Annotated in this window: 40 protein-coding genes, 1 tRNA gene and 1 pseudogene (2 of these 42 running past the window's edge); 17 read left to right on the forward strand and 25 right to left on the reverse strand. The window is 40.7% G+C overall.

The window, feature by feature from the left end; genetic code table 11:
- Both N5852_RS00445 and N5852_RS00450 read right to left on the reverse strand, forming a co-directional pair.
- Positions 1-35 carry the 5' portion of a CobW family GTP-binding protein gene (locus N5852_RS00445; protein WP_262098381.1) on the reverse strand. It extends 1,114 nt beyond the left edge of the window, so 35 of the gene's 1,149 nt are visible here — the first part of the coding sequence; its start codon is at positions 33-35; its stop codon lies off the left edge, out of view.
- 252 nt (positions 36-287) lie between these two features.
- Positions 288-2,600, reverse strand: a complete 2,313-nt coding sequence (locus N5852_RS00450) for a heavy metal translocating P-type ATPase (protein ID WP_262098382.1) — start codon at positions 2,598-2,600, stop codon at positions 288-290.
- Positions 2,601-2,709: 109 nt separating this feature from the next.
- On the opposite strand from N5852_RS00450, the gene N5852_RS00455 reads away from it, so the two are divergent.
- Both N5852_RS00455 and xth read left to right on the forward strand, forming a co-directional pair.
- On the forward strand, positions 2,710-3,138 hold the full coding sequence (locus tag N5852_RS00455) for a MerR family transcriptional regulator (protein WP_262098384.1): 429 nt from the start codon (positions 2,710-2,712) through the stop codon (positions 3,136-3,138).
- Between the two features lie 193 nt (positions 3,139-3,331).
- The gene (xth, locus tag N5852_RS00460) at positions 3,332-4,135 is read left to right on the forward strand and encodes an exodeoxyribonuclease III (protein ID WP_262098386.1); all 804 of its coding nucleotides are present in this window, start codon (positions 3,332-3,334) and stop codon (positions 4,133-4,135) included.
- A 238-nt stretch (positions 4,136-4,373) separates the two neighbouring features.
- Here xth and N5852_RS00465 read toward each other — a convergent pair whose 3' ends face one another.
- From N5852_RS00465 to N5852_RS00475, 3 genes are all read right to left on the reverse strand, one after another.
- Positions 4,374-5,558, reverse strand: coding sequence for a lytic murein transglycosylase (locus tag N5852_RS00465; RefSeq protein ID WP_315973252.1), 1,185 nt, complete (start codon positions 5,556-5,558; stop codon positions 4,374-4,376).
- 299 nt (positions 5,559-5,857) lie between these two features.
- A complete protein-coding gene (locus N5852_RS00470; protein ID WP_262099787.1) occupies positions 5,858-8,995 on the reverse strand; it encodes an efflux RND transporter permease subunit in 3,138 nt (1,045 codons plus the stop codon).
- 22 nt (positions 8,996-9,017) lie between these two features.
- Positions 9,018-10,184 carry an efflux RND transporter periplasmic adaptor subunit gene (locus tag N5852_RS00475; protein WP_262098388.1) on the reverse strand — a complete coding sequence of 389 codons (1,167 nt, stop codon included), beginning with the start codon at positions 10,182-10,184 and terminating at the stop codon, positions 9,018-9,020.
- Between the two features lie 850 nt (positions 10,185-11,034).
- On the opposite strand from N5852_RS00475, the gene N5852_RS00480 reads away from it, so the two are divergent.
- Both N5852_RS00480 and N5852_RS00485 read left to right on the forward strand, forming a co-directional pair.
- The gene (locus tag N5852_RS00480) at positions 11,035-12,585 is read left to right on the forward strand and encodes a sensor histidine kinase (protein ID WP_262098390.1); all 1,551 of its coding nucleotides are present in this window, start codon (positions 11,035-11,037) and stop codon (positions 12,583-12,585) included.
- A 163-nt stretch (positions 12,586-12,748) separates the two neighbouring features.
- Positions 12,749-12,825, forward strand: a tRNA-Arg gene (locus N5852_RS00485).
- 199 nt (positions 12,826-13,024) lie between these two features.
- Here the strand turns inward: N5852_RS00485 and N5852_RS00490 are convergent.
- From N5852_RS00490 to zwf, 6 genes are all read right to left on the reverse strand, one after another.
- Positions 13,025-13,795: a CPBP family intramembrane glutamic endopeptidase gene (locus N5852_RS00490; protein ID WP_262098392.1), complete on the reverse strand. Its 771-nt coding sequence runs from the start codon at positions 13,793-13,795 to the stop codon at positions 13,025-13,027.
- Positions 13,796-13,852: 57 nt separating this feature from the next.
- Positions 13,853-14,491, reverse strand: a complete 639-nt coding sequence (locus N5852_RS00495) for a TetR/AcrR family transcriptional regulator (protein ID WP_262098395.1) — start codon at positions 14,489-14,491, stop codon at positions 13,853-13,855.
- A 610-nt stretch (positions 14,492-15,101) separates the two neighbouring features.
- Positions 15,102-15,497, reverse strand: coding sequence for a hypothetical protein (locus tag N5852_RS00500; RefSeq protein WP_262098397.1), 396 nt, complete (start codon positions 15,495-15,497; stop codon positions 15,102-15,104).
- Between the two features lie 295 nt (positions 15,498-15,792).
- Positions 15,793-24,411, reverse strand: coding sequence for a glycoside hydrolase family 94 protein (locus tag N5852_RS00505; RefSeq protein WP_262098399.1), 8,619 nt, complete (start codon positions 24,409-24,411; stop codon positions 15,793-15,795).
- Between the two features lie 1,194 nt (positions 24,412-25,605).
- Positions 25,606-26,472, reverse strand: coding sequence for a 6-phosphogluconolactonase (gene pgl / locus N5852_RS00510; protein WP_262098401.1), 867 nt, complete (start codon positions 26,470-26,472; stop codon positions 25,606-25,608).
- A gap of 10 nt (positions 26,473-26,482) precedes the next feature.
- Positions 26,483-27,958, reverse strand: coding sequence for a glucose-6-phosphate dehydrogenase (gene zwf / locus N5852_RS00515; RefSeq protein WP_262098404.1), 1,476 nt, complete (start codon positions 27,956-27,958; stop codon positions 26,483-26,485).
- 417 nt (positions 27,959-28,375) lie between these two features.
- Here zwf and N5852_RS00520 point away from each other — a divergent pair, with 417 nt between their 5' ends.
- From N5852_RS00520 to N5852_RS00535, 4 genes and pseudogenes are all read left to right on the forward strand, one after another.
- Positions 28,376-29,176 (forward strand): glucose 1-dehydrogenase, encoded by an 801-nt coding sequence (locus N5852_RS00520; RefSeq protein WP_262098406.1) that lies wholly within the window; start codon positions 28,376-28,378, stop codon positions 29,174-29,176.
- A gap of 839 nt (positions 29,177-30,015) precedes the next feature.
- Positions 30,016-31,179, forward strand: a complete 1,164-nt coding sequence (locus tag N5852_RS00525) for a Gfo/Idh/MocA family protein (RefSeq protein ID WP_262098408.1) — start codon at positions 30,016-30,018, stop codon at positions 31,177-31,179.
- A gap of 157 nt (positions 31,180-31,336) precedes the next feature.
- Positions 31,337-32,287, forward strand: a complete 951-nt coding sequence (locus N5852_RS00530; protein ID WP_262098410.1) for a sugar phosphate isomerase/epimerase family protein — start codon at positions 31,337-31,339, stop codon at positions 32,285-32,287.
- 406 nt (positions 32,288-32,693) lie between these two features.
- Positions 32,694-32,921: pseudogene (locus N5852_RS00535) on the forward strand (SDR family oxidoreductase); the annotation flags it as partial.
- A 280-nt stretch (positions 32,922-33,201) separates the two neighbouring features.
- Here N5852_RS00535 and N5852_RS00540 read toward each other — a convergent pair.
- A complete protein-coding gene (locus N5852_RS00540) occupies positions 33,202-33,984 on the reverse strand; it encodes a glycosyltransferase family 25 protein (RefSeq protein WP_262098412.1) in 783 nt (260 codons plus the stop codon).
- Positions 33,985-34,280: 296 nt separating this feature from the next.
- Between N5852_RS00540 and N5852_RS00545 the strand changes: the two genes are divergently transcribed.
- Both N5852_RS00545 and N5852_RS00550 read left to right on the forward strand, forming a co-directional pair.
- Positions 34,281-34,589, forward strand: a complete 309-nt coding sequence (locus N5852_RS00545) for a hypothetical protein (protein WP_262098414.1) — start codon at positions 34,281-34,283, stop codon at positions 34,587-34,589.
- A 300-nt stretch (positions 34,590-34,889) separates the two neighbouring features.
- Entirely contained in the window at positions 34,890-35,174 is a 285-nt protein-coding gene (locus tag N5852_RS00550) for a hypothetical protein (RefSeq protein ID WP_262098416.1), read from the forward strand.
- 242 nt (positions 35,175-35,416) lie between these two features.
- On the opposite strand, the gene N5852_RS00555 is transcribed toward N5852_RS00550, so the two are convergent.
- On the reverse strand, positions 35,417-36,349 hold the full coding sequence (locus tag N5852_RS00555) for a ribose-phosphate pyrophosphokinase (RefSeq protein WP_262098418.1): 933 nt from the start codon (positions 36,347-36,349) through the stop codon (positions 35,417-35,419).
- Positions 36,350-36,871: 522 nt separating this feature from the next.
- Here N5852_RS00555 and N5852_RS00560 point away from each other — a divergent pair.
- Positions 36,872-37,915: a DUF4424 family protein gene (locus N5852_RS00560; protein ID WP_262098420.1), complete on the forward strand. Its 1,044-nt coding sequence runs from the start codon at positions 36,872-36,874 to the stop codon at positions 37,913-37,915.
- Positions 37,916-38,038: 123 nt separating this feature from the next.
- On the opposite strand, the gene argH is transcribed toward N5852_RS00560, so the two are convergent.
- The gene (argH, locus tag N5852_RS00565) at positions 38,039-39,442 is read right to left on the reverse strand and encodes an argininosuccinate lyase (RefSeq protein ID WP_262098422.1); all 1,404 of its coding nucleotides are present in this window, start codon (positions 39,440-39,442) and stop codon (positions 38,039-38,041) included.
- A gap of 31 nt (positions 39,443-39,473) precedes the next feature.
- Here argH and N5852_RS00570 point away from each other — a divergent pair, with 31 nt between their 5' ends.
- A complete protein-coding gene (locus tag N5852_RS00570; RefSeq protein ID WP_262098424.1) occupies positions 39,474-40,145 on the forward strand; it encodes a TlpA disulfide reductase family protein in 672 nt (223 codons plus the stop codon).
- A gap of 154 nt (positions 40,146-40,299) precedes the next feature.
- Positions 40,300-42,120 (forward strand): ABC-F family ATP-binding cassette domain-containing protein, encoded by a 1,821-nt coding sequence (locus N5852_RS00575; RefSeq protein WP_262098426.1) that lies wholly within the window; start codon positions 40,300-40,302, stop codon positions 42,118-42,120.
- A 350-nt stretch (positions 42,121-42,470) separates the two neighbouring features.
- Here N5852_RS00575 and N5852_RS00580 read toward each other — a convergent pair whose 3' ends face one another.
- The 5 genes from N5852_RS00580 to N5852_RS00600 all read right to left on the reverse strand — a co-directional run bounded on the left by N5852_RS00580 (position 42,471) and on the right by N5852_RS00600 (position 45,650).
- The gene (locus N5852_RS00580; RefSeq protein WP_262098428.1) at positions 42,471-42,614 is read right to left on the reverse strand and encodes a DUF1127 domain-containing protein; all 144 of its coding nucleotides are present in this window, start codon (positions 42,612-42,614) and stop codon (positions 42,471-42,473) included.
- A 457-nt stretch (positions 42,615-43,071) separates the two neighbouring features.
- On the reverse strand, positions 43,072-43,215 hold the full coding sequence (locus N5852_RS00585; protein WP_262098430.1) for a DUF1127 domain-containing protein: 144 nt from the start codon (positions 43,213-43,215) through the stop codon (positions 43,072-43,074).
- A 313-nt stretch (positions 43,216-43,528) separates the two neighbouring features.
- Positions 43,529-44,137 carry an energy-coupling factor transporter transmembrane component T family protein gene (locus N5852_RS00590; RefSeq protein ID WP_262098432.1) on the reverse strand — a complete coding sequence of 203 codons (609 nt, stop codon included), beginning with the start codon at positions 44,135-44,137 and terminating at the stop codon, positions 43,529-43,531.
- A complete protein-coding gene (locus N5852_RS00595; RefSeq protein WP_410004222.1) occupies positions 44,134-44,853 on the reverse strand; it encodes an energy-coupling factor ABC transporter ATP-binding protein in 720 nt (239 codons plus the stop codon). Before N5852_RS00595 ends, N5852_RS00590 begins: the two co-directional genes overlap by 4 nt.
- Complete coding sequence (locus N5852_RS00600; RefSeq protein WP_262098434.1) at positions 44,850-45,650, reverse strand: lysophospholipid acyltransferase family protein; 801 nt, start codon at positions 45,648-45,650, stop codon at positions 44,850-44,852. Before N5852_RS00600 ends, N5852_RS00595 begins: the two co-directional genes overlap by 4 nt.
- 193 nt (positions 45,651-45,843) lie before the next feature.
- On the opposite strand from N5852_RS00600, the gene N5852_RS00605 reads away from it, so the two are divergent.
- Positions 45,844-46,203, forward strand: coding sequence for an MFS transporter (locus tag N5852_RS00605; RefSeq protein ID WP_262098435.1), 360 nt, complete (start codon positions 45,844-45,846; stop codon positions 46,201-46,203).
- A 144-nt stretch (positions 46,204-46,347) separates the two neighbouring features.
- Here the strand turns inward: N5852_RS00605 and N5852_RS00610 are convergent, their stop codons facing one another.
- The 5 genes from N5852_RS00610 to proC form a co-directional block, all read right to left on the reverse strand.
- Positions 46,348-46,854 (reverse strand): BA14K family protein, encoded by a 507-nt coding sequence (locus N5852_RS00610; RefSeq protein ID WP_262098437.1) that lies wholly within the window; start codon positions 46,852-46,854, stop codon positions 46,348-46,350.
- A gap of 186 nt (positions 46,855-47,040) precedes the next feature.
- Positions 47,041-47,454, reverse strand: coding sequence for a Fur family transcriptional regulator (locus N5852_RS00615; RefSeq protein ID WP_262099790.1), 414 nt, complete (start codon positions 47,452-47,454; stop codon positions 47,041-47,043).
- Positions 47,455-47,696: 242 nt separating this feature from the next.
- A complete protein-coding gene (gene secA, locus N5852_RS00620) occupies positions 47,697-50,414 on the reverse strand; it encodes a preprotein translocase subunit SecA (protein WP_262098439.1) in 2,718 nt (905 codons plus the stop codon).
- Positions 50,415-51,007: 593 nt separating this feature from the next.
- Complete coding sequence (gene msrA / locus N5852_RS00625) at positions 51,008-51,664, reverse strand: peptide-methionine (S)-S-oxide reductase MsrA (protein WP_262098440.1); 657 nt, start codon at positions 51,662-51,664, stop codon at positions 51,008-51,010.
- A gap of 177 nt (positions 51,665-51,841) precedes the next feature.
- Positions 51,842-52,654: a pyrroline-5-carboxylate reductase gene (gene proC, locus N5852_RS00630; protein ID WP_262098442.1), complete on the reverse strand. Its 813-nt coding sequence runs from the start codon at positions 52,652-52,654 to the stop codon at positions 51,842-51,844.
- Between the two features lie 384 nt (positions 52,655-53,038).
- Here proC and N5852_RS00635 point away from each other — a divergent pair, with 384 nt between their 5' ends.
- Positions 53,039-53,941 (forward strand): bifunctional methylenetetrahydrofolate dehydrogenase/methenyltetrahydrofolate cyclohydrolase, encoded by a 903-nt coding sequence (locus N5852_RS00635; protein WP_262098444.1) that lies wholly within the window; start codon positions 53,039-53,041, stop codon positions 53,939-53,941.
- Between the two features lie 92 nt (positions 53,942-54,033).
- Here the strand turns inward: N5852_RS00635 and N5852_RS00640 are convergent, their stop codons facing one another.
- The gene (locus tag N5852_RS00640; protein WP_262098445.1) at positions 54,034-55,101 is read right to left on the reverse strand and encodes a hypothetical protein; all 1,068 of its coding nucleotides are present in this window, start codon (positions 55,099-55,101) and stop codon (positions 54,034-54,036) included.
- A gap of 503 nt (positions 55,102-55,604) precedes the next feature.
- Between N5852_RS00640 and N5852_RS00645 the strand changes: the two genes are divergently transcribed.
- Both N5852_RS00645 and N5852_RS00650 read left to right on the forward strand, forming a co-directional pair.
- Entirely contained in the window at positions 55,605-56,708 is a 1,104-nt protein-coding gene (locus N5852_RS00645; RefSeq protein ID WP_262098447.1) for an extracellular solute-binding protein, read from the forward strand.
- A gap of 201 nt (positions 56,709-56,909) precedes the next feature.
- Positions 56,910-57,671, forward strand: the 5' portion of a protein-coding gene (locus tag N5852_RS00650; protein ID WP_262098448.1) for an ABC transporter ATP-binding protein. The gene runs 318 nt beyond the window's last position; only the first 762 of its 1,080 coding nucleotides appear in the window; its start codon is at positions 56,910-56,912; the stop codon falls past the right edge of the window.

Here is a 57,671-nt window from a genome sequence, read left to right on the forward strand (position 1 = left end):
AAGATGGTTACAGGAATATTGCGTTTTAATTGCATGGGGCTATCCTTTTAAACGGCGACAGTTTTTTGGGTGGTTGAACTTAGCAGATTTTTAAAAAACCGCAAATCTAAGCTTAAAGCTTTTTAACGCTAAACCAAGTAGCTATTCGCATTTTAAAATACAAACAAAAACCTATAATACTACAAGTTCCAGAATGAATCCTAAGGGCAGTAAGTTGCTTTAGGATAATTATGGGCATTATTTTAACAATCATTGCCCATAATTTTTAACCCAAGAGCTAAACTACCTTAATCCCTTTTCCAAGCTAAGAGCCGCAAAGCATTTAAAGTTACAAGCAAGGTTGCACCCGTATCAGCAAAAATGGCTAACCATAAATCGGTAAACCAAAATAAAGTAGCAAGCAAAAATATAATTTTTAAGCCCAGCGCAATGGCAACATTTTGGTGAATATTACGCATCGTGGCTTTTGCCATTTTTATTAAGGTTACAACATCGCTAACACGATTACGCAAAATGGCAGCGTCTGCCGTTTCAAGTGCAACATCAGTACCAGACCCCATGGCAATGCCAGTATTTGCCAAGGCAAGCGCTGGTGCATCATTAATGCCATCGCCCACCATTGCGGTTAAGCCTTTGGTTTTTAACTCGGCAATAATTTTTGATTTCGTTTCCGGTAGCAATTCGCTATAGGCTTCTATGCCAAGCTCTTGGCTAATAGCATTTGCTGTGCGGCTATTGTCACCCGTTAGCATAAGTGGCTTTATGTTAAGCTTTTTTAAGGCGGCCATTGCCGACTTTGCGTCTATTCTTGGTTCATCACGTATTGCAATAATGCCAATGACTGCACTTTGTTCTATAAGTACGATTGTTGTATTGCCATTTTCTTCTAACTTGGTAATTTCCGCCTCAATCAATGGCGTTAAGGCAGCATAATCTTTGGCAAAGCGTGGCGCACCAAGAAACAGTGTTTTGTCATTATAATTGGCAATTAGGCCCTTGCCTTGCAACGTACTAATATTGCTTAAATCATATGGCTTGATATCATGCTCTGCTGCATAAGTGATAATAGCTTGAGCAAGCGGGTGGCTAGATATGCTTTCCATGGCACTGGCAATACTAACGATATGGCCAGCGTTTTCATAAAGCGCATTATTATTGACTGCAAATACTTTGCTAACGATTGGCGTGCCATTGGTGAGCGTACCAGTTTTATCAAAGGCAATAATGCTTGTTTTAGCAAGCGTTTCTAAAACTTGCCCACCTTTAATTAATAATCCACGTTTGGTACCGCTTGCTAAAGCCGATGCAATGGAAGCTGGAACCGAAATAACCAAAGCGCATGGGCAACCAATCAACAATAAAGCAAGGGCTTTATAAATCCATGTTTGCCAATCACCATCAAACACTAGCGGTGGTATTAATGCAGTAAGCAAAGAGATGCCAACAATAATCGGCATATAATAGCGGGCAAAATTGTCAATAAAGCGCTCGGTTGGAGCTTTCGCTTCTTGGGCACTTTCAACCAGTTCAATAATGCGGGCAATGGTATTATCGCTCGCATTTTTTAACACTTTGATTTTTAAGGCATCACCAAGATTAATTGAACCAGCAAAAACACTATCGCCTTGCTCTTTTACCTTTGGCATTGATTCACCGGTTATCGGTGCTTCATTTACACTTGATATACCATCAAGAACCACGCCATCGGCAGCAATCCTATCACCAGTGCGGGCAATAATAATATCGTTAATTTTCAAAGCATCAACCGATGTTTCGATAAGCCTTTCTTTTGTTTCAATAAAAGCAGTTTTAGGGGCAAGGTCATGCAATGCTTTGATGCCCGCGCGGGCACGCCCTGCCGCAACCCCTTCTAATAATTCGCCAATCAAGAAAAGTACAATAACAATGGCGGCTTCCTCCGCAGCATTGATAAAAACTGCACCTATAGCGGCAATGGTAATCAGCATTTCAATTGTAAAAAAACTACCCGTGCGCATGGCGGCAAAGGCGCGGCTGGCAACAGGATAAAGGGCAATTAAACTAGCGGCGGTGAAAGCAGGCGCACTCCATTGCGGTTTTAAAAAGCTAATAATATAGGCAAGAATAACAAGGCTAAACGCTGAAAAAGCCATGCGTGCTTTGGCAGTTTGCCACCAAACAACGTCATCTGTTATATTGTGTGGCTTTTGCTCGTTTAAAAGCTTAGCACTATAACCAAGGCTAGCAATTGTCTTTTCAATTTGTTGTGGTGTAGCTTTGCTTTCATCTATTTGTAAAGATAAGGTTTCGCGCATTAATGATACGCGTATATTATCCACCCCTTGCATATTTTTCATTGCATTAGTGATTTTTACTGTACAGGCAGCGCAATCCATGCCTTTAATTGCCCAAACCATGTCGCCTTGTTGGGGGATATTTTCGTCACTTTCAATAAGTTCGCTTTTCTGGTCATGGTGATGATCGTGATCATGGTTATGCCCGTGATCGTGATCATGGTGGCAATCGTGCTCATGGTTGTGATCGTGCCCGTGATCGCGCTTAAGGCTATGTTTGTCATCCTCTACATTTTGCCTTTTTTGCGTAAATTCACTGTTTGACATGGTATAAGCTCCAATTTTAGCCTTTCATTCCAACTAAAGGCTGGTATTTTATTCCTGTCTTTCTTATGTAATCCCTGTAGTAACTACAGGTTCAAGAGGAAAAATGACCATGCGGCAAAATTCTATAGGCGAATTGGCAAAACGCACTGGCTGCAACATTGAAACCATTCGCTATTATGAAAAAATTGGTCTTTTGGACGAAGCTGAACGCACCAGCGGCAACCAACGGCGCTATGACGAAAAGCACTATAATCGGCTGCTTTTCATCCTTCATGCACGTGAGCTTGGCTTTTCGATAGAGGCGATAAGGCAATTGATTAAATTGTCAAAACATCCAGAGCAACCCTGCGGCGAAGCCGATCATATTGCTATGACCCAATTGCAAGCAGTGCGCCAACGCATTGAACGGTTAAAACTATTGGAAAAAGAATTATTGCGCATGACCGAAAAATGTGAAAACCACACCATTCACGATTGCCGCGTTATTGAAACCCTTGCCGCTTGTGGTGATTGCTTTGGCGACCATCACCGAAAATGAAAACGCCAATAAAATATATAAGGCATTTTATTGTAACGGGTTGTGAAGAACTTCAATAGTAATTATACTTGTATTTATATAGTTTTGCGCTATTTTACGTTTTTTATAATATAATAGGTTCTAACCCTAAAGCAGCTATAAAAATAGCCCGGTTGTTGTCCTACTGGTACTTGCAAGGAACGTTTTAAATCCCATGACTCTATCAATCACCACTTGGAATATTAATTCGGTGCGATTGCGCGAAAATATCGTGCTTGATTTTTTAAACCAAGAAAAACCTGATATTTTATGCTTACAGGAAACAAAATGTCCTGATGATGCCTTTCCATCTAAAAACTTTAGGGCTGCCGGTTATGAACATATGGCGATTAGCGGCCAAAAAGGCTATCATGGCGTTGCAATCCTATCACGCTTACCATTGAGTAATATGAAAACAAGGCTTTTCTGTACTATTGATGATAGACGTTATGTGTCAGTGGTTTTTGAGACGGGCAGTAAAAAAATTCGTTTGCATAATTTTTATGTTCCTGCTGGTGGTGATGAGCCTGATCCGGAAATTAACCCCAAATTTGCTCATAAGCTTGCTTTTTTAGAAGAAATGCTGGCAATCCGCGCGGATGAAAATGATGGCATATCTTCCATTTTGGTTGGTGATTTGAATATTGCACCCCTTGAAAACGATGTTTGGTCGCATAAGCAATTGTTAAAAATTGTTAGCCATACACCGATTGAGGTTGAAGGGCTAAATAAAGTCCTTCATCAAGGTGCATGGGTTGATTTAATGCGTGAAATTATTCCACCTGAAGATAAGCTTTACACTTGGTGGAGTTATCGCGCAAAAGATTGGCAGGCTGCTAATCGTGGTCGCCGTCTTGATCATATCTGGGGATCAAAAGATTTGGTTAGTCATTTAAAGGCTATCGATATAAAAATAGAAGCACGCGGCTGGGAAAAGCCATCCGACCATGTGCCCGTGACGGCACGTTTTGACATTTAGCATTTATTGCACTTTGATTTATAAATAGGGCCGCTCAACCGGCCCTTTATTTTTTCTAAAAAAATGCCTTTGCCATTAGAGTGCTTTTCGATCTGACTGGATCAGATCGGCGCTCTAATCCTTTGTTTACACCGCGTTTTTTGTCCGAAAACCGCTTCACACTTTTCGGAAAACGCTAAAATAATTATAGTCAAAAATCTACAATCGACATTTAGCTTAAGATCATTGTTGTTGGCGATTAGCGTCGTCTTAAAATACTTAAAACCTCACGGCTGGGGTGGCCATCCGCTTTTAAGCCATTACGTTTTTGGAAAGCTTGGATTGCTGTTTTTGAAGCCTCACCAATGCGTCCATCAATCGGGCCATTATAATAACCAAGAATTTTAAGATGGTTTTGCAATTCTTGACGCTCGCTCATGCTGATGGGCGTAAAAGGGCGGTTCCAATCACGCACCAAACCACCATAGCCAGCAATTCTATCTGCTAATAAGCCCACGGCAAAAGCATAACGATCAGCTGAATTATAGCGTTTAATGACATTAAAATTCTTAGTTACCAAAAATACTGGCCCTTCGCGTCCATCAGGTAATTTAAGAGTTGCTGAATCGTTAGGAAAAGGAAATGCAGAGCCATTGGCACGGCGCAAACCAAGACGCTGCCATTCAGCAAGGCGTAATGATCCACTAGGGAATTTGCCCGTAGCTGGTAATATAACTTCATAACCCCAAGTTTTGCCACTCTGCCAACCATTTTTGTGGAGCAAATTAGCAGCAGTTCCCAATGCATCAGGAATAGAATTCCAAATATCACGCCTGCCATCGCCATCAATATCAACCGCATAATCTAAATAACTGGTAGGAATAAATTGGGTGTGTCCTAAAGCACCAGCCCAAGAACCAGTTAAATGCGAACGGTCAATATCACCACTTTGCAAGATTTGCATTGCTGCTATTAATTGCGTACGGCCAAATTTTGCCCGCTTGGGATAGCCATAAGCAAGGGTTGCGAGTGAGCGTATAGCATCACGCATAATATCATCGCGCTTTAAGGCGGCGCCATAATTTGATTCCATTGACCAGATAGCCAGCAAAATATAACGGCTAACACCAAAGCGCTGTTCAATAACATTGAGAACTTTTGCCCATTGGCGACCATGGGCTTGCCCTTGAGCTATTGCTTCATCTTGAACACGATTATCAAAATAATTCCATGTCGGATCTTTAAATTCGGGTTGCCATGCTGCCTTTTGCAAAACTTCAGGATCTGGCGCGGTAACGCCGCGAAAAGCAAGATTAAAGGTTTTATCGCTAATACCTGATTGACGCGCTGTGGCCCTAAACTGCTCAATCCAGCGCATAAAACCAGCATCAGCAAAAGCCGGAGAAACGCCAAGGAAACTCGCGCCGAAACTTGCACCAAGCATGGCAAAAGCTGAACCAATAATTAATTGGCGGCGTGATGCTCCTTTAGCATTAGGTGCATCATGCTGACTTTGTCTAACATTCTTATGCCCAAAATAACTCATGATAATCCCCTTTTGCAATGATCAAACCTATCATTTCATAGCAAGAGTTATTAAACCGTTTATAAATATACATTTCTTACTTATCATACAGGATTTAATTAATTTTTCAAAAAAACTATAAATTAGATAATCCTTTTAAAGCTATTTAGGCGTTTTTTTCAAAAACTACCATGATCCGCACATAGGCAGAAGGTGCTTTAATGTGCGCTTTGATGATTGTTGGCATGGTGTAATTCTTGATCAAGGCGTGCTTCTTCTTCGGCTTTGGGGCGAATAAAGCGACCAAGCAGCAAATAGGCAACTGGGGTTACGTAAAGCGTGGCGATGGTAGCTAGCCCAAGTCCACCAACAATAACCCAGCCAAGTGCAATACGCGCCTCAGCACCAGCTCCTGATGCCAAAACTAGCGGCACACCGCCAAGAATAGCACATATCATAGTCATCGACACGGGTCGTAAGCGAATATTGGCAGCTTCCTCAATCGCTTGGCGCACATTCGTACCACGATCACGCAATTGGTCGGCAAATTCAACAATTAAAATACCGTTTTTGGCCATGATACCAACAAGCAAGACTAAACCAATCTGGCTATAAACATTAAGACTAACTCCAGAAATCATCATTGCGATAACTGCACAGCCAAGTCCAAGTGGAACGGTTGCCATAACAATAATACCAGAAATAAAGCTTTCAAATTGTGCTGCCAAAACCAATAAAATAATCACAATCGCAAAGCCAAAAATCAAAATAAGACCAGCCGATGTTTCACCAAGGGTTGCGGCTTCAGCAAGAGGCAAAATATAACTACCTGATGGTAACTCATTTTTCGCAATAGCTAAGACATCTTGATAAGCAGTTCCAAGGGCATAGTCCGGAGCAAGATTGGTGGTCAATGTTACCGCCCGCATACGTGATTCACGTTGCAACTCTGGTGGTACGGGTCGCTCATCAACACTAGCAATAGCTGAAACTGGCACAAAACGGCTATCGCTGGTTTTCATATAGATATTTTCAAGATCGCTTGGATCATTAACTGGATGGGTAGAGGATACGATTTTTACATCATAACTACGATCACCCACATAGACCGAGCCAATTTTGCGCCCGTCCAGCATAGATTGCACGGTTTGTGCCATACCAGAAATATCAATGCCAAGATCGGAGGCGCGGGCGCGATCTATATCAATAAATAATTGTGGCTGTGTTGCATCAACCGCTAGGCGTGGTTGTAAGAAGTTGGGGTTTTGCTGCATTTTGGCAATAATTGCCTCTGCCGCAGGTTGCAAGGTTGCGTAATCCTGCCCTAAAATTGCAAATTGCAAACCATTACCCGCACCACGAATGCCAAGGCTGTTGCCTTCACGGGTAAGAACGCGCACCGATGGAAACTTGCGCATGGCGGTATTAATGTCGCCAATAATTTCCTGTTGACTGCGCGAGCGATCATTCCATGGTGCAAGGGTTAAAATAATAACACCGCGATTGGTCGAACCGCCCGTACCTGCTACGGAATAGGTGCTAACAATTTCACCATTTTCTCGCAAGGGCGAAAGAATAGCCTCAATTTGCTTGAATTGGTCATTAAGATAATCAACCGAAATACCCTGTGGTCCTTCAATTGATAGAAAGATAGATGAGCGATCTTCCGATGGCGTAAGCTCTTGCTGCAATGTATTAAAACCTGCCCATGAAAGTCCGGCAAAAACGATTGAAGCGACAATCACCATTAAAGGTTGGTTTAAACAAAATTTCAGAGTTTTGCGATAAAAACCGCCAATAAAACCACCTATTTTTTGAAACAATAATGGCTCGTGATGATCGCTTTCATTGGCCTTATGCTCTTTTAAAAACCGCGATGCTAACATTGGGCAAAGGGTAAGCGAGACGACTGCCGATAACAAAATCGCAATAGCTAGCACAAAGCCAAACTCTTTAAATAGACCACCAGCTTGACCTGGCAAAAACGAAATTGGAATGAATACCGCAGCAAGGGTAAGAGTGGTTGCGACAACGGCAAAAAACACTTCATTAGTACCCAAAACTGAAGCCGCACGTGGACCGATGCCCATATTACGGCGGCGAACAATATTTTCTAACACCACAATCGCATCATCAACCACAAGCCCCGTTGCCAGTACCAGTGCCAGCAAGGTTAAAATATTGATGGAAAAACCGACTAAATAAATAGCGGCAATAGTACCGATAAGTGCAACGGGAATTGATAAGGCTGGAATAAGCGTTGCCCGAACATCCCAAAGAAATAAGAAAATAACCACGATGACGCCAAGAATGGCAACGATCAAGGCAATTTCAACCTCATGAATTGCGCCTTTGATGAAATTGGCATCATCACTGGTGATGCGCACTTCAACGCCATCAGGCAAGGTTTTGTTGAGCTCTGCAACTGCCTGCGTAATGCCCTTAGAAATATCAAAAGTATTAGATTGCGCTTGCCGGATAATACCAAGCCCAACGGCAGAACGACCATTGGCATTCACAATTGACGTTTCAACATCAGGCCCTAAGGTAACATTGGCAACATCGCCAATGCGAATTTTGGGGGTAATATAAACATTTTCAAAAGCTTGCGGCGTTGAAAGATTAGCCGTTGCACGCACCACCAAGGATTGGTCAGAACTGCGCAATGATCCAGCTGGAGCGTCAAGCGCCATATCTGACAAGGTTGTGGTAATATTACCAACCGTCAAACCGTAACTGGCAAGGCGTGCCTGATCAATATCAATGCGGAAAATCTTATCCCGATCACCAAACATTTGCACATCGGCAACGCCAGCAACAGCAGAAAGCGTATCAGCAATCTGATCGTCGGCAAGAACGGTTAAATCATCAACGCTCATTCTATCAGACATCACAGCAAGGCGCATTACTGCATCGGCATTGGAATCCGCCTTAATGATGCGTGATGCGTCCGCGGCTTCCGGCAGATCATTGGTAACGCGCGAAATGGCATCACGAATATCCGCTGCTGCTACATTAAGATCAACACCATCATTAAATTCTACCGTCACGCGACTGCGCGCAAAGGATGAACGCGATGAAATGGTCTTAACGCCTGTAACGCGCGCCACAGCATCTTCTAAAACTTGGGTAATTTCACGGTCAATGGTTTCAGCAGATGCACCAGTAAAATCTGTTGCAACAGTAACCGCAGGGCGGTCAACATCGGGCAATTCGCGAATATCAACACCAGAAAGGGCTGCAAGACCCGCAACAACAATCAGGGCATTAACAACAAAGGCGAAAACTGGCCGGCGAATGAATAGATTAACAAAGCCACCCTTGCTGGTTGTCTTTGGCTTTTTTGTTTCGCTCATGCCATCTTTATCAAGGGAATTGTTATTTTGCATTGGTACCATCCGCTTTGGCTTCTTTATCGCCCTTAGTGGTTGGCTCTTGTCTATTATTATCAGCTTGTGTACCACTTGCTTGCGGATTATCAAAGCGCACTTCTATACCCTCGCGCAGTGACTGCACGCCTTGGATAACAATATTATCCCCCGCTTCAATTCCGCCATTGACCAATACATTATTAGAATTGCGCTGAATGATTGATACAGGAGTTTTAAAGGCTTTATTATCTTTAATTCGCCAAACATAAGCTCCTGAACCACTCCATTGAATGGCAAGGGGATTAACACTGGCATAGGGATCACCGGGAAAAGTGAGGCTTACCTCAAAGGACATGCCGCCGCGCAAGACATCATTCTTGTTTAAAATCTCTGAGCGCACCCGCAAGGTGCGACTTGCCTCATCAATTTTGCTGTCAATAGCACTAACGGTGCCAATAAAGGGCTGGTCACCTGGGCGTGCAATAGATTTTGCACTGATCGATTGACCAATTTCAATTGATGGCGCATAGCGTTCTGGTACCCAAATATCGACCAATATCTTACTACGGTTATCAATATTGGCGATTGTTGTTGCTGTGGTGACATAATTACCTGCGTCAATCGGTAAAATACCAACCATGCCATTAATTGGTGCGCGAATAGTGCGCCTTTCCAGAGTTAATTGAGCATCTTTGACCGATAACTCTGCTTTGGCAAGTGCAAGCTTGCCGCTAATTTCTTGTACTTGCGATACGGTTTGCGTTTCGCGCAAGCGGATAATACGCTCATAAGCCTGCTTTGCATCTTCTAGCTGCACCTTGGCTTGTTCAAGGGCAATTTCCTCATTATCCGAGTCGAGTTTGGCAATTGGATCATTGATCTTGACATTTTGCCCGGCTTTAACAAAGAATTTTTCAAGCGTTCCTGCCGACCATGGCGTAACTGCAACTGTTTGATCAGCGCGGCTTGTGCCAATAGCGCTTAAATGATCATTTATGATTTCTTTTTTGGCGGGCTCCACCACCACAAGCGCAGTGGCATTGCCAGCACCTGCTTTTTGGTTAGGGTTTTGCGCCATAACTGACGTGGTAAAAAGCGGCATCGCCATTAATGATGCTAAGGCACTAACTGTACCTAAAGCGGCAACCGTTATTATGGTTTTGCCAATTTTCATCCATTCAGCCCTTTGATTTTATATGTTCAAATAATGCATTCAAGCAGCATTGAAATTTTCAGTTTGCGTGTGACAATGTTTCGTTTGATGTGAAAATGCTCGAATAGGTATTAATATTATGCAATTTTAATGCGGCCATATGACAAGAAGCCAGTTACTTAGGTTTTAGTGTTTTTAGTCGGTTTTTATTTAAAGTCATCAATCAAAAGTTATAAAGTAAAACGGGATTTAGCCCATTGTTTTATTTAAATAAATTCCGAAAAATTTAAATTGCCTTTCTGATCATATTTCAATATGGTTTGACATATTTTTGGTAAAGATACCTTTAATCATCAAGTTAAATAATTTTAATGTTTACAAAATACACGACTATATGAGCTAGTTTAGATCACTTCGATATTATTGCCTTTAAAAGAATCATAATCATTTATCTCCTGTTTTAAAAATGCTCTTTTAATAATGACCTTTTGATAAAGCCAATGGGATAATTTATTGGTTTAAATACTTTGCCTTAAAATCATTAGGGCTGCATGCAATAGATTGACAAAAAAGACATTCTTAAAATACAACAATCTATTCAATGACTTGCCTTCACTTCGCGCTGCACTCCACTCAAGATGAAATTTAAGGGGCAAAATTATTGCATAAAGTCAAAATCATTTCCAAACAAAAAACGGGTATTGCGATTTGTTCTGATCACTTTAATGTGTCATAATCAACACAAGCGCCAGTTAAATTTTGGTAATGAAGCCAGTTTAGCGGAAAACCAACTTTTCTTGGTGCCCTCTATATTTCGCCGCCCGATAAAACTGATTATAAGCAAAGCTATCATTTATTTGGATTAATTTTCATGATATTAAATACTAATGAAACCGCGACTATTGACATAAATATGTCAAGCCAAAAAAAATCGGCCAGTCAGGTTGCATCATTAAATTTTCACGCCGCCCATGAAAATAAAATTCCGTTTTTTTCGCGCATTCGCACACGCTTATTGCTTTTAATGGTGCTTTCAGTTCTCATTACTGAAATTTTGGCTTTTATTCCCTCCATTGCTAATATGCAAAGCCGCTGGCTTGAAAATCAGACCAAATCAGCTATGGCGCTATCTTATGTTTTACTCAATGAAGAAAGAATTGTCCTTGATCACGAGTTACAGCATAGGGTTCTTTCGGCAACGAAAGCCCTTGCTTTGACCGTAACTCGTGATGACGGTTCTATTGTGGCTATAAGGCTTAATGGGCAAGAATATTCAATAGACCAAAATATTGATCTTAATAAATATAGTGAAACAGAGTTAGTTATTAGTGGCCTGACAACTCTTTTTTCTAATACGCCTAAAATTATTCGTCTTTTTGCGCGCACCGACGATAATAATCAGGTATTTTCTATGACCTTCACCAATAGCGAATTGCGTGAAGAAATGCTGCGTTTTACATGGAAATTTGCGATAATTTCTTTAACTATTGCCATTGTCGCCACAACAATTATTTATCTCATTGTCTATGAATTATTGGTGCGCCCTTTGCGGGCGATCTATTTACACATGCTGGACTTTGTGGCCGAACCTGAAAATCCAAACCGTATCATTGTGCCAGAAAAGCGCCGTGATGAAATGGGGGTAGCGCAACGGCGCCTTGCAGACATTGAAGTTGAATTGCAGCAAAATTACGTGCGGCAAAAACATCTTGCTAATCTTGGCCTTGCAGTATCCAAGATTAATCATGATATGCGCAATATTCTAGCCTCAGCTCAGCTAATTTCGGACCATTTGGCCGAGGTTAATGATCCGCTAAGCAAACGCCTAACACCTAAATTGATCCACACCATTGATCGGGCAATCAATTATACACAAAGCATTATGGCCTATGGGCGAATGCAGGAGCAAAGACCCAATTTGCAATTATTATCCTTGCATGGGCTTGTTAACGATATAAAGGAAAACCTTGCCATATCGGGTAGAGAATTGGTAAATATTCATAATAAAGTCCCTGAAGATTTTGAAATGCTAGTTGATAGCGAACAGCTCAACCGTATTCTTACCAATCTGTTTCGCAATGCCGTGCAAGCCATGACCTCGCCGGCAGAAATGGAAAAGGATAAGTCGCGTGACATTACGGTTAGCGCTTACTATGAAAATAAGTCAGCTATCCTTGATATTATTGATAATGGGCCAGGATTACCTGCAAAAGCCAAAGAACATCTTTTTACGCCCTTTGATAGCAGTACAGGGCACGGTGGGACTGGCTTAGGTTTAGCAATTTGTCTTGAATTGGTGCGGGCCCATGGCGGAACAATTGAGCTTGTTGATGATGGTGAGCCAGGAACACATTTTAGGATTCGCATCCCCATGGCGATGGATAATCTGTCAAAATGGTATGGTGCGAAAAAAACCGCTTAATCATCTCCGCTACCTTTATTTTTGATGAAAATAAATCGCATTAAAATCAACACCTTATAAAATAGTCTATAAAAAATTGTTTTTTTTTCAAATTTAGGCTTGCAATTGTCATTTGAAACCTTTAGACACCGGCAAGCGCAACGCAGTGACGTTGCAACGGCATGCACCCGTAGCTCAGCTGGATAGAGCACCAGACTACGAATCTGGGGGTCAGGAGTTCGAATCTCTTCGGGTGCGCCACTTTTTTCTTTTACATTTGTTTTTCAAATTATGTAATCATGTGAGTTTTTTTTAAATAACCCACATGATTGAAAATGTTTAATGATCGTTTTTGGTTTCATCCTAGTTGGTTGAGGCACAGCATGCTGCCTATATTTGCAATCAGCGGAAAACACATGTAAAAAACGAAAAATGGTATAATATGATTTTATCGCAGCCATTATTTTGTAAAGAAAATGCGCGGATAACGATATAGCAATCCAATGGTTAAGATAAGCAAAAGCACAGTTTGGATGATTTTTGTATCAGGATGAGTTTGAAACAATTCATTGGCAACACTTGCACAAAGATGAAAAACTATGGCAACAATAATACTACGGCGCGCGCTATAATAAAGCCAATTCATAATAAGTACAAAAGGCAGTAAGCTAACGGCAAAATTCAAACTATATTGCCAGCCCTCGTCTATCAGATTGGCTTGGTAATAATTTACAATGAAGCCAAGTGGCATATGCCAAAACACCCAATAAACCGCAAAAATAATCGAAGTCCAAAACATATTGAAACTGCGACGCAAGCAATCAGTGCCATAGCTGTGCCAGCTTAACTCCTCAATAATTGGCGCAATCAGTAATGCAACCCAGCCTGAAAAAATGCCAGCACTAAAGGAAGCATGATCTGACAATAAAAACTGGCTTGGGCTATAGCCTAAAAATAAGGATATGGTCGTTGCACCCAAAATACTACCAAACATGATAATAATCGCAATAAAGCAAGCCTTTAATTGCAACTTTGAAAACCGCGTTAAACGAGTATAAAAATCTAATTTTAAAAAGGTCTTTTTCCGTATCATTAGCCAAGATATAAAAAACGGAAAAATCAGCCCAGCAAATTGTAAAATGGTAATGGGCACCCAATAGGATTTTGCTTCAAGATGGCTTAACCAAGCGGCGGTAAACCAAAGAGCAAAGCAGCCTATTGTGACAATCATATAAAACTGCCATGGATGTGAAAATAGCTGTAAAATATTTTTTTGATTGGACACTTGTTAATCTTTCTTTTGATATAAATCATTGCCTAAAAAGGCCTCAAGCAAGCGGCCCTGTTTTACCCCCAGCGCACGCTCCGCCAATTTTAAAACGGCAATAAAATGCGCTTGACATTCGGCTTCACTCCATGAAAACTGCTTATTACCAAGTAAATAAGCTTGACCAGCCAGAATGAATTGAATCGTCGACAAGGCATCTTCGACATCAAAATCCCCTTCGCAACAGCCACGTTCTATCAATGGGGCAAGCGCTACGCCTATCTGTTTGACCCAGGCGATATTGATCTGCTCATGAAGGTCAATATTATTAGCCGTATCCAATGCAGCATGGAGATAAGGTTGATCATTCTCGATTTCTTTTAAGGAAAAAAATGCAACAATAAAAAGCTGGAAGGCGCTCATGTCAGTCCTTGCTGCAATCTCGTTTACTTTGCTTACCATCTTGCCCACCCAATCCTCAGCCAAATGGCTAAGCAGAGCCTTTTTCGATGTAAAATATAAATAAAAGGTCCCCTTAGCTATTCCTGCAGTTTTTACTATGTCATCAATGGAAACATCTTTTACGCTACGCCCGCTAAATAAATGCGTTGCTGCCGCAATAATTGCTTGCTTGTGCTGGTCACCGTTTTTCACACGCATGAAATATCCTATCAACTCATTAAACATCTCGGTCCAAGACCTAAATTTTTGGCAGCAAAGTTGATCGCCATTTGACTGATCTACACTGCACACAATCAAACAATTTCGAACGTACTACCCCATGAAGACTAAATAGACATAACCTAACTAATCGCCATATTATAAATGACCATCAGTCATTAATGGTTTTAAATATGAATTGCAAGATCTTTTTTAAATAGCCCAATTCCAGCCTAAAACCCTTGCCAAGGGTTAGGCCCCATTAATTTGACCCAGAAAATATGAGGAATTTTTGCAAAAAAATAAGCACAAGGAGAGTTAAATATTTCAATAGCTTCAATAGCAGTCATAGGAAATCACGCCCAAGCGTGAAAGGGCAGAAATTTGCCATCATAGGCGACATAATCGCAATTTATTACAGCAATTTTATTTTTATTTCTTCATTTTAGACAATGATTTTTGATAGTATTTACCGCATCTAAATATTTATTATTTTCTTCCGCAAGGTTTATCCCTATCCATTTATTATCAACTACAATATCGCTCAAACTTGTCAGCAAAATTAAAGCATTATTATTATGATAAGTAATATTAATATCATAACTTCTTTTTAGCTGCAGAATCCTATTTTTGTTTTTATTAAATATTTTTTAAATTGCCTTTTATTTATATCAATATAATAAAATAATATAATATCTTCATTTATTGAATTATCATTTCGATATGCATCATAAAAATTAATTTGTATTGATGATTTATAATATTTATATAATTTATCTTCTTTATCGAAAAATATTAGAAAATCAGGATTTTTGGGTGCAGACTTAAAAATATTTAAATTATTTTTATTCAAGCAGCTTATAAATTCATCAAGGTAATCACTGCGTATGTGACTATGCGTTAGATGAAGAGAAATATTGTCTTGAGAAAAAGCTGAATTTATATAGAACGGAAATATCAGCAAAATAATAAGGCGATATTTAAACATAACCTTTTGTATAAGCATATAAAAATCCTTTATAACTTATTTGGGCATTGCTGAAAATATTGAACCTAGCTGACGTTAAGGCAAAAATATAAAAGTTTTATCATCTTTATTTTTTGGCCAATCGATTTTAAGGTGCCATAAATATTAGCAAGATTAAAGACCGAATTAATTTCCAAAGCAAAGAAACATTTAACTGCCAATTTAAAAAAACGAAAAACGATTAAGCCCACCAATTTAAAATGACAAAGCTTGTAATTTTATTTCATCTGGTGATGAAAATTCTATCCATCACCAGATTATTATCATATTATATTTATGGCTTTGGAATGGTGACATTCACCGTAAATTCGCCATTTTCCTCGAGTTGTAAACCTTCGTCAACTGCGATTTCCTCGTCATTAACGCGGATTTTTAACTCGCTACCCTTTGGTGTAACCGTGATGTGGTAAATGGCATCACCATTTTTATAATCAATCTTAAACTGTTTCCAATCACTTGGAATAGATGGATTGATATAAAGCCGGTCAGCCTCTTTACGAATACCCAAAATAGCCTCGGTTGCAGCGCGATAGAACCAGCCAGCAGACCCCGTATACCACGTCCAACCCCCCTGCCCTCGCCACGGCTCGACAGAATAAATATCAGCCGCAATAGCATAAGGCTCAACCTTGTAGATTTCAGGCTTTTGGCCATGACTGATGGGATTGACCATGGAAAAGACTTTATAGGCGTCATCGGCTTTGCCCATTTTTGCAAGTGCCAAAATGCTCCATAAAGCGCCATGGGTGTACTGGCCACCATTTTCGCGAACGCCAGGTGGATAGCCTTTAATATAGCCCGGTTCTTGTACGGTTTTATCAAAAGGTGGCCAAAATAAACGGATAAGGCCGCCTTCTTCATCAAGTAGATGTTCAAGCATAGATGCCATAGCTTGTTCTTGGCGATCAGATGCGGCAACACCTGACAAAACACTCCATGATTGGGCAATGGTATCAATTTTACATTCATCGCTCAAATGCGAACCAAGCGGTGCGCCATTATCATAAAAGCCACGACGATACCATTCGCCATCCCATGCATTATCATGCAAGGCTTTGGTTAAATGTTCAATATGACTATTCCAAGCATTGACATGGGCTTCATCGCCGCGTGCTTTGGCAAGAGGTATAAATTGTTGCAAAGTGGCACAAAGGAACCAGCCAAGCCAAACGCTTTCGCCCTTGCCTTCAACGCCGACAAGATTCATGCCGTCATTCCAGTCGCCGCCGAGCATGAGAGGCAAACCATTTTCGCCAGTTCGTTTTATCGCTAAATCAAGTGCCAAAGCGCAATGATCATAGAGCGAAACACTTAACCCTGAGCGCTCTGGTGTGAAATAGGAATCATGCTGACCTTCATTTAACAATTCCCCTTCGATAAAGGCGATTTTTTGGTCTAGAATATCGCTATTGCCTGTCACTTTAACATAAAGCGATACGCCATAGCCAAGCCATACCACATCATCTGAAATAAGCGTGCGTACCCCTGATCCAGATTGCGGCAACCACCAATGCTGAACATCACCTTCTTTAAATTGACGAGATGCGGCATTGATTAATTGCTCACTTGCAAGGTTTGGCTCGAGCAACAGCATGGATAAGGTATCCTGCAGCTGATCGCGAAACCCAAACGCACCACTTGCTTGATAAAAAGCAGCCCGCGCCATAATACGACAAGCATAGGCTTGATAAGGCAACCAATGATTGACCATTAGATCAAAAGAAGGATCTGGCGTTTTTACCTGTAAAGGTGCGGTAAAATCGCGCCAGAATTGCTTTTGCTTGGCCAATAGATCCGCAAAATTTGACTTTTTGGCTTCATCCAAAACAACTTTTGCCTGATCAATATTATTGCCATTACCAAGATAAAAAATTACCTCTTTCGTTTCACTTGGTGCAATTTCAATATCAATTGCTAAAGCGCTACAAGGATCAAGTCCAGCTTCAACACGATTAGAAAGGTCTTTTGCATCGCGTATAGCTTGCGGATGCTCAATTACCCCTAATGGGCCGATAAACTCATTACGGTCTGCACTGACACTGCTTGGCTTAATGGAGGCGGCAACAAAACTGGCAAGATCAGCCTTTTCGGTTTGATAAGGATTGCGTACAAATAAAGCTCCGCGCGCCTTATCATGGGTTGGTACAATGAAAGGTGCATTTTTAGCGCGTACTGATCCCAAAACCCATTCGGTATAATGATAAAGCCGTAAGCGCTTTTTCGTGGTTGAGTTGTTTTTAATCGTCAATCTTGACAATTTTACCGGATTAACGGGGTCAACAATATGGGTTAACTGGTAATCCACCTTGTCATGGGTTGACGAGAATTGCGAATAGCCCTGCCCGTGGCGCGCTTCATAAACCACATTATGATCACGCTCCACTGCAGATACCGGAGAGAAGCTACGCAAACTATCACGATCAACAATATAGAGCGCTTCACCAGGACGGTTCGAAACTGGATCATTCGCCCAGCGCGTCAATTGATAGTCGCGGCTATTACCAGCCCAAGTAAAACTTGAACCTTCGCTTGAGACATGCATGCCAAAATGCTCATTGCTAATGACATTGATCCAAGGATGAGGGGTGGTATTAGCACCAATAAGACGCGTGACATAGCTACCATCTGTATCAAAGCCACCATAATTATTCCAGAATTGCAAATCCTTGCCATTGGCAAAACGGCGATCATCAACCTTACTAATAAGGCCGATGGCCGTTGCCTTTGGTTTTATATTGGCTTCTTTATCAATCAAACTTGCTTCATCGCTGGTATTGGCAATGATCAGGCTATTATGTGGCGTAGATTTACCTAATGCTTTGTCATTCCCTATACTATTTGAAAGCTTACCATTGCTTGGATCATTGGCAATGCTTTCCATGCGCTTTAGCTGTTCTGCCAAGGTACCATTAGCGGCATGAAGAACAATGCGAGCGCTGCTAAGTAAAGTATCAAAACTTGCATCACTAATTTGATCGCGCCGAATGGTAAAGATATGGGGCTTTCCATTACTATCATTCGAGCGATTACGGTACCCTTCACACATCCAATCAATAGCGCGCTGTGTATCTTGAGCATAAGAAAAAGCACGCTCATTTAACACAACACAATCAACAATCAAACCGCGTGTGCGCCAAAATTCATGGGCGCGTAACAGACTTTGTAAAATGCCAATATCAGTCTCATTGCTAATGCGTAAAACGAAAATTGGATAGTCACCCGATATTGACATTGGCCAAAGATCAGATTGTTTACCAAGCCCCGTTGCAATGCGCTCTGATGGAAGCCAAGGCCGCTCAGGATAGATAAGATAGCCGGCATATTTTTGGAAATCGAGAGCTTGCTTTGGTGTAATGCCAACTTGATATAAAGTCACTTGCGAGCGTGTCCAAGCCACAGCAAATTCACGCGGGAAGGCATTGGGTTGGCGATAATAAGCAATGTTATTATCTAGCTTTTCACGATTATCGGCAACAAGTGTCCAAAAGACGAGATCAATTTTTTTGTGGGCAGGCACGCGCACCTTGCAGCGAATAGCAGCAATAGGGTCAAGTACACAGCCTGATGAGCCTGCAAATGTCTTATCACGATCAAAAATAATTGGTCGCCAGATGGTTCTACCACGGCCGATAAAGGCAGCACGATCTGTTTCAGCTTCCGCCTCGCGGATAGCACCTGCTGCATCGGTAACAAAATGACTTACATAAATATCACGATCATTGGGGCTACGCTTGCGGCGATGGGCAAAAATGGTTGCGCCGTCATCGGCAATTTCAGTTTCAACAAACATCCGAGAGAAAACCGGATGGGCAGCATCATTATCTGCGGTTGTTAAAACAAGTTCGCCATAAGAGGTAATCTCGATAATGCGATCTTTGCCAGTGGTATTGATAAGTTCGATCCGCCTGCCCTCGCCATCGCCTTCTGAAGCAACAATCACTTCAACGGTTGATTTTATGCCATCAACAGTTTTATGATATTCCGCTTTTTCAGCGGTGAAGACACAAAGACAATCTTCCTCACTCACACGGGTTGGCTCACTGGTTGCCGACCACCACCGACCAGTTGACACATCACGTAGGAATAAGAAAGTGCCTTGTTGGTCTTGCGCGCTATCAGCTTCAAAACGGGTCACCATTACATCATTCCAACGGCTATAGCCTGCGCCCTTTGAAGTGAGCATGACATTATAGCTGCCATTGGATAATAATAAGGTTTCACGCGCTGCCGCCAATGGATCGTTGATAATACGCATGGGCGCATCTTCAAAGCCGCCCGCATCGGAGCGCATTGGATTTGCAGTTTTAGCATGGACAACGGGGATTTCACGCGGTGCTTTTTCTTGTAATAAAAGCTCTGTTGCTTCAATCACCGGATCAGAATGGAAACGCTCGCGCATAATGCCATCAAAAATGACATTGGATATGGCAAGAATAGACATTCCGTGATGGTGGGCATAATAATTATGCACTATTGCACAATGCTTACCCTCTGGTACACGCGCAGGAGTAAAATCAACCGCATCATAAAAGCCATATTGTCCTAAAGCACCAATTTTGCGCAAATTGCGCAAATTGCTAACCGCTTCACTTGGGCTATATTGCGCAGCTAATAGGCTTGCATAAGGGGCAATGACTGCATTACGCGATAGGCCGCGCTTAAGGCCAAGACTTGGTACACCAAAGGGGCCATATTGATAGTTCATCTGCTGGTCGCGCGCATTAAATGCCGCTTCCGATATGCCCCAAGGTAGCGAGCGTTCGCGCGCATAGCGAATTTGCTCACGCACAACAAGACGGTTAGTCTGGTCAAGCAGCGAGCCAAGCGGCTCACGCATCACCAAGGGTGGCATCAAATATTCAAACATCGAGCCTGACCAGGATAGCAAAGCGCCTTTCCAACCAACGGGTACAAGCAAACGACCAAGACGGAACCAATGTTCAACCTTAAGATCCCCCTTAGCAATAGCAAATAGGCTTGAAAGCCGTGCTTCCGAGGCAAGCAAGTCATAGCAGCTTTCATCAAGCTCATTTTCTTGAACGCGGTAGCCAATCGACAATAAACGACGTTCCTTGCGCTCAAGGAAATCAAATTTCATATCAAAGGCATATTGGCGCGCTTGCTCGGCAAGACGCAGTAAATGCGCGCGCAAGAAATCGCTATCATGGTCACCGGTTATATCCAGCTCATGAGCGGCACACGTATCTAACAAACGCTCGGCCCAAGCTAGGGCCTGCGCAGAGCGGCTACTATGCAATTCATTGTCAAGTTCGCGTACCAATTTTGCAATATCACTTGCCATGAGGCTAATATCATGAATGCGGAAGGTCGCGGTTTCTGGTTCACTCAATAGTTGGAAAACGGCACGGCGGAAGTTTTGCGTACGCTCAAAAATACGCGCACGTAATGGGCGTAAAACACGCCGATCATTGGGGATTTCCGCCAAGGCCTCTTCAATAATATCATTAACATCATTAAGGCCAGCAAAATCGGTTTGTACATAAACGGCGGGCGCTTCTGCCCAAGACCGCAACGCCGATGACAGGGTGACCAAATGACCGGCAAGATTGCCAGAATCGACGGTTGAAACATAAAGCGGCAATAATGGCCGCAAACTATCGGTTTCATACCAGTTATAAAGGTGGCCTTGATATTTTTCTAACTTGTCAAGGGTCGCAAGCGAAAGCTCAAGGCGGCGCAAAGTATCACTAAAACTAATCCAACCAAAATCACGGGCTGAAACAATAGCTAGCAAATAAACGCCAATATTAGTAGGCGAGGTGCGCTTGGCAACAATTGGTTCTGGCTCTTCTTGAAAATTATCAGGGGGAAGAAAATTATTTTCCTCATTAGCAAATGTTTCATAATAAAGCCAAGTGCGCCGCGCAATGCGACGAAGTTCCGCTTTGTCACTGGCATGAAGTTCCAGCGAATCTTGTACAGCAGCCGAGCGGCTAACAATCCAAGCGATAAAAGGTGAAAAAAACCAAACAAAACCAAAAGGTAAAGCCAATAATGCAGCTGGAGCGGTTAGTATAATTGGTAAGGCGATAGCAATAAGACCAATAATGCTGGCTGGCCACATAAGACCAATATAGGAAATTAAGGTATTTGGCCCAGATTTAGTTGCAGCCGATGAGCGCCATTCCAATAAATTTTGATGAGAAATACCGAGCCTGTAAAGAGTGCGAATTATTGCATCGACCATGTAATAAGCGGTATGGGCAATAAAGGTTAATCGTAAAGTAGCTTCTGCGGTATTTGATGAAATGCTGGTTATGACCGCTTGTAAATGACCACGGATTGAATAATCGCGATTGATCGATAGCATATTACGCAAAACACCCAAAGTTGGCGCAATAAACATGCCAATAAGCAAAAATGCTTGCCATATCAAAGCTATTGAAAGCGGCATTAAGCACCAACCAGCGATCGAGGCAGCACACCATAAAAGCGGTGTTAATGATCTGCGCAGATTATCCTGCATTTTCCAACGCGTGATAAGGCTGATACCACGATTTTTAAACAAATAAGGTAAAAGTTGCCAATCGCCACGCACCCAACGGTGATGACGGGCAGCATCAACCTGATAGGCGGTTGGATAGTCCTCAATCACTTCAACATCGGTAACAAGAGCCGCACGTGCATAACCACCTTCAAGCAAGTCGTGACTTAGAACAGCATTTTCATCAATGCGGCCATCCATAGCGCGCTCAAAGGCATCAATGTCATAAAGACCTTTACCAGTAAAACTACCCTCACCGAGCAAATCCTGATACGTATCGGAAACTGCAAAAACATAAGGGTCAATACCACGATTTAGCGAAAATACACGTTGTAAGAACGATGCTTCTTCACCTGTGGTGAGTGATGGTGTTACCCGTGGTTGCAAAATACCATAACCAGCAATAACATTATTAGTCTTTGGATCATGAACGGGGCGATTGATTGGATGGGATAATTTACCCACCATCAAGGTAACCGAATCCGGCGTTAAACGCGTATCGGAATCAAGTGTCATGATATAACGCACATTGCGTGGTAAATTGGGATCAACTGGGAAAAAGGACGTATCTTGATCGCCGCGCAATAAAAGATTAAGCTCATGCAGCTTGCCGCGCTTACGCTCCCAGCCCATGAAGCAACCTTCGCTTTTATTATATAAGCGGCGGCGGTGTAAAATGAAGAATTGCGGTACATTATCACCAAAATAATGGTGGTTTAATTTGGCAATAGCATCGCGGGCATAATCAAGAAGATCAAGATCTTCCTTGGTTTCTTCTTCTTTGGCATCGGGCCAGTCGCTTAACAACACAAAGCCAATTGCACCATTGGGGTTATTTAAATAATGCACTTCAAGATTACGCACCTGTTCATCAACGCTATCGCGCGAATTGATCATGGTTGGCACCACAACTAAGGTGCGCGCATCTTCAGGAATACCATCCTTATACTCGTAACCAATAAGGCGGTTGGGTTCCACCGTCCATGAAATGAGTAGGTTATAAAGGGCGGAAGCAATATCCATTGATGGGAAAATTGCAAAAGCGGTAAAGAGTAAAGCAAAGCTTTGCGGCAGCCCTAAAAGATGCAAACAACAATAGACAATTGCCAACAAAACCAGAGTAAGGATGGTAACTGGGACAGCAATATTCCATATGCCAAGACCTTTGAAAAATCGCATAAATTTATCGTTGAATGTCGGCTCATAATCGCATCTTTTTTCAAGACCGCTACGCCCCTCACCCACTAAAAACCAAGCAAGCGAGCGAATAGCAGGATTTGCTTTGACATTTTCCTCGCTGCGTGTTTCATCGGCAAGCTCTAATGCCTTGCGGGTAACCGTTAATTCATCATTGGGCGAACGACGGGCAAGCTTTTCAATAATTCTGCGGTAATTATTACGCGAATGAAAATCAACTTGTGAAAAATCACTATTATTGCGCAGCAAAAAGTCAACATGGCTAACGCTTTCAAACCATGACGTCCAATCAACGTCATCAATAGCTTTCAAAGACTTAATGACGTTGCCCATGGTCACGCCGCCCGTTGCTTGCCGGCTGTGCTCATTGACCATGATTGTTTCGCTGTCAATATTTTGTCTGCTTAACTCGTCATCAATCAAGGTCAAGGCACGGCTGCAATCTACCGATGCTCCGCGTAAACGGTTGAGCAAATGGGCGGCAAAACTTGTATCCCCCAAAAATTCGCGATAACCAGCGAAAAGTTCGTTAACGTCGTCTTCCTCACCCATGGCAATAATTTTATCGGCCACTTCATTGGCGTTAAAACGCATTTGGCGGGCTTTTTCAATACGCAAGCAAAGACGGCGAGCATTATCAATCAATAAAAAGCGGATCGCTGATGGCAAAGCCCATAATTCACCAATACGTAATGGCTCTTTTTCTTGATAGCCCTCTACCATTTCAGTCAAGGTTTCAAGAGAAAAGTTACTATCTGTATGGGCAACATAAAGCCAAGCCATTGCGAAAATGCGGGCAATTTTGTCATTATCGCCATAGGCTGGCAATTGCTTTAAAAAGCCGCGTGGAAAATCGCGTCTTGTTTGTTGAATAGCTTTATCAATGGTATAATGATTATCAAGCAGCCATTGTGCTGCAGGTGTTACAGTTTCATTATTACGTGCTGCCGCATCAGTCGCGCGGAAGACATAAAGTATAATTTTAGAATCTTCTGACAGGCGAGCGCCAAAAATAAAAGGATCATATTCAGGCAAGGCAATAGGCTCATGCCCTGCCATCTCATTGGCAAGCTCGCGCAATTGACTGGCAGATTTATAGACTGCGCGAATAGGACGCGCTGCCAATTTCTGGCTTTGCCAATTTTCTTGTCCAAAATGAAACCAATTGCCCGATACAATGTTTTTTACCATAAATCGCTATCCCTATGCCCAAAAAGGCGATTAAGACCGTATTTTAAACCCTTGTAAACGCTCAATCATTATACGCTTGCAAAGACATATTCCAAAGTATTTTCGACTTCTTAGGAAGAAAACATAGCTTATCCTATTGTTTATCTTCTTTCAAAAAACGCATATTCATGCCCTTCAAAAGCCTTCAAAACCAATAAGCCACCCATCATTCACTCTACCATTCCATATTCCTTATTAGACATATGGCTATACAAATATGGCAGAGGTATAGAAGTGTTGCGTTTAATCAGCATATGCTCTCCTTTTCCCGATTTATGATGCAAAATAAAGCGCATGGAGTGCTATATTATAATAGCTGTAAAACCAGCTAATTCAAAGAATAATATTTCATAAAACCCGATTGACCATAACCAGCCTTGTATAGAGTGGCAAATAAAACATATTGATGGATCAATGCGGTTTTTAATTTTATTATTTTTTAAAAACCTTTAAAAAGCACAAAAAATCAACGAGATACTATAAAAAGCCACCTTATACCAAAAGAATAAAAACAAAAAAATTGGCAGAAAATAACCGATCAACCGCCAAGTATGGCAATAGATATTACAATAATGATAAACAAAATATGGAAAAAATTATAAAATCAGCAAAAAAGCCAACACGTTTTTTTTCACTATGTAATGAAGATGGTCTCAAATGAAAATTTTACATTTCACAATAATACAGGTTGAAAATTGATACATAAATAAAGGAGGAGTAACTAAGAAAATAACTAGGGGTAGGGCATATTCATTTGAACGAAAGAATATGAAGAAATTTTTATGATATTGGGGAAACAGACACCGAAAACACCAATATTTCCAAGGCTTTTTAACAAAGTTATCGCGAAAATTTACTTATATCCTGAAAGGACACAAAAACAGCTATTATCTAACATGTTGTAAAGCTTAAACCGATACACCAGCCACTTTTTGCTTTACTCATTATCTCAAAATTATATATTTTTGCTGTTTATTGTGCTTGTTTTATTGAATTAATCGTTCTGCACCTAAAGCATACTAAATTCTAGCTAAAGCATTTAGCTGGAGACTTGCAGGATTTGAGTTAAAAGGCCACTTCCAATAATGATAAGCCGTTTAAATTTTAACCAACAAGTAGTTTTAAAATTAAACGGCTTATCTTTATCATTAATATTTATTGCTGCTGATTATGATCGCCATTGCCAAGTGGCAATTCTGGAAGGAAGTCCTCAATATCTAGTTGTACTTCACTTTCAACGATTTGCTCACGCACTTCAATCATTTCAAAATAGCTTTCAGCAGCAAGATAGGGGTTGCGCTCTCCCTTTTCAGTGGATGGCGACCAGAAGAGCTGCACTGGCGTTGCAGCATTGCGCAATACTGCACGTACAGGTATTTCAGCCGCTTCTCCAAGTTCTAAAGCTTGTTCGAATTTTTCTAGCTTTGCCTCGCCTTCAATATGAAGGGCAATAAAATGTGCCTCGATCAATAGCGGTAAGGTAAGTGTAAGGCGCGGTTCTTCCGCCCCTCTTGCGTGAATTGGCACAACAAGGGCACGCGATTGTGGATCAATTGCCTGCTTTAAGCGGTCGCCACCTGGGAAAAATGACGCGGTATGGCCATCAAGCCCCATGCCTAGAATAACCACATCGAAAGGACGAGGAATATTATTTATGCGGCTTGCGGCTGAAAAAGCTGCTAGTTCTGCTGTGGTTGAGCGCATATAAAGCCCGATAAATCGAGCTCTTTCCGCGTAGTTTTTCAATAAATGTTGGCGCACCAACCGTTCATTAGAACGAATATTATCAGGAGCCACAAAACGCTCATCAACCAAAGTTATAGTAACCTTATCCCAAGGGATATCGATCTGAGACAAATAATTGAAAAACAACTTTGGTGTTTCGCCGCCAGAAACGGCAAGTGTTGCTTGGTTGCGTTCATTAATCGCCAAACTAAGCTCGGTTGCAACACGGTCGGCAAGCGAACGGGCAAGATCTTCTGGTCGATCAAAAGTATGGCGATCTATATGTAATGCAATCATAAAAAGGGCCTCAATCCATATCATTCCACGTGCGACCATCGCGCTCGATCAAAGCAATCGAACCAGATGGCCCCCACGTACCTGCCGTATATCCTTGCGCAGGTTGTTTTGTTTCATTCCATCCATCAAGAATTGGGTCAACCCATTTCCATGCCGCTTCTACTTCATCGCGGCGCATGAACAAAGTTTGGTTGCCGCGCATCACATCCATCAATAGCCGCTCATAGGCATCAGGATTGCGGCCAGCAAAGGAATCAGCAAAGCTCATATCAAGGGGTATTTGTCTTAAACGCATTCCGCCCGGACCTGGATCTTTTAGCATCATAAATTGCTTGACACCCTCATCAGGCTGTAAACGGATAACCAAACGGTTAGCCATAACCGGACCTGCGTCTTCACCAAAAATAGAATAGGGAATAGGCTTGAAAGTGACAACAATTTCAGACACCCGCTTGGTCATTCTTTTACCCGTACGTAAATAGAAAGGGGTACCTGCCCAACGCCAATTATCAATATCAACCCGCAAAGCGACAAATGTTTCTGTCGTGCTTTGATCGCTACCAAGATCCTCTAAATACGAAGCGGCGCGACCGGTTTCAGAAGCGCCAGCCATATATTGGCCACGCACGGTGGCTGTTTGCACATTTTTGTCAGTAACCTTGCGTAATGCGCGTAAAACTTTTAGCTTTTCATCACGCACTGCATCGGCACTATTGATAAAGGGAGGTTCCATCGCAACAAGGCATAATAATTGCAGCATGTGGTTTTGCACCATATCGCGCAAAGCGCCAGCTTTATCATAATAGCCTGCCCGCCCCTCAAGCCCGACCGATTCAGCAACGGTGATTTGGACATGGTCAATATGGTTAGAATTCCATAATGGTTCATAAAGTGCATTGGCAAAGCGCAAAGCCATCAGGTTTTGTACGGTTTCCTTGCCAAGATAATGATCTATTCTGAAAATTTGGTTTTCTTGAAAAACTTGACCGATTGCATCATTTAGCTCGCGCGCTGTTTCAAGATTTTTACCAATTGGCTTTTCAACAATGATGCGCGTATCCTTGGTAACTAGACCATTTTTGCCAAGTCTTACTGCTATATCTCCAAAAAGCGCAGGCCCCACGGCTAAATAAAAAGCGCGGACATTAACCGGTGCTTCCTCGATTTTTTTCTTTAAATCGCCCCAACCTTTATCGCTGGTCGCGTCGACGGCCACATAGGAAAGGCGCTTTAAAAATTTTTCGATCTGCTCAGGATTAATATCATCCTTAGCGACATGTGTTTTAATGGCTTGGGCAGCAAATTGACGATATTCCTCGTCACTCATCTCGCTTCGTGAAGCACCAATAATACGCACGGGTTCCGATAACTGGCCAACAAGTTGGCGGTGATAAAGCGCGGGAATAAGTTTGCGCTCGGCCAGATCACCAGCGCCGCCAAATACAATACAATCAAACGGAGGAATTGAAATACTATCATGGGCCATGAAGAATACCTTATCCTGATTGGTTAACCAGTTGTTGAAGTGGTTCTATTCATTACAAATAGAAAATCCTATATTTATTCTATAAACCCATTATGGTTAAAAAGGTTCATATATTTAATGCGGTTTTTTCCTATATTTATTCAACGTAATCCATAACACACAAGCAGAAAAACAAGTCAAACTATATGACGTCACTGCTTCGCGATTATTGGTATATTAATCACATTGCTCCATAAAGAAAATAGTTTATCTAACTGTTTAACGCGATATACAATTAATATTCGATATCCTAAAACTAATTTAAATGTCCATCTTATTTTGGCAGATATCATTTTCCGTTAACCAATTTACGGCAAACTCTTAGCAAAATTTGCATGGGATAGGTTGGTGTTTCCAACCTTTTATAAGGGGAAAACTTTGTCAAAAAATTATGATATCAACAAGCAATTATCGTTAAAAGGCAAAACGGCATTAATTACTGGGGCAGGGGCCGGCTTTGGTGCCGCGATAGCTCAAAAATTAGCGCAAGCGGGTGCCAATGTGGTACTTGCCGATATTAATTTGAAAAAGGCAGATGCCATTGCCAAGGATATAATGACTGATATTGGCAAAACGCAAGAAAATGCCGCCATTGCAGTTCAAGCTGATGTAACCCGTGAAGGTGATATAGATAATATGGTTACAAAGGCCCTACAACATTTCAAAAAAATTGATATTTTTGTAGCCAATGCCGGCTTTGCTCATCCGCAAGCTGATGTTACAAATGTCGATGAACCTACTTTTGATCTCATCCTCGCTGTTAACATTAAATCACTCTATTATTCAATTAAAGCTCTTGTGCCGCATATGATTGAAAATGGTAACGGCTCTATCATTACGCTAGGGGCAACGATGGCAGAACGCCCTCAAGCAGGATTTAGCTGGTTTGGTGCTGCAAAAGGCTGGGTAATGAGCGCAACAAGGGCATTAGCTTTGGAGCTTGCAGCCCATAATATTCGAGTTAATTGCGTGTGCCCAGCTCAATCAGATACTGCAACTTTTGACGTTTTTTACGGTAATCTTGCCGAGAAAAAACGCAATGAATTAATCAACTCCATCCCCCTTGGCCGCTTATCCAAACCGCAAGACGTCGCTAATGCTGCCCTTTGGCTTGCAAGTGAGCAATCATCCTTTACAACAGGGGCAATCCTTCCAGTAGATGGCGGCTACAATCTTTAGATTTTTAACTATATTTGCAAAAATGATGATGCCCTGCGCCAATAAATGGAGCTGTTAAAAATCGATTGGTACAGGTCTTAGCCAATAAGCGCCTATTTTATGCTAAGCCTTGCCGATAGCATGAACAACCGCGCTGATAATACGCTTATTATCAACACGTCTAACCTTGTAAGAAATAGGGAATAAGACGGCACCTACGCCAAATACTTTCGTTTTATAAATCAATTTTGAGTTATCTTCCTAACGCCAATGAATGCTTTAAGAAAAACAAAGGAAAACCGTAAAATTAATATATCTTGCCTAAAAACCACCAGATGAGTGGCCAAGTTGTTCAATATAGACTTAACGTCAGACACAATAAAAAACCTCGTAACAGATAGGCGAGTTTTTAAAATAGAAAAAATATATCATTTTTATATTGACAGAATTAATATGTTGTTATTAATTATAATCAAGATTTTTGAAAGAGAATCTTTTGACGATGATTAAAAATAAATCCGTCCAAATTTGGTTTAATCAAAACAAAATAAATAAAAAAACTGTATATACCAATTACTTTAAATTCATATTTTGTATTTGTATATTAAATTTGGAAAATGAGACTAAAAATAGTTTATCCAATATAAATAAATATTACCCAAACCTTTAAAATCAATACATCAATTAAAAATCATTAGCGACTTAGTATATATCATCTTAAATTTAATAATATAAATGGAATTTTTCTTAGATAAATTTATAAAATTTAATTTCTACGATCGAAAATAGATTAAGTTTTGCTTAAAACGCTATAATTTTTGATGTTGTGCTTTTAAACTACATAAATTGGGAGGAAAACGATGCGTAATCTTGGCATTGCTATTATTGGTGCAGGTATGATTGGTGCAGCCCATGCGGGTGCTTACCGTAATTTTTTACCTAAATTTGCGCAAAAGATTAAAAATGGTTCATTGCATACTATTTGCGATGCCAATCAAGAACAAGCTGAAAAACTTGCTGTTGATTATGGTTTTGCGCATGTTTCAACCAATTGGAGCGCAGTTTTAGAAAACCAAGACATTGGGATTGTCTCAATTTGTCTTCCGAATTTCATGCATGTAGAAGTCACGCGTGAAGCCCTGCTTAAAAAATGCCATGTCCTATGTGAAAAGCCTTTGGCTTTAAGTGCGAGCGAAGCCGAACCTTTAGTTAACTTGGCTAAAATCAACAACTCCATCTCTGGAACAGTTTTCAATTATCGCCGTATACCTGCCATTGCAGAAATAAAACAAAGAATTAGCAATGGCGATATTGGAGACATTGTACAAATCATTGTCAATTTCCAATGTGATTATGCAAGTGACCCACAACTACCTCATTCATGGCGTTATGAATTTGCCAAAGCAGGGCCCGGCGCTTTACTTGATATAGGCACCCATGCCATCGATATGGCACGCTTTCTATGTGGCGAGGTAAGCGAAGTTACAGGTGCCATTGCCAATATATCGATTAAGGAACGCTTTTTACCGGCAGGCTCCACAACAGGGCATCAATTGGCAAGCCTTTCGACACAAAGCAAACCCGTTGACAATGATGATGTTATGTCAGCTCTTTTGCGCTTTGAAAATGGCGCACAAGGTTTTTTATCTGCGTCTCGTATTGCCATTGGTAAAGGGAATGTTTTAACGCTTAAGGTATTTGGCAGCAAAGGAACCTTGGAATTTGATCTTTTGAATGCCAATTCCTACCAAATTGCATTATTAAACAATGGCCAACGCTCAACCTTTCAAACCTGCTTTAACGATGCAAATTCTCCATATATTAAAGAAAATTTGCCTGTACCTCATGACGGAGTAGCGGTGGGCTATGCAGAAGTATTTGGCTTCATGATCGCTGAATTTTTACAGTCTATTGCCAATAATACGCCATTTAGTAATGGCTCACTTAATGATGGCTATCAAGCATCTCGCATTCTCGATGCAATTCAACAAGCATCCGATAGCAATCAACCCGTACGCCTATAAAGCCATCTATCAAGTGCGTTAATAAGAACATTGCGCATATTTTTAAAATCAAACTTTGATTTTAACAAATAATATGCAGCCATAATTAAAAATCTATCCAAATACAGTTTTAAAAATGGATAAATTTAAGGACTATGATATTTAGTGGAGGAAAATCATGAAATTAGGTATTACTACAGAAGGATTAGCACATCTATCATTGGTTGATGCGCTTAATACAATTGCAGAATTAGGTCTTGAATATGTCGAGTTTGGCCTTGGCGGTTGGAATACTGCCCCCCATGCCAAACTCAAAACATTATTGGCTGACGCTAAGGAACGAAACTATTTTTTAGGCCTTATTAAGGAGCGTAATTTAAAAATTTCAGCCCTTAATTGCTCAGGCAACCCGCTTCATCCTGGCGACATTGGTATGCAAGATACACAGCTCACCAAGGATACTATTGCTCTTGCCAAGTTAATGGGCGTTAATCGTATTGTTATGATGTCCGGTCTTCCAGCTGGCAATGCCACCGATACCTGCCCCAATTGGATCACAACTTCCTGGCCATTAGAGGCAGTTGAAATGGCTAATTGGCAATGGAAGGAACGCCTGATACCCTTTTGGCAAGAGCATGCGAAATTAGCTGAAGAAAATGGTATTAAAATTTGCATTGAAAATCATGGTCGTCAATGTGTTTATAATATTGAAACATATATGCGCTTACGCGATGTCATTGGTCCAACTATAGGTATTAACTTTGACCCTTCTCATTTAATTTGGATGGGCGGCGATCCAGTTTCTGCTATTAAAGCACTCGGTAGTGAACATATTTATCATGTGCACGGCAAAGATACCCGCATCGAACCTGCAGCAAAGATTAATGGCACATTAGATGACAAGCCTGTAACCCCGATTGAAAAACGTTTTTGGAACTATGTACCCGTTGGACATGGCATATCAAAACGCGGTTGGCGCGATATTGTGCAAGCTTTGCGTGATAGTGGTTATGATGATGTTATTTCAATCGAAAATGAAGATTATACACTAGATAGCTTGCAGGCTATTCGTGATGGTGTAGATACCTTAAGTTTTGCGATTAAATATAGTAAACAACAAGCAGCATAAAACTGTTTATTTTTGATCGGTTAACAAATAATATAAAAGCCTATTTGATCGTTCTGACCTTTCTTATAGGCTTTTTGTATTTAGCAACCGCACGTTGCACTAGCCACGACTTATTCGTTTTGCCGCTCTATTTTCGTTGATCTATGAATGATTGGTTTTAAGCAGATAACCAAATGGGTGATTATATTCATTAACAGCGAAAGACGCGGATATTGCCTTATTCCTCTTTATCCCTTGGACATGCTGATAGACGCGTTATTAATTAAACAATCAATTTTACTAGCCGCCTATAATAGCCATCACTAAAACGCGCATATTGTAGACTATTCATGGGTTCTAGTTTGGTTTGGCAAAAGGCTGGGTAATGAGCGCAACGAGGGCATTAACTTTGTAGCTAGCACCCCATAATATTCGAGTTAACTGCGTGTTCACGGCTCAGTCAGATACTACAACTTTTGATGGTTTTTACGGTAATCTTGCCGAGAAAAAACACAATGAATTAATCAACTCCATTCCTCTTGACCGCTTATCTAAACTGCAAGACGTCACTAATGCTGCCCTTTGGCTTGCAAGTGAGCAATCATCCTTTACAACAGGGGCAATCCTACCAGTAGATGGCGACTACAATCTTTAGAGCGTACTCACATTTCTTATCGAAGCAACAAAATGCTTCAAATTTTTTATTTTGACACAACACCCTTTGTTAAAACTTCAATCAACTGTTGCGCTTGATTATTGCGCTTACAAAAATTTTAAACATTTTTAGCATGAACAGTTGCACATTTTTCCAACTATATTAAAATTTTAGGGGATTTTACCGTTATATATAAAATTTCCTAATCGAGCTTTCGCTGTGCCCACCAAACACTTAGCTATAGAAATAAAGGCCATACCTATGGTAATGACCTAATGTGCTATTCGTTAAAATCAATATTTTTTCGGATACTGCCAATAGCCAATAAATACTTTTTAATATTGGCTTTAGCCCGCTCGCATTGATCACCCATGCTATATTTTTTTACTCGTGCAGAAAGAGCAATATCATTATTGGCAAGCATCGTGGTTGGAGCAAGTGCATGACTTGCGCTAAATTCTGGATTTTGCCATCCTTGCGTACATAACGCAGGACTTAACTGAAAACTGCCATATTTACTGCCAATTATCCGCCTTGGACTGAACATATACGAGTCCACCAAATGGCAAAAATTTTCTGATTGTTTAAGCAGATCTCTAGCACGCTTTTTACTAATTAAATAACCACCCGTTCCAGGATTATCTTCAACGACGCGATAAATTGAAAACGGACCGTCAACTAAGAATTCTTTAGGTTTTACCTTTAGTGGCGAATAAAATTTCTCGACAGATAAAAGGTCTATCCCCTGCTGCCATAGACCCGTAAGTAAAAAATCGTTAAGTTGACTTGATATAAAAACATCATCTTCAAACACCATAGCATAATCATCATTGCTCTCGCAAATCACTTCCCAACATTTACGGTGACTGAGGAAACAAGCAATTTCGGTATTTTTAAGCGGGCTATAACGGCCTGCCACGTAACAATTTGCCATGGAGCTGGAAAGGCTCTTACCATCGACCGCCGCGATCCGCTCTGGTAGCAAACCAAGTTTCTTAAATTGTTGCTCAATATGTTGCCAGCGATCAAAAGAACGATCAAGATTAATAACGTAAAACTTCATCAACTACCCGCGCATGTAAATATTTTGACCATCATATCAATTTCAGTCTACGTTTAAAGTCTCATTAACATAACTTAATTAAGTAGCCTATACCATTTAAACTTAAAAAAAATAATAGCATTGTTACTTAAACGCCCCTCATTAACATATCATAAAATTTTCATTTAACGTTCATAAAACGGAAACAATCCGTTTTATTTTAACAGGCTTCCCTGTTAGTTATTTCCAATATATTCCTTAATACAAATCTAAGAAATCAAAAAACCTAATTAAAACAATTAATAAGGAATAAAACTATGAAATTATCAATTTTTACATTAGCCGCAGTTTTAGCAACAAACTCATTTGCGTTTGCCGAAAACAATCGCGCATTTTTTGATGATGGATCGCCTGAAAATACCTATATTGCCGGTCAAAAAAATTCAGCCAATATCAGCAATGACATTAAAGCACCTAAGAATTTTAATGGCCGCAACAAGTTTGGCGATGGATCGGTTGAAAATGGCTATACTGCAGGCAAGAAAATTAAACTCGTTACAACGTCTCGCCATGAAGCAACCGATGAAGGAAGAAATGGCTTTGGTGATGGCTCGCCAGTCAACTAGACACTTTATATTCAAAATATTCAAAAGCGCAAATTTTTAAAGTATTTTGTGCATCTTGAAACCGCTGCATGAACCCCTCCTGCGGCGGTTTTTTCTTGCCCAATTGGAATTGACCATTGCCTTGCTATATCTAATAAAAAATACAACTTTCCACCAAAAGTAAAACACACCTAAAACGCGATTGTCAAATAAAAAGCGACAATATGTCGATATTAATCTATCTATCATCTTTTAAAATAGTGTTTATGTTAAAAAATATAAGAAAAAAATACATAAAATCAACCGATAAGGAATATTACCATGAAATCATCAGTTTTGGCATTAGCCGTAATTTTGGCAACAACATCGTTATCATTTGCGCAAAATGGCCGTAATTTCTTTGGTGATGGCTCACCTGAAAATAACTATGTTTCTGGTCAGCATGTTACAACTTCCACACCCAATCAAAAAGATTACAGCGCAAATAGCCACGTAAGAACAACAAGCCGCGAAAGCGAAAATTCATATGATGGAAGTGCAGGGCGTTCTTCTATTGATTACGGCAGAAACAGCTTTGGTGATGGTTCGCCAAGCAATAATCACTAACATAATTGGATGAATGCTCCTTTTTATGCATGTAACCGCCTAATTTGTGAATATGCTCTGGGGCAAGAGCATAAAAACCAATGAGAAATAAAAAACCGCAACATCAGTCACGATATTGCGGTTTTTCTATATGACGAATTCAAACATTAGCTCTGTAATTTATATATTAGCACATGCTTGAGATAGATAAGCGGCAAATCCCCGTAAAAATCAAATTTCCTCACAAGGATTTAACGTCAATATTAATCAAAGAGACTTGATACGGACTGTTCTGCAGCAGTACGCGAAATCGCTTCGCCCAATAGGCTAGCGATAGAAATAACACGAATATTGCTGGTTTGAGAAATTTCGTCCGTTGGCTGGATAGAATCGGTGATAACCAATTCTTTTAGCTTTGAATTAGCAATACGCGCAGCAGCACCGCTTGAAAGCACGCCATGGGTGATATAAGCGGTAACACTGGTTGCACCCTTTTGCAGCAAGGCTTCAGCTGCATTGCATAAAGTGCCACCGGAATCGACTATGTCATCAAGCATCAAGCAATTTTTGCCTGCAACATCACCAATAACATTCATCACTTCTGATTCGCCTGGGCGTTCACGGCGCTTATCAACAATAGCAAGCTGCGCATCAATGCGTTTTGCCAACGAACGGGCACGAACAACACCGCCAACATCAGGCGATACAACCATAACATTATCGGTTGAATAATTGGCTTTAACATCACGAGCAATGACAGGAACAGCATAAAGATTATCAGTTGGAATATCAAAAAAGCCTTGAATTTGTCCAGCATGAAGATCAAGGGTTAAAACGCGGTGGGCGCCAGCTTCGGTAATAAGATTAGCAACAAGTTTAGCGGAAATTGGTGTGCGGGGGCCAGGTTTTCTATCTTGGCGAGCATAGCCAAAATAAGGGATTACTGCAGTGATACGGCGCGCTGAAGAACGGCGCAAGGCATCAATCATAATCAGCAATTCCATCAAATGATCATTAGCTGGATAAGAGGTGGATTGTAAAACAAACACATCCTTACCGCGCACATTTTCATGAATTTCTACGAAAACTTCCTGATCGGCAAAGCGGCGCACTGTCGCCGAACCCAAGGGAATATTGAGATATTTGGCAATATCCGCAGCTAAACGTGGATTTGCATTTCCGCAGAAAAGTTTCATTTGTCCATCCTCTGGCACTGTTGCTTGCCTAAAGAGCTTTTAAAAAAGTAATGCCATGTTGTTCACATTTTTCTCCTGATTGGATGGAGGAATAATGCTTATTTCCAATAAACGGGTAGAACGATTTTGGTAAAACTGATTTTCAAGTGATGAATAGTGAAATTAGTCAATTACCATGCATATTATAAATAAAGTGCTTATTTAGCAAACTTTATATCAAACAACATGCAAAACCGCATACTCCATCGCATAGTCCCATGGCTGTTAATGACTGTTTTTAATATAATTCCAATAAAGGCGTTTTAACGTGCCAAGGATAAAATGCAAGAAGACATTTTACATTCAACAGCATTTTAGCAAAAATTTTATGATTGTGGTAAATATGCCAAGCAAGTGGATAATCAAGTGTCAAAATGAAACAATAAAGTTGATTTATTTATTTGAAAGGTCGTTTCAATCGCCGGTATTTAAACATGAAATCCTTTCATAGTTCTATTCAGTTTTGTTGAGGGAATTTAAATTATGACGCCAATTCGTGCAGTGCTTTATTATGCCTTATGTCTTTTTGCATTCCTTGGACAAAGCACAAGCCAAGCTGTTGCTGGTGATTGGGCGCCATTGGCACCTACCGCGCTTGGTGGTATCGAATTTCCTTTTAATAAGGATATCAGTATCGAAAATGAAGTTTTGCATGTATCCAAAAATCTTATCCATGTTTCCTATATGTTAAAATCGATAAGTCGCAACAAGCGCACCATCGATATTTCCTTTCCCATGGTAGCTGTGGAACAAGAAGACGAGAACTCTTCTCCCACTTTTCCGCCGCCTTCGCTGAAACGACAGTATAATTTAAAATTTCAATTTTTGGTAAATGGTAAAGAAATTCAAGTTGCTAAGCGCTTTTTTGTCAAACAAATAGATATTACCGATATGCTCGTGCATAAGCGCCAGAAATTGCGCTCTCAAATTGTTTTTTTTAACGATAAAATCGATTTTGGAAATTATTACGTTAAAAACAATGACACAAACAAGGAATTTTTTCAAAAGCACAATATTGGTTTCGCATGTGATGATGAGTATTGCAAATTAAATGCAACAGTTGAAGGGATATATCAATGGCAGCAAGATTTAACACCAGATCTTACCAAAATCGAAGTGAAATATGTACCTTTAATTGGCGAAGGATATAGTTTTAGCAATCATTGGGGAATTGATAAGGAATTTGTCGCTACACGCGATGTATTTTATCCAGATGAACGCAATGCCACTCCCACCTTTCGTCAATATTTTTGTATTGATGACGCAAAAGCTAACGCCATAAAAAAAGCAACTCAAACAGGTGAGTACATCTCAGCTTATAGCATTGTTTATAATTGGAATAATGCCCGTTATTGGCAAAGGCCGATAAAAAATTTCCATCTTATTATTGATAAGGAAAATGCCAAACAGATTGTGTCCTATTGTCCCTATATTGGCAAAAAAACTTCGCCAACCCGTTTTGAATGGAAAACAAAAGACTTTGTGCCACAAGGAAAATTGCGAATATTATTTTTATCCAATCCATGACAATTTTAATAATTACTCTAATACAAAATAGAAAACCCATTGATTTTTTTAAAATCAATGGGTGATGTTCACTATTCTTTTGTTGACTATTGCAAGAACAATTAGCCATTTGGCTAAAGATAGTTAGCTATTTGGGGTTAAGCGTTTTTTCCAAATCTCGATTTGTTGGCGCACTTGATTAGGTGCTGTACCGCCATAAGATTGACGGCTTTCAACGGATTTTTCTACTGTGAGATAATCAAACACATCACTGGTGATGTCCTTATGGATGATTTGCAAATCTTGCAAAGTTAGCGCACCAAGTTCAACGTGTTTTTCTTCCGCTAAAGCAACGGCGCGCCCCGTGACATGATGCGCCTCGCGAAATGGCAAACCAAGCACACGCACCAGCCAATCGGCAAGGTCGGTAGCTGTAGAAAAACCAGAGCCTGCGGCCTTTGCCATTGCATTGGTATTAATATGGATGTCACCCATCATACCCGTCATGGCGGCAATGCAAAGCTCTAAGGTCTCAGCTGCATCAAATACCGCTTCTTTATCTTCCTGCATATCTTTTGAATAAGCAAGCGGCAAGCCTTTCATCACGGTCAACAATGTGATTAATGCGCCGTTGATACGGCCCGTTTTTGCTCGGATAAGCTCGGCGGCATCGGGATTTTTCTTTTGTGGCATGATTGATGAGCCGGTTGAAAAACTGTCCGACAAACGCACAAAATTAAATTGTGGCGTTGACCAAATAACAATTTCCTCGGCCATGCGTGATAGATGGGTGGCGCAAATAGAGGCCGCACTTAAAAACTCAAGCGCATAATCGCGGTCAGATACACTATCAATCGAATTACGAGTTGGTTCACGAAAGCCCAATAATTTAGCGGTCATGAAACGATCGGTGGGAAAGCCAGTACCGGCAAGGGCTGCGGCACCAAGGGGCGACTCGTCCATGCGATGAACCGCATCTTGCATGCGCGACAAATCACGGCCAAACATTTCAACATAGGCCATTAAATGATGACCATAAGTAACCGGTTGCGCTGTTTGCAAATGGGTAAAACCCGGCATATAGCTATTTGCAAATTGTTCAGCACGTTTTACCAAAAGGGCAATTAATTTTTGTAAGCTGGCAGCGGTCTTTTGGGTTTCATCTTTAACCCAAAGGCGAAAATCTACTGCAACCTGATCGTTACGTGAACGGGCAGTATGTAAACGCCCTGCCGGTTCGCCAATAAGATCTTTAAGGCGCGCTTCAATATTCATATGAATATCTTCAAGACGGCGTGAAAAAACAAAGCTGCCGCTTTCAATTTCTTTCAAAATAATATGCAAACCGCGCTCTATCTCTTGCATATCATGGGCAGAGATAATACCTTGTTTAGCAAGCATCGCTGCATGGGCAAGGGAGCCTTTGATATCTTGTTTATAAAGTTTGCGATCATAATCAATGGAAGCATTAATCTCTTCCATAATAGCATCGGGGCCAGAGGCAAAACGTCCACCCCACATCTGGTTGCTTTTATCGGTCTGGTTCATAGTCTTGGCCCTGAATTAAAGGAATAATAATATGCTTGAAGCAAAATCTTATGGCAAAAGGATTAAAACAGCAATAAAAACTATTTTTAAATCGAATATGTGCCGTAGTCTTGTTGCTATGCCGTTTTTGCTATACGTGATTTCTCCTTCTCCCTCAATGGCAGAAAATAAATCTTGTACGCTAAATGAACAAAAATTAAGCACATTAAAAAATAGTCGGTCTGGCGATTTTACCAATGTCGTTATGGCGCAAGATCCGTTTTATGCCGGTGATTTAACCTTTAAAAACTCAGATGGTAAAGAGGTTAAAGTTTCTGATTTTAAGGGTAAAACAGTTTTTTTAAACCTTTGGGCCACTTGGTGTGCACCATGTCGTGACGAAATGCCTGATATTGCCAAACTGCAAGACGAAAAAGCAGATGATTCTCTTGCGGTTGTTGCTGTTAATATTGATAAGCAAGAAGATAGTTATGTCCATGATTTCCTAAAGGAATATAAAGCAGATAATTTACCTTTTTATCGCGATACTTCAATGGAAATTTTTCATAAATTACGCCGTGAAGGTTTAGCGCTTGGGCTTCCAACTACATTGATTATTGACAAGGAAGGGTGTTTGACTGCTAGGCTTATCGGCTCTGCTCCATGGGGTGATGAAAATGGCATGAAGTTCATCGATAAGGTTAAAGAACTTGATGCGCAATAGCTCCAAATTTATTAAACTGCTTTAAAACCGGTTTTTTAAAAGGCCGGTTTTTTGCTTTTATTTTGCAACTCGCTATAAAAGCGGTTTCCACTTATGGCTGAAATGCTATACACCGCTATAAAAGAATTAATGCTGCTTAACAATATGAGATATTATGGCCAATCCTCCTCTTTTAACCCTTGATCAATTATCGCTTACCTTTGGCGGCACGCCTTTATTAACCAATGCTAATTTGAGCGTCGGCGAGGGGGAGCGTATTGCATTGGTTGGCCGCAATGGATCTGGTAAATCCACCCTTTTAAAAATCGCCGCAGGCCTTGTTGAGCCAACCGATGGCGAAATCTTCCGCCATCCTGGTGCAACTATTCGCTATTTGCCACAAAGTCCTGACATGGACGGTTTTGACACAGTAGAAGCTTATGTTGAGGCGGGTCTTGGGCCGGCGGATGATCATTACCGCGTTGGCTATTTGCTAGATCATCTCGGTTTAAGTGGTGACGCTAATCCGCGCGATTTATCAGGTGGTGAAGCAAGACGTGCGGCTCTTGCTCGCGTGCTTGCTCCCTCGCCTGATGTTTTATTATTGGATGAGCCAACCAACCACCTTGATCTTACCACCATTGAATGGCTTGAAAAAGAATTAGCGCAAATTCGCTCGGCGCTCGTGATTATTTCTCATGATAGACGTTTTCTTGAAACGGTAAGCCGCTCCACCGTATGGCTGGATCGCGGTGTTACTCGTCGTTTGGACCAAGGCTTTAAATTTTTTGAAGAATGGCGTGATAAGGTTTTAGAAGAAGAAGAACGCGATCAGCATAAGCTTGGCCGCCAGATCGAGCGTGAGGAACATTGGCTACGCTATGGTGTAACGGCGCGGCGTAAAAGAAATGTCCGCCGTCTTGATGAATTGCATAATTTACGTGCCCGCCATCGTAGCCACCAAGGGCCGCAAGGTGTTGTGCAGTTGCAAGCTGCGGATAGCCGCGATTCGGGTAAATTAATCGTTGAGGCTAAACATATTGCTAAAGCCTATGGCGAGCGTGTCTTAATTAAAGATTTTTCTACCCGTATTAATCGTGGTGATCGTATTGGACTTGTTGGCCCTAATGGTGCTGGTAAAACCACGCTGCTTTCAATTTTAACCGGCATTATTGAGCCAGATAAAGGCAGTGTGCGCCTTGGGGTTAATCTTGAAGTGGCAATGCTTGACCAAAAGCGCAGTCTTAATCTTGATGAAACCCTTAAAGATTATTTGACTGACGGGCGCGGCGATAGCGTTATTGTTAATGGCGAACAAAAACACGTTGTATCCTATATGAAAGATTTTCTCTTTCAAACTGAGCAAGCACGCACACCGATTCGCGAGCTCTCAGGTGGTGAACGCGCAAGATTAATGCTGGCACGGCTTTTGGCTCGTCCTGCAAATTTGCTCATTCTCGATGAGCCAACCAATGATCTTGATATGGAAACACTTGACCTCTTGCAAGAACTTGTTGCTGGCTTCCCCGGCACAGTCATTCTTGTAAGCCATGATCGCGATTTTCTTGATCGTACTGTCACATCGGTTATTGCGCCGGAAGGTGATGGCGATTGGTTGGAATATGCTGGTGGTTATAGTGATATGTTAGCGCAGCGCAGGGATAAGGCGCTGAGCATACGCAAAGAGCAAAAAACAGCGAAGAATAATGAAGCCGCCAATACTTCGCAAAAGAATGAAAATTCGCCGGTGAAGGAACAGAAGCGCAAACTATCTTTTAAACAAAAATATGCACTTGATAATTTGCCGATTGAAATGGAAAAGCTCAATGGTGAAATAGCAGTCCTTGAGAAAGAATTGTCTGATCCAAATCTTTATAGCAAAAATGCTGACCGCTTCCATGACCTTTCTAAAAAGCTGGAGCAAAAACAAGCATCGCTAATGGAAAAAGAAGAAGAATGGTTGGAGCTTGAAATGCTACGCGAAGAAATGGAATAGCAAGCCTATGTAAAAGATAGGAGCTTTTTAAAAAATCTTACCTTTTTAACTATGCTTAGTTTTTTGTAAAATATTACCTAAAAAAAAATGGCCGCATATTATATGCGGCCTTTTTTATTTTTAAGTTTTACCTTCGCATAGAACAAATTTTGCGCATAAAAAAACACCTGCTGCGGGAGGAGGTGCAGCAGGTGTTTGAATTGAAAACCGACTGGGAGGAGGAGATGTCGGTCTTCCAAAATTTTCAGGGCATAGGAGGAGGAGGAGAGCCCTGAAAAAACTGTAATAATCTTTTAGTCTTTAATCAGAAGCTCTCAACCCATTTTTGGAGAGCGCCTCTAAATAATATATTAACGTACCGCGCGACGAGCGATTGTTGGGATTTCAGCACGGTTAATGCCAAGATCATTGAGCTCGCGAGAGGAAAGACGGCTAAGCTCGTTAACTGTTGTGCGATAACGACGCCAGTTGTTGAAAGAGCGAACCAAATTCATTTTAATCACCTAGATTTGTTTGTTAAGCTTAATTGCTTTGTTAAGCTAAATATATGCTTTTGACATTTATTTGAGTAGTAACAAGTTTGCATAGCTGCCCCAACTCTTTCACAAGGATGCACATGCTTTAGAGCGCATTTCGATCTGATTGGATCAGATCGGCGCTCTAATCCATTGTTTACACCGCGTTTTTTGTCCGAAAACCGCTTCACACTTTTCGGAAAACGCTTTAAATGCAAAATTACCCAGCCATAAAATTATGAATTGTCCATAAAAAAACACCTGCTGCGGGAGGAGGTGCAGCAGGTGTTTAAATTGAAAACCGACTGGGAGGAGGAGGAGATGTCGGTCTTCCAAAATTTTCAGGGTATAGGAGGAGGAGGAGACCCCTGAAAAAACTTAATTTTAACTGAAAGGCTCTCAACTCATCGGTGAGCGCCTTGATCAAATTTAACTATTAACGTGTTGCGCGACGAGCAATTGATGGGATTTCAGCACGATTAATGCCAAGATCATTAAGCTCACGAGCAGAAAGACGATTTAACTCATTAACCGTTGTACGGTAACGACGCCAATTGCTGAAAGAACGAACCAAATTCATTTTAATCACCTAGATATTGTTTGTTAATTTTATTTATTAAGCTTTATTGCTTTGTTGACATAAATATAGGCTTTTCACGATAAATTGAGTAGTGTCAACTTTGCATAGCTGGTCTGCAAAGGTCATGCTAAAAGCGCCATTTTTAGTCATATTTCCTTCATATCTACTTGAATTTGCCGTAATTGATGGAACGAATCGTAAGATTATGTCAAAAATGCGGTAATATGATTGGGATGAATATAGCAAGCTTTTTAAAAGCTTTTTTAGTGATGTTTTACATCAATCGGTTTTTTTTAAATTTTAAGCGATAGAATCATTCATTATCATAGTTTCGCGCTAAAATTGCTTGCGAAACATCATCGCCCATTTTTAGAATACGGATTAACATAGGGATAAATAGAGCTAAAAAACTCCGTTCTAAACCACGAGCCTTTTGTGCTTCATATATTTCATCAGCAATGGTTTTCAAAACCGGTACAAATCGCAAAGTTAATGACAAGGCTAAAGCAATTTTTTTGGGGTTGACGCCAAGCGGTTTGAACAGAGTAAAAAATCGCTCAAATGCATCAAGCATATCGCTGGCTTTAGTGGTTGCATTAATTAAATTAGCAGCAAGGATTAAAATTGCAAGGCGTAAGGTAATCGCCAGACTATCCGTCCATCGAATCGTTATCCACTGCACCAAAAACAAGCCAAGTAATAACCACCAGAGCTTTGCAAGATTTAGAAGTGGGCGTTTCAAGCTAAATCCTACCAAGGGATAGGCAAGCAATAGCAATAGGAAAGTAATTGCCATAATATCAATGCGGGTGAAAAAGAAAACAAATAATCCAAGAGCGAAAAGCAAAAGAATTTTGACAGGTATAGGCGCGTTTTTTGCCCATAAACGCGCGGAAGCTTGATTTTCAAAATCGCTTATCATTGTATTAAATTTTTATAAAATTTGATGGCAGCATTGGCGCTTCCATCATAGGCTAATTTGCCCTCATCAACAACCAATACACGGTCAAAATCTTGCAAAAGATCAAGATCATGGCTTACCAAAACAACCCTTTGCGGCAGATTGTGAATGAGTTCAGCAATCCGCCTTTTATTGCGCAAATCCAACATGGTTGTTGGCTCGTCAAAAACCATAATTTCTGGCTGCATAACCAATACACCGCAAATAGCCAATAACTGCTTTTGCCCACCACTTAAATTATGGGCCGATGATGTTTTTATAGCATCAAGGCCATAAAGTGCTAAAATATCATCACTGCGCCTTTGGATTTCCTCTTTTGGCAGCTTCATATTTTTAAGCCCAAAAGCAATATCTTCCTCAATTGTTGGCATAATAATTTGATTTTCTGGGTTTTGAAAAATAAATCCCACTTTGCGACGGATATTTTTACCGTCTTTTTTAGTGTCTAAGCCGTCGATAAAGACAGTACCGGTGCTTGGCAGCAAAAGCCCGTTTAATAATCTTGCAAAACTACTTTTACCTGAGCCATTGGCACCGATAATACCAATACGTTGTTGTTGTAGCGTCACACTAATTGATGATAAAACCGTTTTATCACCAAGCGTTAAAGTAACATCTCGCAACTCAATGTGCTTATTCGTTGAGCTATCCACATCGGTCAAGGCTGTAGGTTTCACCGTATTGGCCCTTGCCAATCAATGCCGAGTTTTGCCAAGCGTTTGACCGCCACTTCTGGTAAAGCCGGTGGATTTTTGCTATTTGCAGCTTCAATCAACAGATCATCACAAGCTTTTTCGGTAACGTCTTCTAGTGTTTTTAAAAATTCACGTTTGTTAAGACCAGGCTCAATAGCAGGTAAAACCCGCATGATAACGGTGCCTGGATAGCGCATGACGGTTGAGCGTGGCCAAAAAAGCCCAGCATTTAATGCAATGGGAATAACGGGTAGCGATAATTCACTATAAATTGGTATAATGCCCGGTTTATAGCTGGGTTCTGCCCCCGGTTCTTGGCGTGTACCTTCAGGAAAAATAACGATTTGCCGGCCATCGGCAGCCTTTTCACGCGCACCATTAATCACCGCTTTCATCGCCCTTATTGGGGAGCCACGATCAATAGGAATCATGCCAATTTTCCACATAAACCACCCAAAAATTGGCAAACGCATTAATTCGCGTTTGAGCACAAGGCTTGGATCTTCAAGGCACATGCATAACATAATTGTTTCCCACATGGATTGATGCTTAGGTGCGATAATACAAGCACCTTTGGGAATATTTTCCATGCCCTCAAGCCGGTAATTAGTGCCAACAATATGTTTGAATAAAAACATAGTGACACGTCCCCAAGTTTTGGGAACAATCCATGCTTTTTTTCGCGGTAAGAAAAAATAAAACGGCGTATAAAGGAAAACTTGTAAAACCGATGCGGTATAAAAAGCAAATATGAATAATATCGATCGTATAAAAAGCACTATTTTTTCCAATGCATAAACTTCAGGGGTAGGTGGGTTATAAATCAGAATAAGCACTGTGAAAATGGCTTTATTGCATATTTGGCTATTTTGCTAAATAATAAACACGCCATTTTGCTAGATTATCAAATTCTAGCCCTCGCTTCAGCATCATAGGCTTTCATGATACGATGGACTATAGCGTTTAGGCATCATGACATTGCTAAGCCTTGCTGGTTTTGCCAATACTATGATTTTATTAACATTTGTCTTTAACCATTTGGCACTGGTTTATTTAAGTGTTGCGCTTTGGGAACTAACTTTTGGCTATGCACCAACTTTGCTACAAACCAACCTTGCTAATGCTGCAGGTGATGAAGTTGATATGGCGCAATCTTTCTTTGTAACGCTGTTTAACCTTGTTGTGGCAGGTGGTGGCCGTATTGGCGGCTATTTATTAGATGGGACAAGTGCCAAATCGTTACCTACGCTATCTCTTCTCTTTATCTTTATGGCTTTTATGATTACATTTTTAGCGAAAAAATATGTCTTTAAATCGGAGCACAGGCATTAACCAATTTCTTGTCACCGAATTAAAAAACCGTAATAAGAATGAATCTTATTACGGTTTTATTGACAATATCGTTATAATTGCATGCATTTCGTCATTAAATTAGTAAATGACAGCGTTTCGCATTTTACAATTGCCAGATAGATTTTAGCGTGAAAATGGCGATATGCAAATACGGCGCTCGCCCTTTTTAATTGCAAAACTATTATCAGATGGGCGGTAAGTGCGATATTGCTGAGCACACCACTTAATATGACGCTGAGATAAGTTAGCACTTGGTGGTACTGGTCTATTCATACCCGGACGATTAGGAGGCGATTGATCCAGATGGTTGGCAAGCGGAGGGAGAGGTCCACGGTCAGCATTATGAGGGCCACCATAAGCTGGAGGCGCAGGGCGAACTTGCCTAAATGCTGCATCTGGATACCACCAACCATCACTATGGCGTTGATAGCCTGGGCGATGATGACGGTAGCCTTTATAGCCGTTATAAACTCCTTGATTAATCGGCCCATTTCCTTGTTCAATGCGCTGCGGCATATGATCATTAGGGGCTGCAAAAACATTTGCGCTTGACACAAGGCTTGCAAAAACTGCGAGTGCAAGAACCTTTCCAAGTGCCTTTTTTGAAATATGTTTATAACGGTTTGTCATTTTTAATCCCATTCTGCCAATGTTTGAAACATATGCTTTAACAAACCATTCTTGGCATCCAATCATGGCAAATTTTAGCAGCCAAGATCATTCAACAGGCCAAAGCCTTTCACCTTTTATTGAAAGCAAAAATAATTAGTTTATGTGATTTTTTTAAAACAAGCCTATTTGCAAAAATAAACATGCTTATTTACGTTTACGGCCATAAAGCTCAAAGCGATGATGAATAATATCATAACCGAGTTCACGAGCGATTTCTTCTTGCAATTTTTCAATTAAATCAGAACGAAATTCTATAATCTCATTCGTATCAATATCAATGAGATGGTCATGATGCTGACCGCCAGCTTGCTCAAACCGTGATGGACCACCTTCAAAACTAAGCCGATGGATAGCGCCGCATTCTTCCAAAACTTTCATAGTGCGATAAATAGTTGATAGCGATATAGTATTATCAATAGCATTGATTTTGTTAAAAATTTCAAAAGCATTGGGATGATCATCAGTGCTTAATAAAAAATCAAGAATGATGCGCCTTTGGCGCGTTATGCGTAAACCAGCTTCGCGCAGGGCCATTTCATAGCGTGATTTTTGATCCATAGCTGCCTTTGTCATCACCTGCTTACCGTTTTCCTATCATTTTGTGAAATCTGCGTTGAGCTTTGCCAATATATTTATTTTAAAATAAACATGTGATCAATTATATAAATAAAAAAACATATCCATTGCAAAAAATGGATATGTTTTTCAATAATCAAGCTTTTTTTGCCAAGACACAGAATACTCAGCCTAATCTATGCGTCTCGTACATCGCTTTTATGCGCGAAGCGCACAAATATTCATTATGCGCGAAGCGCACCGTGACAATGCTTGTATTTCTTACCAGAACCACAAGGGCATGTCTCATTACGGCCAACTTTGCCCCAAGTTTGCGGATCATTAGCATCACGATCCGCTGGATCAACAATTCTTTCTTCTTCAAAGGGTAGCGCAAGCGCTGCTTCTTCAAAAGAACCAAACTCGTCAGCTTCAGGATGGTTTTCAGTCATGGGTGGTAATTGCTGGGGTGGCGCTTCTTGAATAATTTCAAAACGCATTAATTTTGACACCACATCACGGCGTAAATTAATCAACATATTTTGGAATAATTCGAAAGATTCCGTTTTATATTCGTTAAGCGGATCACGCTGCGCATAACCACGGAAGCCAACAGCTGAACGAAGATGATCAAGATTGCCCAAATGTTCACGCCATAAAGTGTCAATTGTTTCAAGCAACATGGCTTTTTGGAAATATTGCATAAGCTCAGGGCCAAAACGCTCATCACGTTCTTTTACCCGCGCCTCAAGTGCTTCACGAACCCGTTCTAGAATTTGCTCCTCACCAATACCTTCTTCATTGGCCCAATCTTCAATTGGCAAGTCAAGGTGCAAGGTCTGGCGTAGATCTTCAGCAAGTGCTGCCGGCTTCCATTGTTCAGAATAAGTGCCAGCAGGAATATAATGATCAACCATATTTTCAATCACTTCCTCACGCATTTCAGCAATGAGTTCATGAAGATCGGTTGAGTCTAGCACTTCATTACGCTGTTCAAAGACCACTTTACGTTGGTCATTCATCACATCATCATATTTGAGCAAATTCTTACGAATTTCAAAATTGCGTGCCTCAACCTTTTTTTGCGCCTTTTCAAGCGCTTTATTCATCCAAGGATGGGTAATTGGCTCGCCTTCTTCAAAACCAAATTTTTGCACCAAAGCACCAAGTTTAGACGAACCAAAAATACGTAATAGGTCATCTTCGGTTGAAAGGAAGAACTTGGAGCGACCAGGGTCACCCTGACGGCCAGAACGACCGCGCAACTGGTTATCAATACGACGGCTTTCATGGCGCTCGGTTGCAAGAACATAAAGACCACCAGCTTTTAGCGCAACTTCCTTTAAGCGGGCAATATCTTCACGAATGGCTTTCGCCATTTCATCGCGCTCTGGTCCTTCAGGAATATCGACCAATTCTTGTTCAATGCGCATATCAGCATTACCGCCAAGCTGAATATCAGTACCGCGACCTGCCATATTAGTCGCAATAGTAATCGCACCGGGTACACCAGCTTGCGCAACAATATAGGCTTCCTGCTCATGATAACGGGCATTAAGAACTTTTAGATCAGTGATGCCTTCTTTGCGAAGACGGTCGGCAAGATGCTCAGATTTTTCAATCGAGGTGGTACCAACAAGTACTGGCTGATGCTTGGCATGCGCTTCACGAATATCCTTGACAATAGCCTTGGTCTTATCCTCAATAGAGCGATAAATAACATCATCCTCATCAATACGGATAACCGGCACATTGGTTGGAATTTCAATAACATCAAGCCCATAGGTGCTAGCAAATTCTTCTGCTTCAGTGGCACCAGTACCTGTCATACCTGCAAGTTTTTTATACATGCGGAAGTAATTTTGGAACGTGATAGATGCTAGCGTTTGGTTTTCTGGCTGGATCTTAACATTTTCCTTAGCTTCTAAAGCCTGATGCAAACCTTCAGAATAGCGCCGCCCCGGCATCATACGACCGGTAAATTCGTCAATAATCACAATTTCATCATTGCGGACAATATAGTCCTTGTCGCGCTGAAACAGCTTATGGGCTTTCAAAGCATTATTGAGATGGTGAACAATGGTGACATTTTCAATGTCATAAAGCCCTTCAGCTTTTAGATGGCCAGCCTCTGCCAACAGCTTTTCTAGCTTTTCAGTACCTTCTTCGGTGAAGGTTGATGTTTTTTGCTTTTCATCAATTTCATAATCTTCTGGCACTAATGGTAAAATAAACTTATCAATCAGAGTATAAAAATCGGAACGATCTTCAAGTGGGCCAGAAATAATAAGTGGCGTGCGCGCCTCGTCGATCAAAATGGAATCCACCTCATCAACAATCGCATAATTATGTTCGCGCTGAACCATTTGGCCGCGTTCAAAAGCCATATTATCGCGCAAGTAATCAAAACCTAATTCATTATTGGTGGCATAGGTAATGTCGCAATTATAGGCGGCTCGGCGTTGGTCATTATCAAGATCATGAACAATAACGCCAGTTGTTAGCCCCAGAAAGCCAAAAAGCGGACGCATAGTTTGCGCATCACGGCTGGCAAGGTAATCATTGACCGTAACAACATGAACACCCTTACCTTCAAGGGCATTAAGGTAAATTGGCAAAGTCGCGGTAAGGGTTTTACCTTCACCGGTGCGCATTTCAGCAATGCCACGCTCATGCAAAACCATACCACCAATGAGCTGCACATCAAAAGGACGCATGCCCATAACACGTTTTGATGCTTCACGTATGGTGGCAAAAGCTTCAATCAACAAACTGTCCAGTGTGGCACCATTGGCGAGACGCTGTTTGAATTCGGCAGTCTTTGCACGTAACTCGTCATCACTCAGGTTAGAAACCTGCTGTTCAAGCGCATTAATCTGCGCGACACGCGGGCGCAAACCTTTAACACGGCGCTCATGCGCTGAGCCAAAAAGTCTGCGAGCCAAACCACCTAAACTGACCATTACTGGTCCTTTCCATACTTAAATAAAACCGCTTGGATCAAGTATTAATCCAAGTAAACCACTTTTAAACTTAATCAGCTTTTATAAGTGCAGCAACTATATTGCAACTCACAAAAGTGCTTGTCATTATAAAACCATGTCAAAAAGCCAAATAAACGCGTTTAACTTGCCTTTATAATGCTTACAAAAAACTTATATACCAAGCCCAATGCCACTTTTTAAGGACTAAAAAGGCTGTCAATCATCTCGATCATTAAAGGGTTTCACTAAAAAAGCTATTACAACTATTTCACGTGAAACATTTTAAAATCTCTATCAAAGCTTAATAGCTTTGGTAAAAACCACCATCAACCCCGATTTGTCAATAAATTCCTATATAAACCAATCATGGAAATTTCTTGACAGATAAGAAGTGAAAGCCGAATTGTCAATATTTTTAAGCAAAATTGCTATAGAAATCACCCTTAAAAAAGACTTTAAGAATAATTGCAAAAGGCTTAAAGAACAATTGATTATAATAGAATTATTATAATTTTATGGCACAATAAAGGATGCGACGATAAAGGATGCAGCTAGCGGCAGGACGGATAAATTTAAGCTTTGACACCAAGACCAATGGGGCAAGATACGCCTGTACCTTGTAAGCCGCAATAGCCATTGGGATTTTTAGCTAGATATTGCTGGTGATACTCTTCAGCAAAATAATAAGGAATATGCATTTTTATCTCGGTTGCAATGTCGCCAAACCCACGCGGTTTAAGTACATCAGCGTAATTTTTGGCACTTTGTTCAACAATTGCAAGCTGGTCTTCATCATTGACATAAATCGCAGAGCGATAATTATTGCCATGATCATTACCTTGGCGCATAATTTGAGTGGGATCATGCTCTTCCCAGAAGATTTTTAAAATTTGTTCAAGGTCAATTTTGCTTTCATCATAAACCACCTCAACTACCTCTGTATGCCCCGTGCGCCCAGAACATACTTCCTCATAAGTTGGATTAGGGGTTGTTCCGCCTGCATAGCCAACACTTGTCACCACCACACCCGGCAATGACCAAAATAGCCGCTCAGCCCCCCAAAAACATCCCATACCAAGTAGAATAGTTTTTACCGGCGGTTGCCAATCATTTTTAAGCGCCACCCCATTAACAAAATGCTTATCTGCAGTGGCAATAGCATGAGACCGTCCGGGTAAAATTTCGCTACCCTGCGGCATTTTAGACTTATCAAAACCAAATAGTGCCATGAAACGCTCCATAAACTTCGTATTTGTACTAAATGGTAAACGGCCGATAAAAAATAAAGTACCAGTTGAATGTATTTCAGCTAAATTTGATCCAGTCTAATTTAATATTGCTATAAATTTGTAAAATAGGGTGCAGTGGTTACCCAATGCACCCTTGTTATTTTTTTAGACGGAATTTTAATTGCCAAGCTCTTTAGAGCGTTCACAAGCAGCTTTTACACATTCAACAATCATATTTTCCATACGTTTATCACCCATTAAAACAGCAAGACCTGCGGCAGTTGTGCCATTAGGGCTAGTTACGCGCTCACGCAGGACCGATGGCATTTCAGGCGAACTGGCGGCCAAAATACCTGCGCCTTTTACGGTTTGGCGTGCAAGTAGCAAAGCGGTATTTTCATCAAGACCAACTTCCATACCAGCGCGTGCCAAACACTCGATCATATGAAAAACATAAGCAGGGCCAGAACCAGAAAGACCGGTGACTGCATCCATTTGATTTTCTTCGACCTTGGCGACTTCACCATTGGCATGTAAAAGCGCACGGACAAACTCTTCTTGGCCAGCATTAACATGATCATTGATGCAATAGACCAACATGCCTTCACCAATAGCGGCAGGTGTATTCGGCATTGTGCGCACTACAGCTGTTTTTTCACCAAGTAGCTCGGTAAATTTTGCAATTTTTACACCAGCCATAATGCTGACAAAGGCAGCATTACCGGCATATTTTTGGTAGGCTGGGGCAATCTTGTCAAATACCTGAGGCTTTACAGCAAAAAGCACATAAGCAACGGTGACATTTTCGCTAATCTCTTGCGCATCGCCATAAACATGAACACCAAGCTGTTGTGCGCGTTGGCGCAACTCTTCATTGGGCTCAACAACATGAATCTGGCTAGGCTTAGCCACATTTTTATGTAACCACCCCTCGACCATGGCACGCCCCATATTACCACAACCAACCAAAACAATATTATTATCGCTCATCTTATCGTCTTTCTATTTGATCCTGTTTTAAAACCGAAATTTAGATATCTTGCATCATGCTCAAAAGCGACCATAGGCTTGAAGCTGAAATAGTTCAAACATTGTTTTTATAAAAGCCAAAATGCGCCCATTTTGTCACAGATATTATAAAAGCAAGGATTTACCCTAATTTATGGCAAATAAATTCTTTTAAAAGAGTATCATCATCGTTTAACTTTGCCAGTACTTTCTATATAGATTTATAAGAGTTATAGTTTGAAAAGTGATCCAATATAGGATTATAACAATTTGGTATAAATAACGACAGGCTATTGCCGCTTGAGTGAAGGGGAAACTTCATTGTGGTAATAGGCATTAAGTAAACACACAATTGGAGCTTTACGGATGGCCGATATTATTGATGGAAAACTGTTGGCAGCACAAATTATTGAACAGATCAAACATGAAACTGGCCAATTAATGGCAAGCCATAATATCCGTCCCGGTCTTGCTGTGGTTATTGTCGGGGAAGATCCAGCAAGTGAAATCTATGTTTCTTCAAAAAGCCGCAAAGCAGAAGAATGCGGCTTTAAGTCGGTAACCCATAAGCTTGATAGCGATATTAATGAAAAAGACCTATTGCGTTTAATTACCAATTTAAATGGTGATCCAGCCATTCATGGTATTTTGGTGCAATTACCGCTGCCAAACCACATTTCAGCTGAAAAAGTAATCGAAACCATTTCACCACGCAAAGATGTTGATGGCTTCCATTATGTTAATGCGGGTAAATTGGCCATTGGTGCAATTGATGATACTTTCGTTCCATGCACACCAGCAGGCGCAATGATTATGATCCGCCGCGTCCTTGGCAATGATCTTTCTAATCTTGATGCAGTGATTGTCGGTCGGTCCAATATTGTTGGCAAACCAATGGCAAGCCTATTGCTTGCTGCCAATGCTACAACAACTATTGCTCATAGTCGCACCCATGATCTGCAAGACGTTGTGCGTAGCGGCGATATTGTCGTAGCTGCCGTTGGCAAACCAGAACTTATTAAAGGTGATTGGATTAAGCCAGGCGCAACCGTGATTGACGTTGGCATTAACCGCATTGATGCACCAGAAAAAGGCGAAGGTAAAACCCGCATAGTCGGCGATGTCGAGTTTGATAGTGCAAGCCAAGTCGCAGGGGCTATTACGCCAGTTCCAGGCGGGGTAGGGCCAATGACCATTGCCATGCTTATGGCCAATACCCTTAAAGCTGCTTGCCTATCTGTTGGTGTTGCCGCTCCACAATTTGATTGATTTAACTTAGCTTGAGCATTTTACCGTTTTCATAATGGATCAATGCTCAAGCTCATTAAATGGCTTTGCTCAGCAGACAGGCTTTTTAAAAATCAATCGAGATTTTTTAAAATTTTAAAAATTCGCAATTTATATATAAATAAATCAGCAGGATCTATATCCTCACTAGCCGAAAAAATACGTAGCTCACTGCGCCAATAAAGCTCTTTATCTTTAACTGCTGAAGATAACGCAGCTAATAAAGCGGGTTTAAATGATATATAGTAACGGGGATTTCGGGCAATATCGAGCGCAAATGGATTTTCACTTTGAACATAAGACGCTATCTTTTTATACGATGCCTCTTGTTTAAAAAAAGCAATGGCGGCTAAAGTGCCCTCATATTCAGGAGTTGAACAATAATAAAGACCACAATGCTTGAATTGGTTTAAAACAGTTTCAAGTGCTTGTTCTTCACCATTTGCAAATAACTTTTTTACTGCGGCCAATGCTTTTTGGGGTAGATAATGGCGATCTTGATCTACTATCAATGCTATATCGCCAATATCAATAAATAGCTGGCTTTGTTCTTGCCATCTATCACCTTTTGCCTCCGTCATATTCAGATATTTGCGATAATCATAAACATATCCCATATGAAGTGCATAGCGATAGTAGGTTGCTAAATTATTTTTGCCGATCGTGTCAACATAACCTGATTGTAACTCATTGATTGCATATTCATCTAATTGATCAATCTTTGAGCCTAATATTTTTTTAATTTCAGGATAACTATCGGTTAACAATCCCATATAATAGGTAAAATCGTCGTCGGTTTCAAAATCATAAAAATCATTACTTAATAATTTTTGCGCTAGTTGTTGTTGATATTCTCCGCGAAAAAAATATATCCAATTATGGCTCATAACAGTATTCTTACAAGAAGAGTTTTTACTATCTACCTTAGACAATATTTTAAATAATTCGTCACGATTTAAGCTAAAAATTTTAGCTAATTTTTGTTTTAATACATCGTTAACACCATCATAATAATGCCACTGTTCGGTAATGGTTTTAAACCTCCTTTCATTATGCATAAAATTGCTATAATCAATTTCTAAAAAGACATTTTCATAGGAACAGGTAGGATCTATGACGTCCTCCTTGGCGCTTAAAAGCAAGATAGCTCCAATAAAGCTAAAAGCTAGCAAACTACAAATTATACCCCACCATGTTTTTTTTCAAAACAATAATCCCTCGATGATAATTTCATATTATTTACGAAAATAGCGGCTTTTGAAAGGCAAAAATTCACCCATATAATTAATAAAAACAAAATCTTAAGTAATTTTCTGTTTTTTTGTAATTTTTTGTTTACTTGCATTTGATCATAATGTATCGTAATTTGATCAAATAAACATGATCCATAAATTGCAGTAAAATCTGCTTCATTACAAAAAAGCGATCATGATAAAAATGGGATACTGGTCAGGGAGGTAATCTACCAGTAAATTTGCTTGTTATAATCTGCGCAGTTTACATGCAATGCGAAAAGCTATGGTTTACAAGCCTAGCAAATTCCTGCACTGTTTCTGCGAGATAATAACTGTTTTATGCTTTTGCCATTTAAATGGCTTAGCAATAGAAAAATATAATTAACAAACATAGACTTAGGGTGAACACAATGTCTGTTAAGAAATTTTTTAAAACTTGCCTCATTGCTGCAGCAGGTACTTTAATGACCCTTGGTGTAGCAGAAGCACAAAATAAAAAACTATTTATTTTTAATTTTTCCAACTATTTTGCCGATGATACAATTTCCAATTTCGTCAAACAAACGGGTATTAATACAAAACTCGATTATTTTGACACTCATGAAATGTTGGAAACACGGCTGATTACCGGTGGTAGTGGCTATGATGTCGCTTTTGCCAGCTCTCCAGTGGCAAGCCGCCTTATACCAGCGCATGCTTTACAAAAGCTTGATAAGTCGAAGCTTAAAAATTATGGCAATATTGATCCATTCTATCTAGAAATGATCAGCGCTTTTGATCCGGGCAATGAATATATGGTGCCCTATATGATCACCACAACAGGCATCGCTTATAATGTTAAAAAAATTAATGAACGGTTGCCGAATGCACCTGTTGATAGCCTTGACATGTTTTTTAAGCCGGAAATTACATCAAAATTTGCTGATTGTGGAATTGGCATCAATGATTCTCCCAATGAAATCATACCAATAGCTTTAAACTATATCGGGCTTAATCCTTATTCTACTAATAGCGAAGACCTTGCCAAAGCAAAAGAAGTTTTACTAAAATTGCGTCCCTATATTCGGCATATGCGTACTGGCCAATTGCTTGACGACATGGCATCGGGTGAAATATGCCTTGCTTTAATGTGGAATGGTGATGCTAATATCGGGGCACGACGCGCTAAAGAGGCTAATTCTGGTGCCGACGTTATTTATCGCTTGCCCAAAGAGGGTACCAGTATCACCCTTGATAATATGGTCATACCAGTAGATGCACCTGATCCAGAAGAAGCTTTAAAATTCATTGATTATATTCTGGAAGCAAAGGTAACTGCTGACATTACCAATTCGGTGTTTTTTCCTAATCCCAATGCGGCTGCAACGCCTTTTGTAACACCAGAAATACGTGATAATCCTAATCTATACCCACCAGAAGAGCTACGCAAAAAGTTTTTTGTCGATAAATTATTATCGCCTCGCGATGCGCGTCAGCGTACTCGTCTATGGACTGAGTTTAGGGCAGGGTACTAAAGCGTGATCATCAAGCAAGGTGACTGTTATTGAAAAATAAAAACTCGAGCGCCCTATACATCCAATGTAAAAAGGCGCGCTCTAGCAGGGATTAGCAGTTAATTTTAATTAGCTTTGCGTAATCTAACTAATATGAAACATATATAACAATTTGTATTTCATCTTTAATTTCGTTCTGATGAATAGTGGGGATAGTTAACCATGACTCCATGCGTTTCCATTAAAAATGTAACCAAGATCTTTGGTGCCTTTACCGCAGTGAATAGCATTAATCTTGATATTGCCGAAGGTGAATTTTTCTCACTGCTTGGACCATCAGGCTGCGGAAAATCAACTCTTTTACGCATGATTGCCGGATTTGAAATGCCAACATCGGGCACAATATCTATTGCTGGCAACGATATGACAGAGGTGGAGCCAAATAAGCGGCCAACCAATATGATGTTTCAGTCCTATGCGCTATTTCCTCATCTCACTGTTGCTAAAAATATTGCCTTTGGTTTACAGCAAGAAAAATTGCCTAAAGCTGAGATCGCGGCGCGTATTGCAGAAGTAGGTGAAAAACTAAAGCTTACCGAATTTATGGATCGTAAACCTGCAAGCCTTTCTGGTGGCCAAAAACAGCGCGTTGCTTTGGCGCGTGCATTGGTCAAACGGCCAAAAGTACTATTGCTTGATGAGCCGCTAGGGGCTTTGGATAAAAATTTGCGCACGCAAACCCAAATGGAATTAATGCGCCTGCAAAAAGAACTTGGCATTACCTTTATCATTGTTACCCATGACCAAGATGAAGCAATGACCGTTTCATCACGCATTGCTATTTTGGAAAAAGGTGAAATTATTCAAATTGGTACACCAAGCGAAATTTATGAAATGCCGCTTACTCGCTATGTCGCAAAATTTTTAGGTGAAACCAATATTATCACTGCCGATTCAGCTGAGCGGGACGAAGATTTTATCCTA

This window comes from Bartonella sp. HY328 (assembly GCF_025449335.1).
Taxonomy (GTDB): Bacteria; Pseudomonadota; Alphaproteobacteria; order Rhizobiales; family Rhizobiaceae; genus HY038.

Excerpts from the sequence above, each read along its gene's own strand:
- N5852_RS00450 (WP_262098382.1), bottom strand. The coding sequence starts at position 2,600 with ATGTCAAACAGTGAATTTACGCAAAAAAGGCAAAATGTAGAGGATGAC.
- N5852_RS00455 (WP_262098384.1), top strand. The coding sequence starts at position 2,710 with ATGCGGCAAAATTCTATAGGCGAATTGGCAAAACGCACTGGCTGCAAC.
- xth (WP_262098386.1), top strand. The coding sequence starts at position 3,332 with ATGACTCTATCAATCACCACTTGGAATATTAATTCGGTGCGATTGCGC.
- N5852_RS00465 (WP_315973252.1), bottom strand. The coding sequence starts at position 5,558 with ATGCTTGGTGCAAGTTTCGGCGCGAGTTTCCTTGGCGTTTCTCCGGCT.
- N5852_RS00470 (WP_262099787.1), bottom strand. The coding sequence starts at position 8,995 with ATGAGCGAAACAAAAAAGCCAAAGACAACCAGCAAGGGTGGCTTTGTT.
- N5852_RS00475 (WP_262098388.1), bottom strand. The coding sequence starts at position 10,184 with ATGAAAATTGGCAAAACCATAATAACGGTTGCCGCTTTAGGTACAGTT.
- N5852_RS00480 (WP_262098390.1), top strand. The coding sequence starts at position 11,035 with ATGATATTAAATACTAATGAAACCGCGACTATTGACATAAATATGTCA.
- N5852_RS00490 (WP_262098392.1), bottom strand. The coding sequence starts at position 13,795 with ATGATTGTCACAATAGGCTGCTTTGCTCTTTGGTTTACCGCCGCTTGG.
- N5852_RS00495 (WP_262098395.1), bottom strand. The coding sequence starts at position 14,491 with ATGCGTGTGAAAAACGGTGACCAGCACAAGCAAGCAATTATTGCGGCA.
- N5852_RS00500 (WP_262098397.1), bottom strand. The coding sequence starts at position 15,497 with ATGCTTATACAAAAGGTTATGTTTAAATATCGCCTTATTATTTTGCTG.
- N5852_RS00505 (WP_262098399.1), bottom strand. The coding sequence starts at position 24,411 with ATGGTAAAAAACATTGTATCGGGCAATTGGTTTCATTTTGGACAAGAA.
- pgl (WP_262098401.1), bottom strand. The coding sequence starts at position 26,472 with ATGATTGCATTACATATAGATCGCCATACTTTTGATCGACCAGAAGAT.
- zwf (WP_262098404.1), bottom strand. The coding sequence starts at position 27,958 with ATGGCCCATGATAGTATTTCAATTCCTCCGTTTGATTGTATTGTATTT.
- N5852_RS00525 (WP_262098408.1), top strand. The coding sequence starts at position 30,016 with ATGCGTAATCTTGGCATTGCTATTATTGGTGCAGGTATGATTGGTGCA.
- N5852_RS00530 (WP_262098410.1), top strand. The coding sequence starts at position 31,337 with ATGAAATTAGGTATTACTACAGAAGGATTAGCACATCTATCATTGGTT.
- N5852_RS00540 (WP_262098412.1), bottom strand. The coding sequence starts at position 33,984 with ATGAAGTTTTACGTTATTAATCTTGATCGTTCTTTTGATCGCTGGCAA.
- N5852_RS00545 (WP_262098414.1), top strand. The coding sequence starts at position 34,281 with ATGAAATTATCAATTTTTACATTAGCCGCAGTTTTAGCAACAAACTCA.
- N5852_RS00550 (WP_262098416.1), top strand. The coding sequence starts at position 34,890 with ATGAAATCATCAGTTTTGGCATTAGCCGTAATTTTGGCAACAACATCG.
- N5852_RS00555 (WP_262098418.1), bottom strand. The coding sequence starts at position 36,349 with ATGAAACTTTTCTGCGGAAATGCAAATCCACGTTTAGCTGCGGATATT.
- N5852_RS00560 (WP_262098420.1), top strand. The coding sequence starts at position 36,872 with ATGACGCCAATTCGTGCAGTGCTTTATTATGCCTTATGTCTTTTTGCA.
- argH (WP_262098422.1), bottom strand. The coding sequence starts at position 39,442 with ATGAACCAGACCGATAAAAGCAACCAGATGTGGGGTGGACGTTTTGCC.
- N5852_RS00570 (WP_262098424.1), top strand. The coding sequence starts at position 39,474 with ATGCTTGAAGCAAAATCTTATGGCAAAAGGATTAAAACAGCAATAAAA.
- N5852_RS00575 (WP_262098426.1), top strand. The coding sequence starts at position 40,300 with ATGGCCAATCCTCCTCTTTTAACCCTTGATCAATTATCGCTTACCTTT.
- N5852_RS00580 (WP_262098428.1), bottom strand. The coding sequence starts at position 42,614 with ATGAATTTGGTTCGCTCTTTCAACAACTGGCGTCGTTATCGCACAACA.
- N5852_RS00585 (WP_262098430.1), bottom strand. The coding sequence starts at position 43,215 with ATGAATTTGGTTCGTTCTTTCAGCAATTGGCGTCGTTACCGTACAACG.
- N5852_RS00590 (WP_262098432.1), bottom strand. The coding sequence starts at position 44,137 with ATGATAAGCGATTTTGAAAATCAAGCTTCCGCGCGTTTATGGGCAAAA.
- N5852_RS00605 (WP_262098435.1), top strand. The coding sequence starts at position 45,844 with ATGACATTGCTAAGCCTTGCTGGTTTTGCCAATACTATGATTTTATTA.
- N5852_RS00610 (WP_262098437.1), bottom strand. The coding sequence starts at position 46,854 with ATGACAAACCGTTATAAACATATTTCAAAAAAGGCACTTGGAAAGGTT.
- N5852_RS00615 (WP_262099790.1), bottom strand. The coding sequence starts at position 47,454 with ATGGATCAAAAATCACGCTATGAAATGGCCCTGCGCGAAGCTGGTTTA.
- secA (WP_262098439.1), bottom strand. The coding sequence starts at position 50,414 with ATGGTCAGTTTAGGTGGTTTGGCTCGCAGACTTTTTGGCTCAGCGCAT.
- msrA (WP_262098440.1), bottom strand. The coding sequence starts at position 51,664 with ATGGCACTATTTGGTTTTGATAAGTCTAAAATGCCGCAGGGTAGCGAA.
- proC (WP_262098442.1), bottom strand. The coding sequence starts at position 52,654 with ATGAGCGATAATAATATTGTTTTGGTTGGTTGTGGTAATATGGGGCGT.
- N5852_RS00635 (WP_262098444.1), top strand. The coding sequence starts at position 53,039 with ATGGCCGATATTATTGATGGAAAACTGTTGGCAGCACAAATTATTGAA.
- N5852_RS00645 (WP_262098447.1), top strand. The coding sequence starts at position 55,605 with ATGTCTGTTAAGAAATTTTTTAAAACTTGCCTCATTGCTGCAGCAGGT.